General features: G+C 44.6%; 47 protein-coding genes (2 of these 47 only partly in view). 13 read left to right on the forward strand and 34 right to left on the reverse strand.

Features of this window, described 5'->3' with window-relative positions; translation table 11 throughout:
* The 14 genes from D6855_RS05630 to D6855_RS05695 all read right to left on the reverse strand — a co-directional run.
* Window positions 1-540: the start of an ATP-binding protein gene (locus D6855_RS05630; protein ID WP_120738905.1), read on the reverse strand. The gene continues 1,965 nt to the left of window position 1, outside the view; 540 of the gene's 2,505 nt are visible here — the first part of the coding sequence; it begins with the start codon at window positions 538-540; the stop codon falls past the left edge of the window.
* Window positions 541-577: 37 nt separating this feature from the next.
* A complete protein-coding gene (locus tag D6855_RS05635; protein WP_120738907.1) occupies window positions 578-1,174 on the reverse strand; it encodes an Hpt domain-containing protein in 597 nt (198 codons plus the stop codon).
* 11 nt (window positions 1,175-1,185) lie between these two features.
* The gene (locus tag D6855_RS05640; protein WP_120738909.1) at window positions 1,186-1,992 is read right to left on the reverse strand and encodes a response regulator; all 807 of its coding nucleotides are present in this window, start codon (window positions 1,990-1,992) and stop codon (window positions 1,186-1,188) included.
* Between the two features lie 4 nt (window positions 1,993-1,996).
* Entirely contained in the window at window positions 1,997-2,188 is a 192-nt protein-coding gene (locus D6855_RS05645; protein ID WP_120738911.1) for a hypothetical protein, read from the reverse strand.
* 30 nt (window positions 2,189-2,218) lie between these two features.
* The gene (locus tag D6855_RS05650; RefSeq protein WP_120738913.1) at window positions 2,219-2,641 is read right to left on the reverse strand and encodes a DUF3021 domain-containing protein; all 423 of its coding nucleotides are present in this window, start codon (window positions 2,639-2,641) and stop codon (window positions 2,219-2,221) included.
* On the reverse strand, window positions 2,625-3,110 hold the full coding sequence (locus tag D6855_RS05655) for a LytTR family DNA-binding domain-containing protein (RefSeq protein ID WP_120738915.1): 486 nt from the start codon (window positions 3,108-3,110) through the stop codon (window positions 2,625-2,627). Before D6855_RS05655 ends, D6855_RS05650 begins: the two co-directional genes overlap by 17 nt.
* 175 nt (window positions 3,111-3,285) lie before the next feature.
* Window positions 3,286-4,050: a response regulator transcription factor gene (locus D6855_RS05660; protein WP_120738917.1), complete on the reverse strand. Its 765-nt coding sequence runs from the start codon at window positions 4,048-4,050 to the stop codon at window positions 3,286-3,288.
* A gap of 24 nt (window positions 4,051-4,074) precedes the next feature.
* Window positions 4,075-5,811 carry a sensor histidine kinase gene (locus tag D6855_RS05665; protein ID WP_120738919.1) on the reverse strand — a complete coding sequence of 579 codons (1,737 nt, stop codon included), beginning with the start codon at window positions 5,809-5,811 and terminating at the stop codon, window positions 4,075-4,077.
* 31 nt (window positions 5,812-5,842) lie between these two features.
* The gene (locus D6855_RS05670; RefSeq protein WP_120738921.1) at window positions 5,843-6,700 is read right to left on the reverse strand and encodes a carbohydrate ABC transporter permease; all 858 of its coding nucleotides are present in this window, start codon (window positions 6,698-6,700) and stop codon (window positions 5,843-5,845) included.
* The gene (locus D6855_RS05675) at window positions 6,700-7,590 is read right to left on the reverse strand and encodes a carbohydrate ABC transporter permease (protein ID WP_120738923.1); all 891 of its coding nucleotides are present in this window, start codon (window positions 7,588-7,590) and stop codon (window positions 6,700-6,702) included. The genes D6855_RS05670 and D6855_RS05675 overlap by 1 nt, the downstream gene beginning before the upstream one ends.
* Window positions 7,591-7,668: 78 nt before the next feature.
* Entirely contained in the window at window positions 7,669-9,021 is a 1,353-nt protein-coding gene (locus tag D6855_RS05680) for an ABC transporter substrate-binding protein (RefSeq protein WP_120738925.1), read from the reverse strand.
* Window positions 9,022-9,051: 30 nt separating this feature from the next.
* Window positions 9,052-9,597, reverse strand: coding sequence for a hypothetical protein (locus D6855_RS05685; protein WP_120738927.1), 546 nt, complete (start codon window positions 9,595-9,597; stop codon window positions 9,052-9,054).
* Between the two features lie 210 nt (window positions 9,598-9,807).
* Entirely contained in the window at window positions 9,808-10,860 is a 1,053-nt protein-coding gene (locus tag D6855_RS05690; RefSeq protein WP_120738929.1) for a peptidylprolyl isomerase, read from the reverse strand.
* Window positions 10,857-12,260, reverse strand: coding sequence for an NAD(P)/FAD-dependent oxidoreductase (locus D6855_RS05695; RefSeq protein WP_120738931.1), 1,404 nt, complete (start codon window positions 12,258-12,260; stop codon window positions 10,857-10,859). The genes D6855_RS05690 and D6855_RS05695 overlap by 4 nt, the downstream gene beginning before the upstream one ends.
* Window positions 12,261-12,442: 182 nt before the next feature.
* Here D6855_RS05695 and D6855_RS05700 point away from each other — a divergent pair, with 182 nt between their 5' ends.
* Window positions 12,443-13,042: a L,D-transpeptidase gene (locus D6855_RS05700; protein WP_120738933.1), complete on the forward strand. Its 600-nt coding sequence runs from the start codon at window positions 12,443-12,445 to the stop codon at window positions 13,040-13,042.
* A gap of 109 nt (window positions 13,043-13,151) precedes the next feature.
* Window positions 13,152-14,117, forward strand: coding sequence for a 3-hydroxyacyl-CoA dehydrogenase (locus tag D6855_RS05705; protein ID WP_120738935.1), 966 nt, complete (start codon window positions 13,152-13,154; stop codon window positions 14,115-14,117).
* 226 nt (window positions 14,118-14,343) lie between these two features.
* On the opposite strand, the gene D6855_RS05710 is transcribed toward D6855_RS05705, so the two are convergent.
* The 7 genes from D6855_RS05710 to D6855_RS05740 all read right to left on the reverse strand — a co-directional run bounded on the left by D6855_RS05710 (window position 14,344) and on the right by D6855_RS05740 (window position 24,460).
* Entirely contained in the window at window positions 14,344-16,338 is a 1,995-nt protein-coding gene (locus D6855_RS05710; RefSeq protein WP_120738937.1) for a 2-isopropylmalate synthase, read from the reverse strand.
* Window positions 16,339-16,577: 239 nt separating this feature from the next.
* A complete protein-coding gene (locus D6855_RS05715; RefSeq protein ID WP_120738939.1) occupies window positions 16,578-18,053 on the reverse strand; it encodes an ATP-binding protein in 1,476 nt (491 codons plus the stop codon).
* A gap of 12 nt (window positions 18,054-18,065) precedes the next feature.
* Window positions 18,066-19,493 (reverse strand): vWA domain-containing protein, encoded by a 1,428-nt coding sequence (locus D6855_RS05720; RefSeq protein WP_120738941.1) that lies wholly within the window; start codon window positions 19,491-19,493, stop codon window positions 18,066-18,068.
* Between the two features lie 11 nt (window positions 19,494-19,504).
* Window positions 19,505-21,109 (reverse strand): hypothetical protein, encoded by a 1,605-nt coding sequence (locus D6855_RS05725; RefSeq protein ID WP_120738943.1) that lies wholly within the window; start codon window positions 21,107-21,109, stop codon window positions 19,505-19,507.
* A gap of 73 nt (window positions 21,110-21,182) precedes the next feature.
* Window positions 21,183-21,914 (reverse strand): hypothetical protein, encoded by a 732-nt coding sequence (locus D6855_RS05730; protein ID WP_120738945.1) that lies wholly within the window; start codon window positions 21,912-21,914, stop codon window positions 21,183-21,185.
* Between the two features lie 150 nt (window positions 21,915-22,064).
* Entirely contained in the window at window positions 22,065-23,426 is a 1,362-nt protein-coding gene (locus D6855_RS05735) for a sodium-dependent transporter (protein ID WP_120738947.1), read from the reverse strand.
* Window positions 23,427-23,512: 86 nt separating this feature from the next.
* A complete protein-coding gene (locus D6855_RS05740; RefSeq protein WP_120738949.1) occupies window positions 23,513-24,460 on the reverse strand; it encodes a leucine-rich repeat protein in 948 nt (315 codons plus the stop codon).
* Window positions 24,461-24,584: 124 nt separating this feature from the next.
* On the opposite strand from D6855_RS05740, the gene D6855_RS05745 reads away from it, so the two are divergent.
* Complete coding sequence (locus D6855_RS05745; RefSeq protein WP_158589477.1) at window positions 24,585-25,784, forward strand: DUF362 domain-containing protein; 1,200 nt, start codon at window positions 24,585-24,587, stop codon at window positions 25,782-25,784.
* A 74-nt stretch (window positions 25,785-25,858) separates the two neighbouring features.
* On the opposite strand, the gene D6855_RS05750 is transcribed toward D6855_RS05745, so the two are convergent.
* The 3 genes from D6855_RS05750 to D6855_RS05760 form a co-directional block, all read right to left on the reverse strand.
* On the reverse strand, window positions 25,859-27,493 hold the full coding sequence (locus tag D6855_RS05750) for a class I adenylate-forming enzyme family protein (RefSeq protein ID WP_120738954.1): 1,635 nt from the start codon (window positions 27,491-27,493) through the stop codon (window positions 25,859-25,861).
* A 107-nt stretch (window positions 27,494-27,600) separates the two neighbouring features.
* Window positions 27,601-28,770: a hypothetical protein gene (locus tag D6855_RS05755; protein WP_120738956.1), complete on the reverse strand. Its 1,170-nt coding sequence runs from the start codon at window positions 28,768-28,770 to the stop codon at window positions 27,601-27,603.
* 58 nt (window positions 28,771-28,828) lie between these two features.
* On the reverse strand, window positions 28,829-29,386 hold the full coding sequence (locus D6855_RS05760; RefSeq protein WP_120738958.1) for a M48 family metallopeptidase: 558 nt from the start codon (window positions 29,384-29,386) through the stop codon (window positions 28,829-28,831).
* A 177-nt stretch (window positions 29,387-29,563) separates the two neighbouring features.
* Here D6855_RS05760 and iorA point away from each other — a divergent pair, with 177 nt between their 5' ends.
* Genes iorA through D6855_RS05780 form a run of 4 tightly spaced genes read left to right on the forward strand, consistent with a single transcriptional unit; the run spans window position 29,564 to window position 33,702 of the window.
* Window positions 29,564-31,324: an indolepyruvate ferredoxin oxidoreductase subunit alpha gene (gene iorA / locus D6855_RS05765; protein ID WP_120738960.1), complete on the forward strand. Its 1,761-nt coding sequence runs from the start codon at window positions 29,564-29,566 to the stop codon at window positions 31,322-31,324.
* A gap of 5 nt (window positions 31,325-31,329) precedes the next feature.
* Window positions 31,330-31,902: an indolepyruvate oxidoreductase subunit beta gene (locus D6855_RS05770; RefSeq protein WP_120738962.1), complete on the forward strand. Its 573-nt coding sequence runs from the start codon at window positions 31,330-31,332 to the stop codon at window positions 31,900-31,902.
* 35 nt (window positions 31,903-31,937) lie between these two features.
* On the forward strand, window positions 31,938-33,239 hold the full coding sequence (locus D6855_RS05775) for a phenylacetate--CoA ligase family protein (RefSeq protein WP_120738964.1): 1,302 nt from the start codon (window positions 31,938-31,940) through the stop codon (window positions 33,237-33,239).
* A gap of 28 nt (window positions 33,240-33,267) precedes the next feature.
* Window positions 33,268-33,702 (forward strand): ACT domain-containing protein, encoded by a 435-nt coding sequence (locus D6855_RS05780; protein ID WP_120738966.1) that lies wholly within the window; start codon window positions 33,268-33,270, stop codon window positions 33,700-33,702.
* A gap of 47 nt (window positions 33,703-33,749) precedes the next feature.
* Here D6855_RS05780 and D6855_RS05785 read toward each other — a convergent pair whose 3' ends face one another.
* From D6855_RS05785 to D6855_RS05795, 3 genes are all read right to left on the reverse strand, one after another.
* Complete coding sequence (locus D6855_RS05785) at window positions 33,750-35,066, reverse strand: sensor histidine kinase (RefSeq protein ID WP_120738968.1); 1,317 nt, start codon at window positions 35,064-35,066, stop codon at window positions 33,750-33,752.
* A gap of 156 nt (window positions 35,067-35,222) precedes the next feature.
* Window positions 35,223-36,884 carry a bifunctional metallophosphatase/5'-nucleotidase gene (locus D6855_RS05790; RefSeq protein ID WP_120738970.1) on the reverse strand — a complete coding sequence of 554 codons (1,662 nt, stop codon included), beginning with the start codon at window positions 36,882-36,884 and terminating at the stop codon, window positions 35,223-35,225.
* Window positions 36,885-37,544: 660 nt separating this feature from the next.
* Window positions 37,545-39,092, reverse strand: coding sequence for a sodium:solute symporter family protein (locus D6855_RS05795; RefSeq protein WP_120738972.1), 1,548 nt, complete (start codon window positions 39,090-39,092; stop codon window positions 37,545-37,547).
* Window positions 39,093-39,305: 213 nt separating this feature from the next.
* On the opposite strand from D6855_RS05795, the gene D6855_RS05800 reads away from it, so the two are divergent.
* Genes D6855_RS05800 through D6855_RS05810 form a run of 3 tightly spaced genes read left to right on the forward strand, consistent with a single transcriptional unit; the run spans window position 39,306 to window position 42,195 of the window.
* Complete coding sequence (locus D6855_RS05800; RefSeq protein WP_120738974.1) at window positions 39,306-40,733, forward strand: carbohydrate-binding domain-containing protein; 1,428 nt, start codon at window positions 39,306-39,308, stop codon at window positions 40,731-40,733.
* On the forward strand, window positions 40,720-41,478 hold the full coding sequence (locus tag D6855_RS05805) for a polyphosphate polymerase domain-containing protein (RefSeq protein WP_120738976.1): 759 nt from the start codon (window positions 40,720-40,722) through the stop codon (window positions 41,476-41,478). Before D6855_RS05800 ends, D6855_RS05805 begins: the two co-directional genes overlap by 14 nt.
* Window positions 41,479-41,508: 30 nt before the next feature.
* Complete coding sequence (locus D6855_RS05810) at window positions 41,509-42,195, forward strand: DUF4956 domain-containing protein (protein WP_120738978.1); 687 nt, start codon at window positions 41,509-41,511, stop codon at window positions 42,193-42,195.
* Between the two features lie 70 nt (window positions 42,196-42,265).
* Here D6855_RS05810 and leuS read toward each other — a convergent pair whose 3' ends face one another.
* The 5 genes from leuS to D6855_RS05835 form a co-directional block, all read right to left on the reverse strand.
* Window positions 42,266-44,695: a leucine--tRNA ligase gene (leuS, locus tag D6855_RS05815; protein ID WP_120738980.1), complete on the reverse strand. Its 2,430-nt coding sequence runs from the start codon at window positions 44,693-44,695 to the stop codon at window positions 42,266-42,268.
* Between the two features lie 102 nt (window positions 44,696-44,797).
* Window positions 44,798-46,582: an ABC transporter ATP-binding protein gene (locus tag D6855_RS05820; protein WP_120738982.1), complete on the reverse strand. Its 1,785-nt coding sequence runs from the start codon at window positions 46,580-46,582 to the stop codon at window positions 44,798-44,800.
* 56 nt (window positions 46,583-46,638) lie between these two features.
* Window positions 46,639-48,417: an ABC transporter ATP-binding protein gene (locus tag D6855_RS05825; protein ID WP_120738984.1), complete on the reverse strand. Its 1,779-nt coding sequence runs from the start codon at window positions 48,415-48,417 to the stop codon at window positions 46,639-46,641.
* Between the two features lie 367 nt (window positions 48,418-48,784).
* The gene (locus D6855_RS05830; RefSeq protein ID WP_120738986.1) at window positions 48,785-49,705 is read right to left on the reverse strand and encodes an AEC family transporter; all 921 of its coding nucleotides are present in this window, start codon (window positions 49,703-49,705) and stop codon (window positions 48,785-48,787) included.
* Between the two features lie 9 nt (window positions 49,706-49,714).
* On the reverse strand, window positions 49,715-50,653 hold the full coding sequence (locus D6855_RS05835) for an AEC family transporter (protein ID WP_120738988.1): 939 nt from the start codon (window positions 50,651-50,653) through the stop codon (window positions 49,715-49,717).
* Between the two features lie 211 nt (window positions 50,654-50,864).
* Here D6855_RS05835 and gmtY point away from each other — a divergent pair, with 211 nt between their 5' ends.
* Genes gmtY through gmtX form a run of 3 tightly spaced genes read left to right on the forward strand, consistent with a single transcriptional unit; the run spans window position 50,865 to window position 55,755 of the window.
* Entirely contained in the window at window positions 50,865-52,352 is a 1,488-nt protein-coding gene (gene gmtY, locus D6855_RS05840; RefSeq protein ID WP_120738990.1) for a gamma-mobile-trio recombinase GmtY, read from the forward strand.
* A 3-nt stretch (window positions 52,353-52,355) separates the two neighbouring features.
* On the forward strand, window positions 52,356-55,088 hold the full coding sequence (gene gmtZ, locus D6855_RS05845; RefSeq protein ID WP_120738991.1) for a gamma-mobile-trio integrase GmtZ: 2,733 nt from the start codon (window positions 52,356-52,358) through the stop codon (window positions 55,086-55,088).
* A gap of 16 nt (window positions 55,089-55,104) precedes the next feature.
* Window positions 55,105-55,755: a gamma-mobile-trio protein GmtX gene (gene gmtX, locus D6855_RS05850; RefSeq protein WP_120738994.1), complete on the forward strand. Its 651-nt coding sequence runs from the start codon at window positions 55,105-55,107 to the stop codon at window positions 55,753-55,755.
* Between the two features lie 183 nt (window positions 55,756-55,938).
* On the opposite strand, the gene D6855_RS05855 is transcribed toward gmtX, so the two are convergent.
* The gene (locus tag D6855_RS05855) at window positions 55,939-56,238 is read right to left on the reverse strand and encodes a hypothetical protein (RefSeq protein ID WP_120738996.1); all 300 of its coding nucleotides are present in this window, start codon (window positions 56,236-56,238) and stop codon (window positions 55,939-55,941) included.
* A gap of 78 nt (window positions 56,239-56,316) precedes the next feature.
* Window positions 56,317-57,671, reverse strand: partial view of a methyl-accepting chemotaxis protein gene (locus D6855_RS05860; RefSeq protein ID WP_120738998.1) — the 3' portion only. The gene runs 679 nt beyond the window's last position; the window shows 1,355 of its 2,034 coding nt (coding positions 680-2,034); its start codon lies off the right edge, out of view; it ends in the stop codon at window positions 56,317-56,319.

Genomic DNA, 57,671 nt, shown 5'->3' on the forward strand with positions numbered 1-57,671 from the left:
AAGGCAGATCGTTCCAAGGCTCAAGATCATAAGGCCCACGTAAAGCTCTGCTCCGTATTGTTTCAGGAGCTGCATTACTATGCCTAATCTTGTGCCATAGTAAACATCATATACAAATCCGGAATTATACTCATAAACAAGCCTGATAGTCTTGCCCGCATCTTCAGGATACAGGGATGTAAAAAGATAACACTCCGCTGAGCGATCACCAAGTAATTTGTAGTCAGTGGTTTTAAATTCATCCCGCAGCTTACCATCAATATAGACCTCCATGTCCATACCGCGAAAGCACAAAGCACAGATATCCTTGTCAATTGCACCAGGCAGAGTTCCCTCAAGAACAATATCTCCATCAGTTCGCCCTGGAAGTTCAAAAAGTTGCCTTGACCCATCCTCGCCGATGGCATACCACTTAACCGGAAGCTCTTCACAGATAAATCCGTTTCTTGGTGAATCAAACGGAAATGCAAAGGATCCGATAACAATATATCCAAAAACAAGTATCAACATCACCGAAAGAGCTATTCTTACATATTTCATCCAGTTGCTTACCCCTCAATTAAAGCCCTGCCATCTGTCACTCAATAGTCTTTGATATTTCCTTTATGATCTCCGCAGCATCGTCATACATGAAGTTATCTATATGCTTTATCGCACTTCCAAGCTGATCCTTTTGTGTCAGCCTGAAGGGATAACCAGACAGCTTTTTAGCAAGATCTTTTGACTTCTCATCATCAAAATCATCCAACGCATTCAGGAGCTCGCCAGCAATCTCTTTAGCTTTTTCTCCATCAATCTCGTCTGCAGGCGGAGCGACGTCTGCTTCACCTATAGGCCGTATCAGCTCCACAAAATCCCTGTACTCGGCGAGCATTATATTATGATTCTCTTTTACGTATAGGATATCTCTTTCTTTAGAAGCTATCTCAAGCTTTTCAAAGACCTCCGAAAGCATCATGGCCCCAACCATTTTAGAATTACTCTTAAGGGCATGGACTACTATGCCATAGTTATCAAAGTCTCGCTTTTCAAATAATTCCTGTACTTTCTTATTGTTATCTTCATAACTTGTAAAAAAACGCTTCAGAGCAGAAATATACTTCTCATTACTTCCCGTAAATTCTATGCCCACTTTAGTATTAATTCCTTTTGCCTCAAGAAAAGAAATATCCATATATATGCCTCCTATCCAAGAACATCGATTATCTTTGCAACCAGTTCGGATTTTTTGGATGGTTTAACAACATACCCCTGGGGCTTAAGATCCACCAGAGTCTTGATTACCAGATCTTTTTCCGTAACACCTGTAAGGAATATCACAGGAATATATGCATACATTGGATCATCTTTAAGCTTTCTGAAAACCTCAGGTCCATCCATATCAGGCATCATATAATCAAGGAGGATAAGATCCACCTTCCTCTTGGATAAAAGCTTAAAGGCGTCTTTTCCCGATCCCACCAAGGTCACATCATAAAATTCCTTAAGATGTTCTTTTATCTGCATAAGCTGCTGAGCTGAATCGTCCACTGCCAAAATGTGTTTCCGCTGTACCTTGTCAGGATCAGGATTTACGTACTCTGACAAAAGTGCGTCATCATCCTCTCCATCAAGATATTTCTTTTCAACCTCCTCAAGCTTGTCATAAAGCATGTAAAGAGATACCGGTCTTGATAAGAAGAACATCTTTTCAAGACCTGTGTATTTGATAAACAGGCTCTTGTCCTCACTGTTAGCCACTACTATAAGAGTGATGGCCCCAAGCTTGGCACATTCTTTTAGAATATCAAAGGTCTTTATGGTTTCTTTGGTCTCGTCTCCAAGACATATGATTATTACCCTTGGCCTTTCCTGGGGAACCGTTGCAAAGAGCACGTCCTGCTTGGCAGAGCATTTTATCACGTGATAGTCCTTATCCTCTGCAAGATGATTACATACGTCTGTTGCAATCCTTCTGTTTTTTCCCGTTACAAGAATCTTTAGTTTTTTCATATTTTCACCCTTTTAAGACCTGCATGATCCATCCACCATCAATTGCCAAAAGACCTACTCCTGAGCCGTCAGGCACATTTTCGTCTGACTGACAGGTTGCAACAAGTTCAGCGCCGTCATCAAACCTTACCTGGTACTGGTTGCCTCCAAGGTGCATCACCACTATTCCAATCGCATCATAGTTAATATCTGTCATATTTTCTTCTCCCATTTGCGGCTGATCTGCTTATTCAGTTCCGCCTTTTAGCACTCCAAGCTGCGTGTTCATCTGCTTTATCTCTTTTTTCCAGATATAATACTCCGTACCCCAGATGATAAGGTAAACAAAAGAGAAAGCCAGTACTACAAAAAACAGGATTTCATGAGGAAACCAGCCCAGGACTTCGCTTATGGAGAGCATGGTAAAAAATGTCAGAATGTAGTGGGTAAACGTTGCTCTTCCAAGTCCCCAGTCCTCAAAGTCATATACTATCGCTCCACCATTTCCTACAACACCCATGATTCCTGAGCCAAACAACTGCATGAGCAGAAACCCTTTTCTTACAGGCTCGTTGTCGCCGGTAAACAATACATACATAATAGCGCCTATAACCATTCCCAGAGAGAATCCAAGAAGCGCCCTGATTATAAATTTAGTTTTCAGATCCATGGCTGCCTCCTTTCATCAGAACATTTTTAACATCCCTGACCCTTCTTCTGGCCACCCAGGTACTTTCACCGTTTTCCATCTCCACGCCGATAGTTCCTACAGCTGAAAAGTCAAAACGCTTTACCTTTCTGATGTTTATGATCTCCGACTGAGATATCCTCACAAACCTGTCCTGATCGAGAGTTTTTTCCAGTTCACTAAGATTTTTCCTGACCTCGTACACTCTGCCTGAGGTCCGAATCATCACCTTTCTGTTTGATATGTAGAGCCTGAAGATCTGCCCCTGTGGAAGCATAACGACACTGTTTTTAAAATATGCCGGGATCATAGGAATCTTTTTGTTGGCGTAGGCCTCTATTGCTGCAATGACACCTTCGACATCATCATTTCGCTCTTTGTTTCTTATAGTAACAGTGAGCTTTTCACAGGCTTTATCAATAATAAGCTTGATATCCAGTAAGTCTGACATTTTTACCACCTTTTCAGTTTATATGTATACAATTTTCAACTAATATCCTAAATTATTAAACACTTTCTGTCTATTCGGTTGTTCTCACTGTCTATTCGGTCAAAAAGGCCATAGTGAACTCCTAAAAAAATAGCACTCACCGTAGATGTGAGTGCTAACAAATCTTATATATATTTTATCCTTTGCTGTTTTCTGCCATGTAGTCGGAATAACTCATACCAGCGTACTTCTTAAAGCATCTGCTAAAGTAGTTGGGATCCGGGATTCCAACCTCTGAAGCTGTGCAGTACATCTTGGTTCCCTTCTGGGCCAGCTTCTGTGCCTGCTTCATACGAAGGTCATTTAAGTATTCAACAAACTTGATCCCTGTATCCTGCTTGAACTTCCTGGACAGATAGCTTGGTGAAAAGCCAAACTCCTGGGCCACAAATGCCAGATTCAGCTTGGAATCTGTGAAGTTCTCATCAAGATACTTTTTGATCTGGTCAGAAGAATTATCAGAAGGGTCTCCGCCAACCATCGCCTTGGTTTCAAGTTCCTCCCAGTAATCAGGAGCTGCTTTAAGTTTAACCACAACTCTTTCAAGAACCTTGGTGATCTCTTCTCTTACCATGGGCTTTAACATATAGTCAAAGACTGGCATGCTTACGCACTTTCTTGCGTATTCAAACTTATCATGGGCAGTCATGATGATAATTATAAGATTTGGATATCTGCCTGTGGCTATCTCCGTAAACTCTATGCCATCCATGAATGGCATAGAGATATCTACAAATGCAATGTCTGGTTTAAGATCGTCGATGATGTTTATGGCCTCAACTCCGCTGGCTGCCTCTCCTACTACTTCCATGCCCAGCTCGTCCCATTTAATGGCCGCACGCATCAGCTTTCTTGCTGATTCCTCATCATCAATTATCATTACCCTGAAAGGTCTGTTCATTAGTTGTCCCCACTCCTTGAGATATTAAGGGATGATGATCTCTATCTCAGTGAATTCCCCTACTTCACTGCGGATCTTCACGGCGTCTTTATTACCGGTATAGATCCTTATCCTCTCGATAGTGCCCCAAAGACCAAAGCTCTCATCAGCTTCCGCTGGCCTGTCTTTCTTTTCAAAAGAAAGGATCTTGGCGATCTGTTCATCAGTCATACCTACGCCAGTGTCCCTGACTATGATATGAAGGCCGTCGTCCTCTTTAAAGCTCTTTATACTGATAAGCCCCTTCTCGCCCTTAAGTCTTATTCCGTGGTAGATACTGTTCTCCACCAGGGGCTGAAGGGTCAGCTTAGGAACGATGGCATTTTCTGTGAATGGTTCAATATCGTACTCATCATCTATTATATCTCCATAACGGAGTTTTTGAAGTGCAAGATAATCTTTAACGATCTTTACTTCAGTGGAGAGCGGGATTACCCTGCCGCCCTTACTAAGGAAATTCCTGTAAAAAGAGCCCATGGTTTCCAGAGCTTCATGGACATTGTCCGCACCTGCATCCAGTGCAAGGAATCCAATCGTCTCGATGGAGTTATACAAAAAGTGAGGCTTGATCTGCTCCTGCAAAACTCTCATCTCCGCCTTCTGAAGGGTTTTCTCATTTTCCATAAGGCGCCCGATAAGCTCGTTAACGTGATCGATCATGTTGTTGTAGTCGCTCTCAAGAAGCATCAGCTCACTACTTGATACGTCAACATCGATCTTATTAAGTTCACCTGATGACCTGTTTTTCTCCATGGCGGAGGAAAGCATAAACACCGGGTCAGTGATATTTTTCCTGATAAAGATTCCTGTGTAAAATGCAAGACTTACAAGGACAGCCAGAAGAAGGAGCAGAACGAAGATAACTCTAAAGGGAATACCCTCGTTACCTACATTTGAAACCTTTAAAAGAACTATCGGTGTATCCGCTACCTGACAGCCTGAAATAAGGGCCATCTTTCCGCCGATAACCTTTGGCTGATGAACGATCTCTTTTGACAAAAAGTTCTCATCAAAATACTGGGCATAATCCTTGTTGCCGGCAAGATAAGAACCGTCCTCACCAATAATACAGATATCGTTGGATCTAAGATCAAAGAGCATCTTGTCGAAGTTCCCGGCCTTGATATTCATAAGCATAATGCCAAGACGCTTTTGGGAGTTGATGTCGTAGATAGCTCTTCCTATTGTTACAAGAGGCTTATCTCCGGTCTTTTTGGCAATTCCGTTGGTGTTAAGGGAAACAATGGCAGCACCATTCTTGTTGTAGATATCCTGGCGCCATGCAGTTTTCCTGATGATGTCGGAGTCGTAGGTGTAGGTGAATCTGTTTGTGCCAAACATGGTCAGGTCTTCGCGCATCACGATAACAGTATCGATACCCTCTGTGACGTTGAGGATGTCCATGATCCCGTATCTGGCGTCGTTGATCATGCTGATATCAACTTCATTCATATCAGCCCTTAAAAACGAAACAAGACGACTCTCAGTCATAATGAGCCTCGAGAGTTCCTTGTAATTGTCTATGTCCGTTATAACGTTGTTGGAAAGAGTTCTAAGAACGCTTTCCGACTCGCGGACTGCGTAGTCGCGTCTTTCCTTCTCTGTGATGATATACACCGCAATAAGGAAAGAAATAGTAACTATTAAGACAATGCCAAGGATTACTCTCTGAAGTCTTGATGATAGAGAAATCGTCTTTTTGTTTTTCGTAGTATTATTCATAGGATAAAGATAACACTTTTCCCAAGGGTTTTCATCCCTTTACTGCGCCGGCGATGAAACTTTCCTGAATTCTGCGGCTAAGGAACACGTAGAATATCAGTGTTGGGAATGTCGCTATGACAAGAGCCGCACCAATTGGGCCCCAGTCTGTGGTGTAGGCACCTGAAAGAGCCTTGATACCAACTGGAAGAGTTCTATGTGCTGAGTCTGAGATAAAGACATTAGCAAACATGAACTCGTTCCAGCATTGGAGATATGAGTAGACACCAACCGTTGACACAGCAGGCTTCATCAAAGGGAGGATGATCCTGAAGAAAGTACCGGTAAGTGAACATCCATCGATCCTGGCTGCCTCATCAAGTGCGTATGGTATCTCTACCATGAATCCTGTACATATCAGAATTGACATGGACAGTGCAAATGCTGAGTAGGGAACAATAAGTGTTGAGTACTTATTGAGCCAGTGAAGTTTGGACAACACTACGTAAACAGGAACAATCGAAGCCTGAATCGGAATGGTGAGTCCCAGCATAAAGAATGCGTTGGTAAGCTTGGAATATTTCCAGCGGATTCTTGTAATAGCGTAAGTTGCCATCATAGCAGCGAAAAGAGATATCGCAATGGCAAGTGTTGTAACAAGAAGGCTGTTTACAAAGTAAAGGCCCATGTTACCTGTGCCCATGGCACGTGAGTAGTTGGACCAGAGCCATTCTCTTGGCAGTCCAACAATATTAGCTCCAAAAATCTCTTCGTTAGATTTAAGTGAAAATGTAAACATGAAATAGATCGGGAAGAGATTTACCAGCGCCCAGAACGCAAGGAAAATATACATCAGGGTTTTGGCGAATGGATTAGATTTTTTGATTGCGTCTTGATAGTTGTTCTCCATTATTCATCCCTCTCCCTAAATATTGCTGTTATAGCCAGTGCAAATGCAAAGCAGAGCAAAATAAGCATTACAGAAATGGTACTTCCCATTCCGTATCTGTTCCTTAAGAACAGCATGTTCTCAAGCAGTGTACTTGGAACTTCAGTGGTCTGGAATGGTCCACCTTCTGTCAGGATCCTTACAAGGTCGTATGTCTTTAAGGAACCGGTTACTGCAAAGATTACACTAACTCTGATGATAGGCTTGATGATAGGAATAACGATATACTTATCGATCTGCCATGGTGATGCTCCGTCAAGCATTGCTGCCTCACGAAGATCTGTAGATACTCCCTTAACTCCCGCATACATAAGGAGCATATGGTAACCAATGTACTGCCAGATAGTAGGTACAATGATTGACCAGAGAGCTGTCTTAACTTCTCCAACCCATACGTGCTTCCAGTTTCCAAGATTAACTGCCTCAAGGAATCTGTTAAGTAAGCCGTAGTCAGGGTTATATATCTTAAGCCATAATTGGCCGATAACCACAGTTGAGATCAAGACAGGCATAAAGAATACTGACAGGAAAAATCTCTCTTTCTTAGGACGTCTTCCAAGAAGAAGAGCCAGGAAAAGAGAAAATGGCAGCTGAACAAATACTGAGAAGAAAGCCAGTATCATTGAGTTCTTAAGGCCTGTCATGAATTTGATTGAACCGTTGGTAAACAATTCTATATAGTTGTCAAATCCGATAAATGTTCCTTCTGAAAAGCCGTTCCAGTCATAAGTACTTCTATAAACAGAAACAGCGATAGGTGCGATCAGAATGCTGATAAACAAAAGTAATGCAGGGAGCAGGAAGAAAAATATTGTGATCCCCTTCTGAATTTCCGCCGATTTTTTATTCATACCTGTAACCTTCCAAAAAAATCGGTCCTTTCTGTATTCCCGAAGAAACGCAGGAAGGACCGATGTGTAGTTTAGATATTACCTAATGTCTTTTGCAAGACCGTCAGTAAATGCCTGTCCGTCAACCTGGCATCCATAAACCTGATCAACATATGAAAGATATGTGTTTGCATCGTCAGCGCTCATAGCTGTGTCGCCGAAGAGTACGAAGTTGTCTGCCTTGCTTACGATCTCAGATACAGTCTGTGTAAGCTCGTTAACAGAAGATGTGTCGCCGTATGGTGTCCATGCAGGAAGTCCGCATCCATCAAGGTATCCATAGTGGCAGATGAGCTTACCAAGCTCGAATGCATAGTCAGCAGCCCTCTCAGCGTTAGGTGAAGATGCTGCAACTGCAAGTGTGTCTGAAGGTCCACCGATGAGCTGTCCGAGTTTAGCCTTGTCAGCGTTGATAACTGGGAACTCACCAACTTTTACCTTAGGGAAGAACTCTTCGTTAGCTGCGAAGTCTGCGCAGTTCCATGTACCATTCATGTAGAATGCATACTTGCCAGCCATGAAGTTGTTCTTAACTTCGTCGTTTGTAAGACCGATTCCTGAAGGATCGAAGTAACCGTTTGTTACAAGGCTCTGGAATGTGTTAACAGCGTCTGTTACATCCTGGTTAGCCCATGTAGCTCTTCCAAGGAAGATGTCGTTAAGAGTGTCAGCGCCTGCGCTCTTCTCGATTACAGACTCAAGATACTCTGTTACACACCATGTCTCTTTTCCAGCACATCCGAAAGGAATGATGCCTGCTGCTTTAAGCTTATCGCAGCACTCGATGAACTCATCATATGTTCCAGGGATCTCTGTGTAGCCAACCTGTCCAAGAAGGTCCATGTTAGCGAAGAGACCTACGATGTTCATTGTTGTAGGAACACCATAGTGCTTGCCATCATATGTTGTGTTGCCAAGCATGTTCTCTGGAAGCTCTGATGACCAGTTCTTGTAAGCGTCGTCAAGGCAGTAAACCTTGCCAGCGTCTACGAAGTCACCAAGGAATGCACATGACCATGTGAAGAAGATGTCAGGCATCTCGTTAGCTGATACTGCAGCCTTAATCTTTGTCTTGTAAGACTGGTTCTCAAATGCTTCCCAAGTGAAGTTGATGTCAGGATACTTAGCCTGCATGTCAGCAATAGCTGCTTCATAAGCGTGACGGTTTGAGTCACTCTCTGTTGCGATACACCACATGTTAAGTGTGATAGGTTCGCCAGATTCTGTTGCTTCTGCTGCAGGTGCTGGCTCAGCTGCTGGCTCTGCTGCAGGTGCTGCTTCCTGCTGTGCAGGCTCTGCTGCTGGCTCTGCAGGTGCGGTTGATCCGCAAGCGGCGAGAGATAATGTCATTATTCCCGCCAACAATACTGAAACTACTCGCTTCATTTTCATAACGTTCTCTCCTTTGTAAAATGTGTGTTTTTATTTTACCCTGACCATAGGCCATGGATAAGCAACCGTTAGCTCGTCTCCACTGTCGTTAAGTGCGTAGTAGAGATATGCATCCTCAATAGGATCGTCGTACATAAGCTTGATGCAGTTTCTGGATTCATCAACGCTGTAATGTCCGTGAAAGATGTTCTCCTCAGCAAATTCCCCGTTTGCTGTGAACTGGTAGGACCAGCCGTTGTCCTGCTTCCAGACACCTACTATTGTGCCAGTGTCTTCACTGCAGAGCTCATATGTTGATTCTTCATACAGGGTCATTTTGTCGCCATCCATCTGGTAGCGCATCTTGATGGTGTTTCCATTATCATCCGTGAGAGTGATAAAAGAATCATCCTTGTCGAAAGTGTACTCATTCCCCTTGTAAGTACATTTTCCATTTTCAGATAGAGAAATAACAGGTTCATCCGGGTCATGGCTATAAGCCCATTCCTCTTTATGGCTTCCGCATCCTGTAAGGATTGCCACCATAGAAACAACTGTTATCCCCAAAGTGATTTTTTCTATGAACAATTTTTTCATACTGATTACCTCTAAATAACGATAACCTTCCCTTACATCTAATATATTCTTTTGGGTATTTAGAATTAATGGATTTCTTTTACATTTACAAGCACATTTTTTACTTCTTTAACAGAAAATTAATGCTTTGTTATCTTTTTATATACATTTTGTACAAAAAGAAAGGCACTTGCTTTTACACAAGTGCCAAATGTTAGTCATTTTGCTATCTTAATCAAAGTATTCGTTGTAAACATCCATAAGGTTTGCCGATGAAACCTGTTCATCCTCATTCAAGGTGATGCTATCCCAGAGCTTGGTGTTAAGCTGCTTGGTAAGTGTGGCAACGAAGGCGTCATACTGGGCTCCGAAGACTTCTCTTTTCCTCTTGTCCACTATCTTGACCTTGTTGGCCTCAGTCTCCTCCCTGTTGAAGGTACTGATACACTTGATGAGAACATATCCTTCGCTGGTCTCAACGATCTCGCTTATCTCCTCTGTTCCCAGGTTGAAGGCTGCTGTCTCATAGACGCTTTCCATTCCGCCTTTGCCAAAAGAGATGGTTCCCTCGTCAGCTTCGTTGTACTCCGCCATCAGCTCTTCAAAGCTCTCATCTGCCCAGATCTTCTTGAGGATATCCCTGATGCGGTTGTAGGCTGCATTCTTTTCCCTCTCAGTAAAAGGAATCTTCTCTCCTGACTCATCAACAGAGTAGGTCTTGATGAGGATCTGCTCAACCGTGATGGTTCTCGCTTCATCGTCACTTATCTCAGGATTGATGTCCCTTATGATGTAGTCGTAGAGCTTGTTGGCAATGGCCTGCTGCTCCATGATGCTGGTGATCTCTTCCTGAGTAACACCTGCCATGGCGTCAATATCCGACTGAGACAGGCTCTCGTAATAAGCCTCAGAAGCCTGTTTTGCAAGGGACAGTTCTTCTTTGCTGAGCTCAATGCCGTTCTCTGCCGCCAGAAGATTCATTACTTTTATCTGTGCCAGCTTGGCAAGAACAGATTCCTTTAGCCTGTCCTCTACCGTTCCGGCATCAGTCTCTTTTCCCCAGATATCAGAACCAAAGGTGTCTTCATAACCCTTCTGGGTGTTCACGAGATATACCATTGCCTCCTGAAGGGAGCAGGACACATCCTCGATCCTGAAGACAACGCCGTCGTCAAAGCCTGTGGTAAAGACTATGCGCCGGTCCAAAAGCTCCTTCGGAGCACATCCAGACAGGGTTAGTATTAAAGCAGTCATAACTGCTATAACGCTAAAATGTCGTCTCATGCCTCTAATGCCTTAATGATGCTGCGTGCAACGGAAAGTCCGTTTGCACTTGCCTGCTGAAGGCCTCTTGTCACGCCGGCTCCGTCGCCGATTGCGCGAAGACCTTTTACGCTAGTCTCGAAGTCTTTGTTAACGATAACCTTATTGGAGTAGAACTTAACCTCTACGCCGTAAAGGAGGGTCTCGTCTGAAGCAAGACCTGGTGTTACCTTATCAAGGGCCTGGATCATCTCGTCCAGATCCACCATGATCCTGTGAGGGAATACCAGTGAAAGATCGCCTGGTACTGCATCCTTAAGAGTAGGAATCAGGTTGTTTCTGCAAAGTCTCTCCTCTGTAGTTCTCCTACCGCGCTTGAAATCGCCGTAGGTCTGAACAAGGATCTTGCCACCGCAGAGCATATTTGAAAGCTCAGCGATCTTTTTGCCGTACTCGATAGGAGTCTTGAAAGGCTTGGTGAAGTTCTTGGATACAAGAAGGGCAAAGTTTGTGTTGTTGGTCTTAAACTCTTTTCCCTTATATGCGTGTCCGTTAACTACCGCAAGTCCGTTCTCGTAGTACTCAGTTGCAACCTCTCCTGAAGGATTGGTGCAGAAAGTTCTAACCTTGTCATCAAAGGTTGGTGTGTGGTAGATGAGCTTGGCCTCATAGAGGTTCTCATTGAGGAACTGCATAACCTCGTCTCTAACTTCAACTCTTACACCAACGTCTACTGTGCCAGGCTTGGTCTCAATTCCGATCTCCTCGCACTTATCCTTGAACCAGTCAGCGCCTTCACGGCCAACTGCGCTTACGATCTCTTTGGCTGCAAAAGTCTCACCCTTATCTGTTACAACTCCTGTAGCCACGCCATCTTCAACGATGATGTCCTTGACCATTGTGTTGAACTCGATGGTTACGCCCTTTGAAAGAACGTGCTCCTGAAGACGTGAATAAATCTTGTATCCTTCCTCAGTTCCAAGGTGTCTTATTGGACACTCAACAAGCTTAAGGTTAGCGTTAATGGCCTTTCTACGGATCTCTCTGATCTCAACTTCCTTGTCAACGCCGTATACGCTTGTGTCAGCGCCAAACTTAAGATAGATCTCGTCAGACTCATGGATAAGACTTGTAGCTGCGTCATATCCAAGGATCTCTGGAAGATTTCCTCCTACATCAGGAGAAAGAGAGAGCTTACCATCTGAAAAAGCTCCCGCACCAGCAAAGCCTGTTGTGATTGAGCATGGCTGACAGCCTGCACAGGTCTTTGTAATACGCTTAGGACAGTTTCTCTTTTCAATTGATCTGCCCTTCTCGATCATAAGAACCTTAAGGTCAGGTCTTTTTTCCATAAGTTCATAGGCACAGAAAATACCGCCAGGGCCAGCGCCGATTATTATCACGTCATAATTCGTATTCATATATTTATTACCTCCAAAAGGAAAATTATTATAACACACATCTAAAAAAGGTCAACTGCTCTTTCAATACCTCTATATTATAATGGCTGGAGCCCTTAATTTACACATATTTATACACTTTTTAGAAATAATTGAGTATAATGAGGATACGTCTATTCGGATAATAATGAGGGGAATGTCGAATGTATAAGAAAGTATCATCATTAATAGTACTATTTCTGGTAGCATTTCTTGCTATTCCAGTTAAGGTAAATGCCGCAGCCTTTGACCCTGTATACTACGCAGAGCGATATCCTGATGTAGCAGCAGCTGTGGGCACAAGCCAGAGAGCACTCATAAACCACTACACAACTTTCGGTGTCTATGAGGGAAGATTCCAGAACGCCCAGGAAGAGGCTTTAGGGAAACCCCTTAACACCTACATTGACATAGACCTGGAAAACCAGCATGTCACCTACATCCTTGACGGCAACATAGCTTTTGAGACAGACTGCGTGTCAGGAGATGTATCAAAAAACAGGGAAACTCCCACCGGAGTCTACGCCATCTACGCCCACGTTTCCGGCCAGTACCTCGAAGGCCCCACCTGGAAAAACTGGGTTGACTACTGGATGCCATTTTCTCCCGGCGGATGCGGCTTACACGATGCCACCTGGCGAAAGAAATTTGGCGGTCAGATCTACAAGACCAACGGTTCCCACGGCTGCGTCAACCTATCCCACGACGCCGCAAAAGAGCTGTTCAACATGGTGGGCATCGGAACTGTTGTAAACGTTCACTGAATAAAAAACAACAAGAACCGTCCCCGTGTCTTGTTGTTTATTTTTATGCCCCAAAATGATAATATGATAACAGGGTTATAATTATACATTTTAGGAGGTATTGGTTTTTATGGCAATGAACAAAGTAGTAGTTGCAGGCGGTGGTGTGCTGGGTACTCAGATCGGACTCATTTGTGCTTATACAGGACATGACGTTACTTTCTGGCTTAGAAGCGAGTCTTCCATCGGGAGGACACAGCCTAAGATCGACCTTTATTCAAAGGCTATGCTGGATGACCTTGCAGCAGCTAAGAATCTGATTGGCAATCCACTGGGTGCTCTTCTTTATCCAAAGGGACTTATCACAAAGTGGGAAGGCATCACAGCTGAGCAGATCGATGCTCTCATTGAGCAGGGTAAAAAGAATATGACCGACAACGTACATATCGAGCTTGATATGGCAAAGGCTGTTGCCGGTGCAGATATTGTTATTGAATCTATGGCAGAGGATCCGGATGCCAAGATTGATGTTTACGAGCAGATGAGAAATCTTCTCGACGAGAAGACCATCCTTGTTACCAACTCTTCGACACTTCTTCCAAGTATGTTTGCTGAGTACACAGGAAGGCCCGAGAAATATCTTTCTCTTCACTTTGCTAACACTATCTGGAAGAACAACACTGCAGAGGTTATGGGACATCCTGGAACAGACCCCGAGATTTACAAGCAGGTTGTTGCATTTGCAGGTGAGATCAACATGGTTTCTCTTGAGCTTCACAAAGAGCAGCCTGGCTACATCCTTAACTCCATGCTGGTTCCTTTCCTTTCAGCTGCACAGGCTCTGTGGGCTAATGAAGTTGCAGATCCTAAAACAATCGACCTCACATGGCGTCTTGCAACCGGCGCTCCAAAGGGGCCTTTCGAGATCCTTGATATCGTAGGCCTTGAGACAGCTTACAACATCAACCAGATGAAGCCCGGCGCTCAGGAAGAAGGCAATATCTACAACAAGATCGGTAAGCTCTTAAAAGAGAAGATAGACAAGGGCGAGACCGGTATCAACAAGGGCAAGGGATTCTACGAGTACAATAAATAATACGAATAAATATTCATATTTAAAGTTAAAGCCGGCTCCATTGAGCCGGCTTTTTACTTCTTATTATTTCTGATTTACTGTCTTCTCAAAAGTCCTTGGAACATAGATACGCTCCTCAACATAGGAGCTCACATCTTCTTGGACCTCATCAGGCTCTTTTGCCACATCTACTCCCATCACATGTGCAATATTATCTGAGAATTTCTTTTGATCCCTTAAATTTTTATTATCTTGTACTGCTACGATACTGAACTGGCGTCATGCCATATTTCTTTTTAAACAGTCTGTTGAAATGCTCAACGTTCTGGTATCCTGCTGCCTCTGCAACCTTCTCAACCTTCATGTTGCCGTTTCTAAGCAGGGTGCTGGCCTTGTTGAGCCTTATCCTCTTAACATTCTCGCCAAAGGTCATTCCTGACTTTTCCTTGATGTACTTAGAAAGGTAAGGCTTTGAGAGATAGAACTGGCTTGAAAGATCATCAAGAGTTACTGTCAGGTAGTTCTCCTGAATGTAATTGATGATGGAGTTGATCCTCTCATCCTTGTTGTTCTTGATGTTCTTAACTGTGTCGATCTGGTTTACAGCTATTACAAGTGCATTGATCGAGGACTTGATGATATCCTCGTCAATTCCTACGCCCCAGAACTTCTGGCCATTGTAGGTGATTCCCACATATGAGCAGGCCTTAGATGAAGAACCTCTTGAAAGAGCGTGCTCCTCGTAGGTTGAAAGCTCGTAGCTGATATTGAAGTACTGCTTGATGGCATTACTTACAGCATCAAGACGTCCGTTACCGTTTGCCTCAACCACATGCTCTTTATCCGCGTGGCTGACTGTAACCTCTGCGAGAATACCATCTATCTGCTTGAAATGAACTTCAGGAATCCTGAATACATTGTCGTTGTGAACGTACTTATCTTCAAAGATCTGATAGATCCTTGCAGGTGAAAGCTCAGCATGCTCTCTGTCTGAGATATCCTTGATGGTGTAGCTGATGTCTGCCTGCATTTCCTTTGGAACCATCATGCCATAGTTGGTCTTGAGGATGTAGCTTACGCCGCCCTTTCCGGACTGGGAGTTGATCCTGATAACGTCTCCGTCGTACTCTCTTCCAAGGTCCTTGGGATCGATAGGAAGATAAGGAACTGACCAGATTCCGCCGTCTTTCTTCTGCTCGTGCCAGGAGAATCCCTTGGAAATAGCATCCTGGTGAGATCCGGAAAACGCTGTAAATACCAGCTGTCCAGCGTATGGCTGTCTCTCGTAGATGCGCATTCTTGTAAGTCTCTCGTAGGTCTCAGCGATCTCAGTGATGTGGCTGAAATCCAGTCCTGGATCGATTCCGTGAGAGTACATGTTGATTGCAAGAGTAACTATATCAACGTTACCGGTTCTTTCGCCGTTTCCAAAAAGTGTTCCCTCAATTCTGTCTGCTCCGGCAAGGCATCCAAGCTCAGCATCGCTGACGCCTGAACCTCTGTCGTTGTGAGGGTGAAGTGAAAGGCTTACAGCATCCCTGTACTTAAGGTTCTTACTGATGTACTCAACCTGTGTTGCAAACACGTGAGGCATTGCGATCTCTACAGTTGTTGGAATGTTGATGACAACCTTATTTTTCTTGGTAGGCTTCCATACATCAAGAACAGCGTTGCACACGTCAACCGCATAATCTACTTCTGTTCCAGGGAAGCTCTCTGGTGAATATTCAAAAGAGAAGTTACCGTTGGTTTCCTTTGCAAGCTTATCAAGGAGCTTAGCGCCGTCAACTGCAATCTTCATAACCTCTTCCTTGCTCTTTTTGAACACCTGCTCACGCTGTGCTACAGATGTGGAGTTGTAGAGGTGGATGATAGCCTTTGGAGCTCCCTTAACAGCTTCGAAAGTTCTCTTTATGATGTGCTCTCTGGCCTGTGTAAGAACCTGAACTGTTACATCGTCAGGGATCATGTTCTTCTCGATAAGAGTTCTTGCAAACTCAAACTCTGTCTCAGACGCAGCAGGGAAACCAATCTCGATCTCCTTAAAGCCAAGCTTAACAAGCATCGTAAAGAATTCCAGCTTCTCATCAAGACTCATAGGCTCGATAAGGGCCTGATTACCGTCTCTTAGATCTACGCTGCACCAGATTGGTGGATGGTCGATGTAATCCTTCTTGACCCAGTCAAAAGTGGGCTTTGGAGGCATGAAGTACTGTCTCTGGTATTTCTCTACGTTTTTCATATCTACTCCTCATTTCTTTCTTGATGATTTTTAATTATATCGGATTATTTTCGATATAGTTAAGTTGATAATTAATAAATCTTCGAGTTAAAAATCATCATTTTTATTGATATCAGTTATCATACCATAAATTTGCACAATTACATCATGGTAGAATTAATCTCTTTTCTTGATAAATATTAATCCGCAAAATAAAAGAGACGACTCAAAGGGCCGTCTCTGCTGTATTTCCCAAATATTTAGAACACCAGCTTCTGAGCCAGGTCCTGAAGTTCCTTCTTGCGATCTGACAATAAAAGAAGCTTGTTGTACTTGTAATAGGCTTCGTTGCCTGTTTCTCTCACAAACTTAAGGCTGTGATATGCACTGGAGAGCTCAGTTAAGAAGATTACCATCTCCTGGCTGCCAGTTAAGGCCTCGCTGTCTCCAAAGGTCTCTTCAAGGAAAGCAAAGCTGTTTGATAAGTGCTCTCCCGTCTTCTTTATCTTGGCCTGTCTCTCATCCTCACGATTCGTGAACCATTTCTTGGCTTCATCTGCGCTAAGCTTCTCGCACTCAGAAAGGGCATCAGCAGCCATAAGAAGGCTCTTTTCGCTGTCTCGGTCGATCATGCCAGCTTCCTTTCTGGATGCCACGTCGTCCAGCAGCTGTTTTCTCCTTGCGGCAAAAGAGCTGTCTCCATCCCCTGCTGCCACTTCCTTAATTATCTCAAACAGAGTCTTCTGCACTGCCTGCTGCCTTGCAAAATCTCTGAACTCACCCATAAGGGCATCTGTAAGAAGCCCGATGATACTGAGTTTCTCATCAAAAGAGCCTTTCCGCAAACTCTCTTTATCCTCAGGAAATCTGCCTTCAAGGATATCAGGGATCTTGTAAACCTCATTGTATCTAAGGTAAAGCTCGTAGTAAGTCGCAAAGTCTCTTGCGATGTCGTGGTTTTGCAGGTACTGTGAGCACAGATTCTCATCCACTGGGATTCCAAGCTTCTCGTGGACTTTCATGACGCGGGATAGATCCTCCCAGCCTCTGGCGGTTACAAAGCTCCTGCCATCGACGTCAGTCTTGATGCTGTAGAAGTTATCCTTTTTTATCTCAAGGTATGCAAGGATAGCGCCGTGGATACCCACCTTATAGGCGTAGTTCTTCCAGGCGTCAAAGTCCTCTTCGATGTTGATCTGCCTTACCCTGTCAAGGGTTACGATATCAAAGTCGCGCACAGACTTATTGAACCTTGCGGGATTTCCTGCAGTTACGATAATGAATCCATCCGGGATCCTGTGACTTCCAAAGGTCTTGTACTGAAGGAACTGAAGCATGGTTGGAGCCAGTGTCTCCGACACACAGTTGATCTCATCAAGGAACAGGATTCCCTCCTTAACCCCTGACTTTTCAATCTGGTCGTACACAGAAGCCACGATCTCGCTCATGGTGTACTCAGTAACCGAATACTCTTTTCCCCCGTAGCTCTTTGTGGCTATCATGGGAAGACCAATGGCGCTCTGCCTGGTGTGGTGAGTTATGGTGTATGCCACAAGGTTGATCCCAAGGTCGTGGGCGATCTGCTCCATGATTGCGGTCTTACCGATTCCGGGAGGTCCCATTAAAAGGATCGGCCTTTGCCTCTCCACAGGGATCTCGTACTGGCCGGTCTCATCCTTTGAAAGGTAAGCCCTTACCGCGTTTTTAACTTCTTCTTTTGCCTGATCGATATTCATAATAGCTCCAATCTACATGTATAGCTTAAGCGCCCAGTCCGGCACTTTATCGTCTTCGTAGTCCGAATCCTCGATAAACACAAATGCTGTGTCGTAGTCCGTGGGCTTGTCGGGATAAGTCCCGTAGCCATCGGTGAAATATATAAGCCCCTTAAGGTTTTCAAAATACTGCTGACGTCGCAGCTCCTCCACCTTTTCAAAGACAGGCCTAAAGTCCGTGCCGTAGCCGCCTTCCACGTGAATACCTTTGGCGTACTTGTCCATGTCCTCTACAGAGGTGATAACGTCTACCTTCTGGACCTGGTCGTCGCACTGGATCACCACGATCCTTATCTTCTGAAAAAAGTTCTCGGAGGACAACAGCATCGTTCCCGTCTCATTAAGGAACCTCTGCACCATCTCATCCTGACAGGAAGCGGAGGTGTCTATGGCTATCACAAGCTCCTGGACCTTCTTGACTTCCCTGAACTCATTCTCCTCAACCAGTGGCATGTTGCCATAGGTGGCAAGGCCAAAAGAGTACATTCCGTAATCGAAGGAATCCAGATCGATACCGCCTTCCTCACGAAGCTCTTTAAACCTGTCCAGAAACTCTTTGTAGTCCCGCCTGTTTGTGTTTTCAAACTGCAGGATCCATGAGAACTTACCGATCTTGTCACTCTGATTTTTGCCGATGGTCTCTATCTCAGTTTCAAGGCGCTTGGCTTCCTTATCCCAGTCCTTCTGTTTATTCCTGATCTTCTGAAGCCGCCTTGGATTTATGTATTTCTCAGTGGTCTTGCCCTCAGGGTCAGCTCCCTTTGGAGCGTCCATATCCTGATCAAGGTCCGGCTTATCCTTGTCATCCTTTTTATCGGGATCGTCGCTCTTTTGCTCTTCCATCCTTAGCCAGAACCCGTGATCATCAAGGAAAAACTCCCTCTCAAGCTTCTCGTACTCCCTCTCATCCAGCAAATTTGCTTCATCCGAGAAGTACCGATAGAGCCGTTCCACTGTAAGGACCTTTAGCTCTTTTTCCAAGGTCTCATACCAGCGGTCGCGATAGTCACTGCTCACCCGATAAATACACTGATAGTCCATATCATCAAGGATTGACTCCACCACAATGTCCGCGCACAGGTCAAAAAGCCTTGTGTCCTCGTACCTCTCCGAGGTGTACATATGGCGGAAGATACAGTGAAGAAGCATGTGCACATAGGTGCGGTTCAGCTTCCCGGGCTCCTCCACAAAAAGACGCAGGACGTGAGCGGGGTTAAAGCGAATACTCACAGCGTCCGTTCCAACCGTGGTGGTTGACAGGTCCATCTCATAGGAAAGGGACGAAAGCGCCGCCCCCATGAACCTCATATCCATATACAGTTCTGTTCTGGCCGCATCGAGGACCCTTATACCTGTTCGCGACAGTTCCTCACTGCGACTGACTGTATTTCTTGTATCCAAATCCAATCTCCCTATCTGGGCATCCAAATCTTGAAACAGTTTGAGGTGGTGCCAAGTTCATATGCTCCCGAAAGCGCATCATCAAGTCCGCTGTAGCTCATGGTCACAACAGTAGCGTCCTTTGGCAAAAGAGCTATCTCCTCCGGAGTAGTGATGCGCACCTGCTGCCCGCCAAGATAGAACTGCAGCATCTGCACTGCATCAGCGCCGTCCTCGTTAATATAATATACCTCGCCTTTAGTTTGTCCAGCGATTTCCTCTGCAACCTCGGCTTCGCCCCTGACAAAAGAGCTGGCATCTTCCCACACAGTTATGGTCAAAAGAATAGACAAAACCGCAAATACCATGATTGCCATGGACATGGCAGCTTTTCCCCCAAGGTTCATCTTGAACACCAGAAGCGAAAAGATGATAAGTCCAGAAAGTGCAAAGGCCGCAACAAGAAAAGCCTTAACATCTGTAAAAGCAAAGGACAAGTATCCAGCTCCAATGCACAGAATCCCGTCGTAGTCTCCATATCCGCCAATCCTTACAAGCACTGCCAATAGTCCCACTGCAGCGGCTGCAAGGCCTCCCATTATCCACCTGATATTCCCTTCCTCTTCCAAAAACTCTTTTGCTCCAAGGACCAGAAGCAGAGCGCAGAAAGGATCCAAATATCTTCCGTAGAGCACCGAGGTAAAAGAGTCTCCTCCAAACAAAAACAGCGATGAAAGAAGCGCCTCCAGTACCAGTGATACCAGAATAAAATAGCTGACATCGTCCTTATCCCTGGTCATGCGTACAAGCCTCTTAAGGCCAAGTGTTCCAAGACCAAGGGTAGATGCCACCAGGTAAAAGAAATTTCCAAGAAGTGATACTACAAATCTAATTGCGCCTTCAAGGCTAAAGAGATTTCTTATCTTTGAAATCATGGCAAGAAAGCCCGTGGAAGCGTAAGCTGCGCTCTGAGTGATACCAGATGTGAAATAGGTTTTGGCAGGGAATGTCAGCGCAAAAAGAGCTGCAAAAACAAGGGCCAGAAAAACTCCACTTAGCTTCTTCCCATTATCGGAAGTCTTTTCCAGCGTGATCAGGATCGCCAGAGCCAGGACTGGAAGCATTCTGTTGTGGGTTATGAATGCCAGAAATGCCGGCAGAAGAAACAGTGCTCCATTCCGAATAGTCACATTTTCCGAAAACTTTTTGAGCCTTATGACTGTAACTACCAATAGGAAAAAGAGCGCGATTTCGCTCATGGTAGACAAACTGTAGATTATAAGTGGTGGAAATATAAGGGCAAGATAAGACTCTTTTCCCAGATCCTTCTTAAGAAGGGCAAAAGATGCAATCATGAGAATAAGGTTTATTACAAGAGCTGCGCGGTAGGCAGATAACGGACTTCTAAAAAGCGCCATGACAGGAAGGAGAAGTGCGCTGTAGCCATAGGAATAAAAGCTTCCAAGGCTCTGGATGTCTTCCCATGGGAAACCAAGGGCCTTAGCGGCATTGTACCAGTAGCCAAACTCGTCAGGAAGTATCAGAAAGGGAAAAGCCCTGGGAATAAAGATAATGCCAATAGCCAGAACTTCCAGAAGGCACAGTAATGAAATTACGTCTATTTTTTTCGCTCTCATATCTCTATTATGTGCACAAAAAAAGACTACCGCAAGGAAAATTGCGGTAGTCCGTTATTTCTTTTATCTTATATCAATCAATTCTTATAAGAGTATACATTGCAAGATTGCCCTGAGCGTTTCCTAAAGCATCAATTGTAATTGTATCTGGGTTATCATCAGTATCCTTGTAGATCTGATAGAAACCGCCTGGATAGATGGATACTACTGCGTATTTGCCACCGTCCTTCTTAAGAGAGTCGCTGATACCAAACTTAAATGTTCCAACGAAATTTGAATCCTCTTCGCCAGCTGGCCACTTGTACTGAACATTTACGCTTGGTCCGATCACTGCATTTGGATACTGCTGAGTAGCTACTTCTGTTACACACTGATAAGCCTGTGGGCTCTTTTTTGCATCTGTCTCATAAGCTGTGATCTCAACATGTGAAGGATCTGTAGTATTAGACTCAGCTTTGTAGTACTCCTTTGATGGAGCCATAGCCAGACCCTTTATTTCATCTAAAAGATAAAGTCCCTTAACCTCAGATGTTACGCCATCTACAGTCCTGTTCTCTACTTTGCTGCCCTCAGCAACAATTGCCTGTCTCTGAGCATTAGCCTCAGCATCTACTCTTTCCTGTGTTCTGTTTGCAAGCTCCTCTGGAGACTCATAATGGCTTGTATCTACCTCAACTTTTGTTCTTGCAATTCCGCTGGTTCTAGCCATAACGTCAAGATCAAAGCTTCCTGTTCCAAGAATAACTCCAAGGGATAATACTGTTCCAACACCTGCAATAATAATTGACTTTGTTGTCTTTCTCATTGTTCGTTTCACCTCATACTCACTTTTTTATTTAAATTGTGTTTACAGTTTTTCTCCGACCAACGAGACAATACTAGCACCTAAATTTCAATTTCGTAATTAAAATTATTTGCGAAACACTAAAAATTTTATTAAATTCGCAACATTAATTCACACAAGACCGTTAATGATGATTATTAGTATCAGAACAGGAAGAACGAATCTCAGGTAATACTTGATCCAGACAGGCATCTTAGTGCCTTCACCTGTGTTTACTTCCTCATGGTACTTATCAAATCCCCATCCAAGACCTGTTACGCAGAACAGCAGAATAACCAGAGCTCCTATTGGGAGAATAAGGTTACTTACAAGGAAGTCCTCGAAATCAAGAACTCCTCTTCCGCCCGGGAACTGCAGTCCGCTCCATTTGTTAAAGCCAAGAACACATGGAAGGGAAGCAAAGATCAGGAAGATGCAGTTAATGACAATTGATGCATTTCTGCTGATCTTAAAGTTGTCTGTAAGGCATACGATAAGATTCTCAAACACTGCTGTCACAGTGGAGAAGCTTGCAAATGACATGAATACAAAGAACAGAGTTCCCCAGATCCTGCCAAGAGGCATGTTGATAAAGAGCTCAGGCAGGGTAACAAAGATAAGTGATGGCCCCTGACCTGGCTCAACACCATAGGAAAAGCATGCAGGGAAAATAATGATTCCTGAAAGGATAGCAACCATTGTATCAAGAGCGCTGATCCTCATGGCTTCTCCAGTAAGGGTCCTGTCCTTGGACATGTAGCTTCCAAAGACCTCGATGGATCCCATACCAATACTAAGGGTAAAGAAAGCCTGGCTCATGGCTGCTGAAATGACCTTATGAAGTCCAATCTCTTTTGCCTTGCCAAAATCAGGAAGTAAAAAGAATGTAAGTCCTTCTTTAGCACCAGGAAGAGTTATACTGTGAACAGCAAGGATTGCGATAAGAGCAAGAAGTCCAAGCATCATGAACTTGTTTACTCTCTCAAGTCCGTTCTGAACACCAAAGCTAAGAACCAAAAATCCAATAAGTACAGTTACTATGGTAAAGATACCCATTTCAATGGGATCTGCCATAAGTCCGTCAAATACTGAAGCTACTGGAGCATCTCCGATCTTCTCAAATTCACCTGTTGCGAACTTGTAGAAGTAGTCAAACATCCAGCCTGACACGGTGGTGTAATACATCATAAGAAGGTAGTTGCCTATCATGCAGACCCATCCGTGGATATGCCACTTGGTGCCCTTCTTTTCAAGCTTCTTGTAGCCATTAACCAGGGTAAGTCCACTGGCTCTTCCCATTGCCAGCTCCATAGTCATTACCGGAACTCCCATAATTGCCAAAAACAAAAGATAGAACAGCACAAACACTGAACCACCGTTCTGTCCTGTCACATAAGGAAACTTCCATACATTACCAATTCCAATCGCGCAGCCTGCGCTTACCAGGATAAATCCCAGGCGGGTTCCAAATCCCCCTCTGTTGTTGTCACTCATTACTAAATTCCTTCAAAAATTAAATTTGGCTTTAAGACAGCCAACGAAAATTATACCATCAGTCAGAAATTTAGAACAGAGTATTTTTAAAACTCGAACCGCATCCCGTCAGAGCCCTCCGTTGCTGCGTTTGAGCTCCCATCCATGAGAACGGCAGTAACTTCAGTTGCCCCCAGCTCTGATGCATAGCGAACAGCACTATCCATATCCGCCTCGGAAAAGAGACTTTCTCCGGGGCGGTATTTTATTAATCCCTTTAAAGTTTCAAGGCCTGCAGCATCTGCTGTGGCTGCGGCGATCAGTCTTTTCAAAATGGCAAGGCCATTCTCTGTCACAAATTTCTCATAGGCCTCTTGGTATCCCGCAAGGAGCTCCACCGGATAAAGCAGCCTTCCTATGGCGATGTCCTGTGGAATCTCGCCGCTGTCTATCTTGGCCTTTTCGAAGAGCTTGTCGTACTCGCGATAGTTGATGGAGCGCCTGTCCACGCACTCCCTGTAGAACATGCCAGATCCCGCGATGGAAAACTGAATGGTGCGGGCCATGGTGTTTTCATTGAAATCGTAGACGTACTCAGGGAAAGTAAGACAGCTTGTGATATAGGTTTCGGTCGCCGTAAGCTCTTTTCCCTCCCGCACTCTTATGGTGAACTTAAGAGTCTTGTCGTTATCAGCGAGGAAATTTCTTATAACCTCAAACCACCCGCGGTTTATGGTGATATCAATATCGCTTATGCTGTCGCACTGTCTGCAGACACCGTCGTAGTAGTCATCGATGCTGTCAAAGAGAGATATCTTCCTAAGGTTCCTGCAGTTGTGAAAAGCAAAGCCGTAAAGGGTCGTTATGCTCTCAGGAAGGGTTACGCTCCGAAGGTCCTGCCTTCCAGAAAAAGAGTGATTACCGACAGCTTCTACCGGAAGTCCATCAATCTCTGCTGGCACCACCAGGTCTGATACGCTTCCCTCGTAGCCTGTGATCTCTATGAATTTGTGCTTATCTTTTTTATGTTCGCGAATTTCGTATGTAAAAGGCATTACTACTCCATTTGGACGTTTTTCTTTTTATCTTATAGCCGGTTGCGGCTCTTTACAACCTTCAATATAATAGAGGACATAATCAAACTGTATCCCCATGATACCAGGAAGGACACCATGCCCCATGAGTGAGTTTGACGCAGTAGCACTGGTTAAGTGCGAGACTTATGAATATGAAGAGGTAAAAAGAGCTTTAGGCGAGAGTCTGGATCTAATAGATGCCCTAAGCTTTGTAGAGCCCGGAATGAAGATCGGTATAAAGGCCAACCTTGTTACCGGAGCTTCAGCAGACAAGGCTATCACCACAAATCCGGTGCTCCTAAGAAGGCTCTGCGAGCTTCTTGTAGAAAGAGGCGCCACAGTTGTTATAGGAGACAGCCCAGGAGGACTGTTCACCCCGTCCTTTGTCCAGAACATTTACAAAGCCTGCGGACTTAATGAGCTTGAGGATATCAAAGGCGTTACCTTAAATCAGAACTTCTCTGTTAAGGACGGTACGTTCCCAGAGGCACTATCCATCAAGAGCTTCATATATACAGGGTGGCTACGGGACGTAGACGTCATCATCAATTTCTCCAAGCTTAAGACCCACGCCATGATGGGCATGAGCTGCGCAGTCAAGAACATGTTTGGCTGCATCCCCGGAGCCACCAAGCCAGAGTACCATATGAGATTCCCTGAGGAGAAGGCCTTCGCCAACGTGATGGTGGATCTCAACGAATACTTTAAGCCTGTTCTCTACGTGGTTGACGCCATAGACGGCATGGAGGGCAACGGCCCGACAGCCGGGGAAAAGAGACATATCGGCGCTGTACTTGCTTCCAAAAAGCCCTACGCTCTGGACATGGTCTGCGCTCATATGATTGGAATGGGAATTAATGATGTTCAGACACTGCTTATGGCAAGCGAAAGAGGCCTTGGTCCCAAGGACATAAGTGAAGTCAGAATCCTTGGTGGATACAGCCTTGGGGACGCAGTTGTCCCTGATTTTAAAAGAGCTACCATTCATCAGAGCATTACCTTTGAAGGTGGAACGGTGTTTAACAGGATCAAATCTGTGGCTGTTAAGCTGGCCTACTCCACCAAACCTCAGGTCAAAAAGGATGAGTGCATAGGCTGCAGGAAGTGCCATGAAACCTGCCCGGCAAAGGCCATCACTATGGTCAGGGCAAATGGAGCTTCACCTAAAGGAACCGGCTCTATCCCATCAATCGACCGCAGCAAGTGTATCAAGTGTTTCTGCTGCCAGGAATTCTGCCCGGTTGGAGCCATGAAGGTTCACTACAACCCGATCGGAAAACTCCTCAACAATATGCACGGCTGATTTTAGCTCTTTTGCCAAAAACAAAAATAAGCCCTGGGTGCAACAACCTGCACTCAGGGCTATTATTATGCTTGTTATGACTGGTTCTGATCTTCTACGATACTTGCTCCAGCATAGATCTCTCTAAGCTTTGGCTTATCGATCTTGCCTGTAGCATTTCTGATAACGTCTGCAAAAATGATCTTACGAGGTCTCTTGTATCTTGGAAGATCCACACAGAACTCGTCTACCTCTTCCTCGGTAAGGGTCATGCCCTCTTTTACCTGGATGATAGCTGCTGCGATCTCACCAAGACGCTGATCACGAAGACCGATAACAGCTGCGTCGTGGATCTTGTTGTTCTTCATAAGGAAGCTCTCGATCTGAACAGGATACAGGTTCTCACCGCCGGAGATGATAACGTCCTTCTTACGGTCTACAAGGAAGATAAAGCCCTCCTCGTCCTGACGTGCCATGTCTCCTGTAAAGAGCCAGCCATCCTTAAGGATCTCAGCTGTTGCTTCTGGGTTCTTGTAGTACTCAACCATTACGCCAGGGCCCTTGACGCAAAGCTCTCCGATATCGCCCTGCTTAACAATGTTGCCATCCTCGTCCACGATCTTGGTCTTCCAGCCATAGCCAGGAACACCGATAGCTCCGACCTTTCTGACGTTCTCCATTCCAAGGTGAACGCAGCCTGGGCCTGTGGACTCTGAAAGTCCGTAGTTGGTGTCGTACTTGTGATCCGGGAAGTACTCAAGCCAGTGACGAACCAGTGATGGTGGGATAGGCTGAGCACCGATGTGCATGAGTCTCCACTGCTTAAGGTGATAGTCTTCCATCTTAAGCTTGCCGCTGTCCAGCGCAGCCAGGATATCCTGTGCCCACGGAACAAGGAGCCATACGATGGTGCATCTCTCCTCGGATACAGCCCTGAATACTGCCTCAGGGGAATTGCCCTTAAGAAGTACTGCGCGGCTTCCGGTATAGAGAGATCCAAACCAGTGCATCTTGGCACCTGTGTGATAGAGAGGTGGGATGCAAAGGAAATTATCTGCGTGTGTAGTCTCATGGTGCATGGCTTCCATCTTGGCTGACTGCATAAGCGCTGTGTGGATATGCAAAATAGCCTTAGGGAAACCTGTAGTTCCTGATGAGAAATAAATTGCTGCATCGTCCTTGTCTTCTACCAGGATCTTAGGTGCCTGGGATGAAGCATTGGATGCATATCTGTAATAGTCATCGGCGTAGGATGGGCACTGGTCGCCTACAAAGAGAAGAAGCATCTCTTTTTTAAGCTTCTGTGCAATGTCCTCGATTCGTCCGATAAACTCAGGTCCGTAGAACAAAACGTCTGAATCTGAAGCCTTCAGACAGTAGTCGATCTCCTCAGAATCAAAACGGAAATTAAGAGGAACTGCTACTGCTCCGGCCTTTAAGATACCAAAGTAAATTGGCAGCCACTCAAGGCAGTTCATAAGAAGGATCGCACACTTCTGTCCCTTCTTGATTCCTCTCTCCATAAGCATATTGGCCACGCGGTTTGCCTTCTCATCAAACACGGACCAGGTGATCTGTCTTCTGTAATAGCTTGTTGATGTTGGCTGGATGAGTTCGTACTCTTTCCAGGTAACTCTCTGTTCTTCCTTGATCTCAGGATTGATCTCAACAAGTGCAACCTCTTCCCCATAGAGCTTGCTGTTTCTCTCAAGTAAATCTGTAATTGGCATTTCTTGTAACTCCCTCTAAAGAATTAAGGCTTAAAGTATCACTAATGCACTTTAAAGCACTAAAGTAAAGTATACCTTCTTTTTAGAGAAAAATCAACAGTTTACCTTTATTCAAAGTCTCCCAAAGGCACAAACTGCACTTCCTTGTCTGTAGGGAAATTCATGATATTTGAAAGGCGGTCGTTGTAATCATCCTCAGTCATTTCCTCCCAGGTTTCTCCGCTGTCATAGGATACTGACCACTTATACTGTGCTCCATCTGTCTCATCAAGTTTAAGTGAATACTGCGGAAACAGCTCTGTGCTGTTTGGCATAAGCTCAAAGGTGTTGACTACAGAAACACTGGCAAGCTCAGAGACATGCTCAGAAAGTACCGGTCCGTGGAGCATATAATAATCCCTCCAGTTTCCGGAAGTAACGTGGGTAGGCTTTCCATCTACCACTCCAAAGATATCGTAGATCTGCCCGTTACCCATGTCCCCCATCACCATCTCATCAACGCCGTCCAGGTTAAAGTCATAATAAGCCACACCAATGTTAAGAAGAGGGTCTTCCGGGTGTGAACCCATAGTCATGGCATAATAAACAGGGCTTAGCTCTTTTTCCTCAAGCTCATTAGAGTTCTCCGCATCCTTGACGGTGGTCACAATTTCTTTTACCAGGTCGCCGTAAATCTCCTCGCCCCTGCATCCGCCGCCATCAACATACTCTCCGCCTCCTACTGGCTCAAGAGTTGCCGCGATATCTCTGGCATTGTCATAAAGTGCCGAATATGTCGCAGGCGCATCAGCACTCTTGTTGAAATCCCACTGTACTTCTGAGGGAAAAGAGATAAGGACATGATGAACTTTGCCGCTCTCATCCGTTAGTTCGCCGATCTTTGTCCGCATTCCGCCGTACTCTCCGTAATCATCGGCAAGGCAGATTCCAAAAGCAAAGCCGGTATAGCCGTCTTCATAGCATGCTTTGTCGTATATGTTTATTTCGTTTTCATAGTTGTAAGCAAGATATGTTCCTTCCGTCCCTTCTGGCATCTGGATTGAGAAGATGCCATTGGATACTCTTCCGGAAGCATCCGGTGTAAGCTCCTGTCCCATAAACTCTTCTTCGTCAAAAGAGCTGTCCTCAGCGGATGCTTCTGTCGCATCATCCGCGCTGGCTTCTACGGTAGATTCAAATTCTACCTGCTCTGCTGGTTCCTGGGAAGTTGCACCAGTGCCGCAGCCTGTAAGCGCAAGGGTGCATCCTATAACAAATAACAATAACTTCTTTTTCATAAACTTTTCCTCCTCAATATACAATCTGTATTTCATTATACTCTGATGTTGTACCAAGCTACCGGTACATCAATTCACTTTCGTGGTCTTTAAGCCATTTTCTGCGCTCCTTGTAGTCCGGGATTATCTTCTCTACTTCTGCCCAGAACCTTTTTGAGTGGTTCATCTCCTTTAGATGGCAAAGCTCATGGACTACCACGTAGTCGATAATCTCGTCCGGAGTGCGCATAAGAAGGCAGTTAAAGTTAAGATTGCCTTTTCCTGAGCAGCTGCCCCAGCGGCTCTTTTGCATCCTGATGGTTATGCGGCCGTAAGTCACTCCCATGATTCCGGCGTAGTAGCGAACTCTCTGGGGGATGATGCGCTTGGCCCTTGTAACAAGAAGCTTTACCTCCTGGGGAGACAGTGGCTCTTTTCCCTCCTGACTGATCTCCTCCTGCCTCTCTTTCATCTTCCGAAGGCTCTTATCGATCCAGTCGGCCTTTTCCCCAACGAATCTATTGATCTCTCTAAGCGACACTCTCATAGGCGCTCTGACGATGACCTGGGCGTCTGCCGTAACCTCTATTGAAATGGTCTTCCGCCTGCTGCGGATAAGTTTTATCTCCTGTTTCATAGTGCTTTTCAGTATATCACAAACCACACAGCCAATTGTTCTCAAACTCCAATTTTTCCTTGCTTTTATTACCCATTTCTACTATTCTAGTATGTAGGTCACTTTATCGCTTTAAAGTTATGCACATATCACGTTGACCAAACACATTTGCAATATTTCTATGTAGGAGGTTATGTAATGAACGACAATGCTAACAAGCAGATCATGCTGGGCAATAAGGCTGTTGCCCGTGGTCTTTACGAGGCCGGCGTCTGCTTTATTTCAAGCTATCCCGGAACCCCAAGTACTGAGGTTACTGAGGAAGCTGCTAAATATGATGAGATCTACTGCGAATGGGCACCCAATGAGAAGGTTGCCATGGAGTCTGCCTTTGGCGCCAGCCTTGCAGGCCGCAGAAGTTTTTGCGCTCAGAAGCACGTTGGACTTAACGTAGCTGCTGACCCGCTTTATACCATGTCCTACACCGGCGTCAATGCTGGTCTTGTCATCGTTGTGGCTGACGATGCGGGCATGCACTCATCTCAGAACGAGCAGGATTCAAGACATCACGCCATCGCTGCCAAGGTTCCTATGATCGAGCCTTCAGATTCAGCTGAGGCCCTTGAATACACCAAGCTTGCATATGAGATCTCTGAGAATTTTGATACTCCTGTCCTTCTTAAGATGTGCACAAGAGTAGCTCACTCCCAGTCACTGGTAACTGTTTCAGACCGCACAGTTCCAGATTTCCCTTATGAAAAAGACATTGCAAAGTACGTAATGATGCCTGGTAACGCTAAGAGACGCCACCCAATCGTTGAAGAGCGCACCAGAAAGCTCATCGAGTACGCTGAGAACTGCCCTCTTAACAGAGTTGAAATGGGCGGCACAGAGATCGGTATCATCACATCTTCTACTTCATATCAGTATGTAAAAGAGGTATTTGGCGACTCCGTTTCAGTTCTTAAGCTCGGTATGACCAATCCTCTTCCAGAGAACCTCATCAAGGACTTTGCCGCTAAGGTAGACAAGCTCTTTGTTGTAGAGGAGCTCGATCCTATCATCGAGAATCACGTTAAGACACTTGGCCTTACTGTTACAGGAAAAGACCTTCTTCCAGTATGCGATGAGTTCTCCCAGAATCTCATTGCTGCTGCTTTTGGAAAAGAGATTTCAAGCACCTTCGCTTTAGAAGAGAACGTACCAAACAGGCCTCCTGTAATGTGCGCAGGCTGCCCTCACAGAGGACTGTTCTACACTCTTAAAAAGAACAACTGCACAGTACTTGGAGATATCGGATGCTATACCCTTGGTGCTGTTCCACCTCTTGGCGCCATCGAGATGACCCTTTGCATGGGCGCTTCAATCGGTGCTGTTCACGGCTTTAACAAGGTCAGAGGAAAAGAGTCTGAGGGCAAGACCGTAGCTGTTATCGGAGATTCAACATTCATGCACTCCGGAATGACTGGTCTTGCTAACGTAGCATACAACCAGAGTAACTCAACCATCGTTATCGTTGACAACTCAATCACAGGTATGACCGGACATCAGCAGAACCCTACAACAGGCTACAACATCAAGGGCGACCCTGCTGGCAAGATCGATCTTGAGGCCCTCTGCAGAGCTATGGGCTTTGAGAGAGTAAGAGTTGTTGATCCATACAACCTCGAGGAATGCGACAAAGTGCTTAAGGAAGAGCTTGCAGCTGAGGCTCCTTCAGTTATCATCTCAAGACGTCCTTGTGCTCTTCTTAAGTATGTTAAGCACAACCCTCCACTTTCTGTAAACCGCGACAAGTGTGTAGGCTGCAAGTCCTGCATGAAGATCGGATGTCCTGCTATTTCCATGAAGGATGGCAAGGCAACCATCGACAACACTCTGTGCGTAGGCTGCAACGTATGCAGTCAGCTGTGCCCTGTTGGTGCTTTTGAAGGCATGGTTACAGGAAAGGAGGCATAAGACAAATGGAGACTAAGAATATAATGATCGTGGGCGTTGGCGGACAGGGCTCACTTCTTGCAAGTAAACTCCTTGGACATCTCCTGATGAGCCAGGGCTATGACGTTAAGGTTTCAGAGGTACACGGAATGAGCCAGAGAGGTGGTTCCGTTGTCACATACGTAAGATACGGCGACAAGGTCTTTTCCCCTGTTATCGACAAGGGACAGGCAGACTACATCGTATCCTTCGAGCTTTTAGAAGCTGCAAGGTGGCTTCCATTCCTTAAAAAGGATGGCCAGATCGTAACCAACACACAGCAGATCGATCCGATGCCAGTTATCACAGGCGCTGCAGAATACCCAGCTGACCTTGTAGATAAACTTAAGGCAACAGGTGCTAAGGTTGACGCTCTTGACTGCCTCACTCTTGCAGAGCAGGCAGGCTCAGCTAAGGCTGTAAACATCGTGCTTCTTGGAAGACTCTCACACTACTTTGATCTTCCTGAGGATGCATGGATGAAATCACTTGAGGCTAACGTACCAGAGAAATTCCTTGAAATGAACAAAAAAGCTTTCGAGCTTGGTAAGAATAATTAACGTTCCACCGCAAAGGACTATAAGGAGGAGAACACATGGAGAACTATTTCCAGCCTGAAATTGAATGTGCCCCACTGGAAAAGATAAGGGAGATTCAATCAGAGAAACTCGTTAAACAGGTTAAGCACGTATGGGACAACGTGCCACACTACCGCAAGAAGATGGAGGAAAAAGGGGTAACTCCAGATGACATCAAGTCTGTTGATGATCTTTACAAGCTTCCATTCCTCTCTAAGGCAGACCTTAGGGAGACATATCCAGCAGGCCTTCTTGCTGTTCCCAAGGACCAGGTTGTAAGGATTCACTCCACTTCTGGTACAACAGGCAAAAGAGTTATCGCCTACTACACACAGCATGACATCGACCTTTGGGATGACTGCTGCGCAAGAGCTATCGTTGCTGCAGGCGGAACCAAGGAAGACGTATGTCAGGTATCTTATGGTTTTGGTCTCTTTACTGGTGGTGCTGGTCTTAACGGTGGTTCCCACAAGGTTGGATGTATGACAGTTCCCATCAGCTCAGGTAATACAGATCGTCAGATCATGTTCATTCAGGATCTTCAGGCTACTATCCTTTGCTGCACTCCAAGCTATGCTGCTTACCTTGGTGAGCGTATGCAGGAGCTTGGCTACGGCCCTGATGATATTCCTCTTAAGTCCGGAATCTTCGGCGCTGAGGCATGGAGCGAAGAGATGCGTCACTCCATCGAGCAGACCATGGGCATCAAGGCATTTGATATCTACGGTCTCACAGAGCTCTCAGGTCCTGGTGTTGCTTTTGAGTGTTCAGAGCAGCGCGGTATGCATGTAAATGAGGATCACTTCATTGTAGAGATCATCGACCCTGAAACTGAGGAAGTACTTCCTGAAGGAAGCCAGGGCGAGCTTGTTTTCACAGCTGTTGATAAAGAAGCTTTCCCAATGATCAGATACCGCACAAGAGATATCTGCAGAGTATCAAGAGAAAAGTGCTCCTGCGGAAGAACCTTCATCAGAATGGACAAGCCAATGGGAAGATCAGACGACATGCTCATCATCCGTGGTGTAAACGTATTCCCAAGCGAGATCGAGACAGTACTTCTCAACAACGGCTATGCAGCTAACTACCAGATCGTAGTTGACCGTGTAAACAATACAGATACTCTGGACGTTCAGGTTGAGATGACTCCTGAAATGTTCAATGATAACCTTGGTGAAGTAGAGGCAAGACAGAACAAGCTCTCTGCAGATCTTAAGTCAATGCTTGGCATCAAGGCTAAGGTATCTCTCCTTGCTCCTAAGTCCATCACAAGATCAGAGGGCAAGGCAGTTCGAGTTATCGATAAGCGTAAGATTTGATATAATATAATCAGATAGGAGGATGACCATGAGCGTACAGCAGATATCCGTCTTTTTGGAAAACAGACCTGGAACCCTTAAGAAGATGACCCAGGTTCTTGCAGATCACGAAATAGATATGAGAGCCACTTCCCTTGCTGAGACCAAGGACTTTGGTATTGCAAGACTCATCGTTGACGATGCCATAAGCGCAGTCAACACCCTTAAAGAGCACGACTTCGTAGCAAGTCTTACTCCTGTTCTTGCAATTGAGATTCCTGACGAGGCAGGCGGACTTAACAAGCTTCTTGAAATCTTTGCCGATGCAGAGGTAAACATCGAGTACATGTACGCCTTCCCTGGCGGCAAGGCTACCGATAAAGCTGTTATGATCTTCCGAGTAGCTGACACTAAGGCAGCTGAGGCTCGACTTATTGGTAAGGGCGCCAAGATCCTTAACCAGGAAGAAATCTCATCAATCTAAAACAGCCATAACGTTAAGAAGCTGATGCATATGCACCAGCTTCTTTTTTATCCCTTTGTAGGGATTATGATATCCACTATTGTTCCAAAACCTTCCTGGGACTGGATATGGAGTTCTGCGTCCTCCATGATCTTAAGTCTGTTTCTAACGTTCTGGATACCTGCAAGATTTCTGTCAAAACCTGTCTCCTTCTCAATCTTGGTCATATCAAAGCCAACACCGTTATCCACAACTGATATCTTCACATATCCATTACCCTTGGCGGAATAGATCATTATCTTTCCTGTATCTCCCGGCGGAAGCTTGTAGATACCATGCCTTAATGCATTTTCTACCAGTGGCTGAATTGTAAGGGCTGGAAGCTCAAATCCCGTAGCATTGGTGTGGTATTCGACTTCAAACCTTCCAGGGCACCTTGTCTTTTCAAGCTCAAGATATACCATGGTGTGGTTAAGCTCTTTTGCAAATGAAACAAGACGATCAGCATCGATGGACTCAATGTCCTGCCTCAGGTAATTAGAGAGGTGAACGATGACCTCTTTTGCCCTGGATACATCCTTGTCACAGAGGGAATAAATAGAGTTTAAGGTGTCATACAAAAACTCTGGCTTCATCTGGGACAGAGCCATCTTGGTTCTCATCTCAGTAAGTTCTTCTGACTGTTTCTTGATATAGATCTCATTTTCAATTATAGTCTTGGCGTTATCATCAAGAGCCTGGGCAAACATGATGAATCCGCTTATGATACATGCGATGTTTGAAAGAGAATAGCCATAAATAAATGCCTGTATCACTGCCGCGATAAGAGGAAGGATGATGAAGCTAAGAAGAGCTATACGTCTGAACCTTGGAATATTTTTGCGGTATTTGGTGATAAACATGATACCTACAAGCATTCCAAGGATAAACAGAACAGTAAGGATATTAAATCCCTCGCCTCTCTCATAGAGGTTGGTTTCTGGATTGATCCTGTAAATATAACCATTAAACTGGGATATGGAAATAAAAGCCAGCGAAAGCAGAGAAAAACCAGTAATAACATAAACAAACTTACTCCCAGACTTCTCCCCTCTCATGGACAAAAGAATATAGACCGAATAGAACACCGGTAAAACAGCGTTGGCTACAAAGTTTAAAAAATTGACAACGGTCAGGACAACAAAAGCAGTACGACCAGGATTGCCCCTGTAAAGCCATGCCAGGGCATCAAAAAAGAGCATGACACCAATGGCTGCTTCAAGGCTTGCAAGAGCCCTGTACTGCCTCTTGATAACAGACCTGCTAATTATCAGATATGCGGCAGCAACCCAGCAAAAGAGTGCGCCAAAGAATTCCAGATCGGTGTAAATATATTTGATTACCACCCTCAAGATCTCCAATCAAGTTTAATAATCGAGCATCCACTAATAATTATACAGTATATTGTCAGAAAATTCTCTTGATTTTTTACACTAAAAAAGCGCTGCCACCAATTCAGGTGACAGCGCACTTTTTACATATTAGATCCTACCAGCAATGAATTACTTAAGCTGTGTCTGATCGCCACGAGGCTGGCCATACTTAGATGCAGGAACTGTGCCTCTAAGCTCTGTCTTAACGTAGTCCATAACTGCCTCGTCCATAACGATACCAGTATCAAACTGAGCGCTTGCGTTCTTGAATACATAGTATGTATCTCCGCCGTCTGCGCAGAAGTTGTTTGTAACAACTGCGTATGTATCAGTCTTGGAGAATGGCTGACCATTGATGCTCTCGATTGTAACTCTGTTGATTGATGCAGGCTTATGATATGTAGAAGCTGGATAAGCAGGTCCCTGTGCAAATGACTTCTTGGTATCAATTGTGAACTTGATGCCTGCTGTCTGAGGATATCCACCGATTGCATCAGGAGCTGCGAATGTTGAAGCCTCAAGAGCCTCAAGAAGCTCTTCACCAGTTACATAAACAACTGCTACAGTGTTTCCGAATGGAAGAACTGTGTTGATATCTTTCTTAGTAATAGCGCCTGCGTGGATAGCTGCACGGATTCCACCACCATTTGTGATTGCTACGATGTGATCCTTGTCTACAGTGATAGCGCCTGCGTTCTTAGATACGCTCCAAAGGAGTGCGTCTGTAATAAGGTCACCAAGGTTTGTCTCCTCTGTTCTGTTTCCAGGAGCCTTAGCGCCGTTGAGTTCTACTTCACTCTTACCAAATGACTGGCCATACTCAGCATCTACTCTCTTGATGATTGCTGTTGTAACGGCGTCAGTGATGACTTCCTTCTGAAGTCCCTCAAGAGATACAAGGTAGTGATCCTCGATCTTCTTGGAAGCGTTGTCGATAACTACAACACCGATGTCCTGAAGCTTTGTTCCTGTTGACTGAATAGGAAGATTATTGCTTGATGCTGTCATAACTGTGTGTGAATGACCATCGATCATGAGGTCGATGCCCTTTGTCTTAGGGAATACATCAACGCTTCTGCAAGCGTTAAGCTTGGACTCTTCATCTACACCAAGGTGAGCAAGGCAGATAACAAGATCTGCGCCCTCAGCCTTAAGCTGGTCAACCTGCTCCTGTGAGCACTTGTAAAGAGCATCCTTCTCAAGGAATGTGTAACCCTTTACGAATGAAGGAGTAACCTTTGTCATTGTCTCAGGTGTTACAAGTCCGTAGAAACCTACTCTTACGCCACCCTTTGTGATGATGGTGTGAGGAGTGAATACAGAATTGCCATTGCCATCAAGGAATGATGCGCAAACTGTACCAAACTTAGCTGTTGCAAGATTAGCCTTGAGCTGAGTTACACCGTAATCAAACTCGTGGTTACCAAGTGTGATCAGATCATAACCAGCAGCGTTCATAGAAGCTACTGCATCAAGACCCTTAGTTGTGCTTACATAAGGTGTACCCTGGCTGAAGTCACCAGCGTCAACGAGGATAACCTCTGCGCCTCTGCTCTGCAGATTCTGCTTAACAGATGCGATGTAGCCATAGCGGCCGATTGCTCCGTGAATATCATTGGAATGAAGGATTACAGTCTTGCCTGAAAAATCAGCAGGAAGATCATGGATAGATAATTCCTTAACTGGTTCGCCGGCAGCTCTGACTGTAAGTGATGTCATGCCAAGTGAAAGCACAAGAGCCATTGCCATAACAATAGAAAAAATACGTCTTACTACACTGTGTTTTGTCATAAACACACCTCCCGTTTTTTCTCACCCCTGTTCGGGGCCCGTGACTATAATTATATGACAATTAAGCCCATAATTTAACAAATAATTAACCAATTTTGTCACTTTTATTTTGGCTGTTATGTACAAAAGCATCCCTCGCCCCAGTCCCCGTCTGCATGCCCCGCACCAGAGCCACCCGCCATGGGGAAGTTCTTTTTCGTCGCTCCTTCGCTGAAGTTCATGGCTGCGACCCTTTGTTCTTACGTTCTGCGGTCAAAAAACTCGGCCCCAAGCTGCGCCGCCACTATATCTTCCTGGTTTCGAATCATTAGCTGCAAACGCCATTTTCCTGATGCTCATAGGCCGCTTTTTAAGCGCGTGCGAATAAACAGAGGCGAAAACAGGCGGATTAAATTTTTTCAATATCAGTGGTCATAGGTGCGTAGCACCCTAAGGAAATGATAAAAGGCAAAACCAAGCTGCAAGTTTGGTTTTGCCTTTTTCAATTTCCTATACGCTCGCAAAGCGAGCTATGACCACTGATTCTAGAATATGTTGATGAGCCTGTTCGCCATGAGCACGCGCAATCAAAGAAAAGCGGCCTGAGCATCATGGAAAAGTTTCGTTTGCAGGTAGTGAGAAAACGGGAAGATATAGTGGCGGCGCTGCTGGGGCCAGATATTACTCTTCGTCGTCGGCAAGAGATGTGCTCTGGTGTACCATGACCTCTTTTTCGTAGCAGGCAAATGCTCCGTCCACAAGGGCCTTGTCAGGCTTGCTTGTAAAGAGTGATACAGCAGGTACGATGATAAGTCCTGCGATCATGCAGAAAGCACCAGCGTTGATAGGTGACTGAAGAAGTACTGGGAAGCTTGGTCTTACAAGCATGTTAAGAAGCATAACAACTGTTGAGAACACGAAGCTGCACCATACACCGGCCTTGGAAGTTCCTCTCCAGTAGAGACCATAGAGGAATGGAGCAAGGAATGCACCTGCAAGAGCTCCCCATGAAACACCCATGAGCTGAGCGATGAAGGTTACGTTCTGCTTGTACTGGATGATGGCGATAACTACTGAGATACCAACGAATACTACGATGAGGGCTCTCATGATAAGGAGCTGCTTCTTTTCATCCATGTTCTTAACAACGTGACCCTTAAGAAGGTCAAGGGTAAGAGTTGATGAGCTGGTAAGAACCAGTGATGAAAGTGTTGACATAGAAGCTGAAAGAACCAGTACCACAACGATTGCGATCAGGATATCTGGAAGACCTGAGAGCATTGCTGGGATGATTGAGTCGTATCCGCCTGTAGCGATGTCCACTCTGTCGGAAAAGAGTCTTCCGAAGCCGCCAAGGAAGTAGCATCCGCCAGCAACTACAAATGCAAAGAATGTAGATACGATGGTTCCCTTGGAGATTGCTTTCTCACTCTTAATTGCGTAGAACTTCTGTACCATCTGTGGAAGTCCCCATGTACCAAGGGATGTCAAAAGAACTACTCCAAGAAGGTTAAGTGGATCAGGTCCAAAGAATGAAGCGAAGATACCAGGAGTTGTTGATACTGATTCGTCGCTGATCCTTGCAAGTCCGTCAAGAGCTGCGATAAATCCGCCCTGGCTTCCAAGTACTGCTCCAATTACTGCAACGATACCGATCAGCATGATGATGCCCTGGATAAAGTCGTTTATAGCTGTAGCCATGTATCCGCCTGCGATAACGTAGATACCGGTAAGAACTGCCATTACGATAACACAGATTGAATAGTCGATATTGAAGGCCATTCCAAAGAGTCTTGAAAGTCCGTTATAAAGTGAAGCTGTATAAGGAATAAGGAAGATAAAGGTAATGATTGATGCTGCGATCTTAAGTGATCTTCCACCAAATCTTGCTGCAAAGAACTGAGGCATTGTAGCTGAATCAAGATGCTGGGTCATGATCCTTGTTCTTCTGCCCAGGATAACCCATGCAAGAAGTGATCCGATAAGAGCATTTCCAATACCTACCCATGTAGAAGCAATTCCGTATTTCCAACCGAACTGTCCTGCATATCCTACGAAGATAACTGCTGAGAAGTAAGATGTTCCATAAGCAAAGGCTGTAACCCATGGGCCTACGCTTCTGCCTCCCAAAACAAATCCGTTGACGTCAGTGGAATTCTTGCGGCAGATAAAGCCGATAATGAGCATTACTGCAAAGAACACCACAAGAAGTAATACCTTGATGATCATAACTAATTAACCCTCCAACAATTTTGTCGCTGTAACGCTTTAAATTTTAACGCTTTTAAGTGATAAAGTCAATCATAACTGGCATCCCCTTTCCAGAAATAAACGTCTTCACAATTTATTCTTAATTCTTTTAAGTTCATTTTAGGTTGGAATTCTAATATTACCTCATCAACAGAAACACAAACCCACAAAAAAAGAAAGTGAGATAAAGATATGAAAAAGAGACATAAGATTCTGGCAGCACTCCTTGCCAGTGCCACAATAGTACTTAGCGGATGCAGCCTACAGGATATTTCAAACTTAAAGTCAGAAGCTGCCGCAGTGATCAGCACCGAGGACAAGACAGTTCCAGAAGATACAGCTGAGCTTGCAAGCTCCATAGGTGACACCACACAAGAAAGCTCATCACAAAGCGCCTCCACAAACGGTAGTACTCTCCTTGATACCTCAGACATGTTCAGCGAAAGGGATCTTGAACAGGAAGCGGATTTAAGTGAAGCCACCTACATGACCTTGGAAAGCGGCGAAGACATCACCATAACTGAAGAAGGCGTATACGTAATAGAAGGAACCGCTAAAGACTCTTCCATAATAGTTGAGGCAGATGACACAGCAAAAGTACAGCTAGTCCTTGAGGGCGTAAACATCACCAACACCGATGCTCCTGCCATCTATATAAAATGTGCTGACAAGGTGTTCATAACAACAACTGATGACAACACTCTTACAGTATCCGGAACCTTTGAAGCAGATGGTGATACAAACCTTGATGCAGTCATCTACTCAAAAGAAGATCTGGTATTTAACGGAACAGGATCTCTTACAATCACTTCAACAGGAAACGGTATCTCAGGAAAAGACGACATCAAGTTTACCGGTGGATCCTACACCATAACCTCCGATGAAGACGCAGTTGAGGCAAATGATTCCATTAGAATCAGCGATGGCTCTTTTACCATAAAGTCAGGAAAAGATGCCCTCCACAGTGAAAACGCAGATGATGACAGCGTAGGCTTCGTATACATCAGCGGAGGAGACTTCGACATAGATGTAGAAGGTGATGGAATCCAGGCAACAACAGTCCTTACGATAGATGGCGGAACAATTGATATAAACGCCTCTGAGGGCATGGAAGCTACTTATGTTCAGATTAACGACGGAACCATCAATATCACAGCAACTGATGATGGAATTAACGCCTCAAATAAGAGCACTCAGTACGACGTAGTGATCGAGATAAATGGCGGAAATCTTACCATCGACATGGGAAGCGGCGATACAGACGCTCTTGACGTCAACGGCAATCTCTACATCAACGGCGGAACAATCGATATCACAGCCCAGTTCGCCTTTGACTTTGACGGCGAGGCAAAGCTTACTGGCGGAACAGTTACAGTAAACGGCGAAGAAGTTACAGAGATCACCAACTCCATGATGATGGGAGGCGGTATGGGCGGAAACGGCGGCCCTGGCGGACAGATGCCAGGAGATGACCAGATGCCTGAAAACGGAGAAAGGCCTGAACTTCCTGAAGGCTTTGACCCAGAGAACATGCCAGAAATGCCGGAAGGCTTCGACCCAGAGAACATGCCACAGATGCCAAATGGCAACATGAAGGGAGGCAGAAATGGCGGCCACTAAAGATGTATTTGAAAGAATCGAGACCAAGTATCTCCTCAGTGAGATGCAGTATCAGGAGCTCATGAGAAGACTTGAGCCCATTGCCAAAATCGACGGATACGGCGAAACGTCTATCCTTAACATATATTATGACACCCCGTATTTTAATCTCATCGAGAGATCCCTTGAAAAGCCGGTGTATAAAGAAAAACTAAGGCTTCGCACCTACGGAACTCCAGAAGATGATTCAAACGCCTTTATCGAGATCAAGAAGAAATACAAAGGCATCGTTTATAAAAGAAGGATCTCCATGTCCTACGAAGATGCCCTCTCCTACCTGAACAATGGCGCCAGGCCGCCAAAGGAAAGCCAGATTTCAAAAGAGATCGACTATTTCCTCCAGTTCTACAAAGGTATAAAGCCAGCCATGGCTATCTCCTACGACCGCATAGCTCTGGCGGGAACTAACGACCCGGAGCTTAGGATCACCTTTGACAAGAACATCAGATGGAGAACTAACGACCTGTCCCTTAAGAGAGGGAATGTGGGAAAAGACATCCTTCTCCCCGGACAGCACCTGATGGAACTTAAGATTGCTGGCGCCATGTCCATGGAGATGGCAAGGATCCTGGACGAGCTAAAGATCAGACAGACAAGCTTTTCCAAATATGGAAGAGGCTATGTTGATTACATGTATGGAAACAGAGATAGAGAAGACGAGGCTCTTAAAAGCAGCAATATAACCGCTTTTAAAAGAGCAGTTTAATGGATGGATTTTTAATAGAAGGAGAACAACATGACTACAGATATCATTTTCGATAGCATTTTAACCACAGGAACAATGACAGGAACTGCATTCCTCACCGCAACTTTCTGTTCACTTATCATCGGCTGCTTCATCGCCTTTATGTATACACTTAAAAACAATTATTCAAAAAGCTACATTATTACGTTAGCTCTTTTGCCTGCCATCGTTCAGGTGATCATCATGATGGTAAATGGCAGCATCGGCGCAGGCATTGCAGTTGCAGGAACCTTCTCACTGGTCCGCTTCCGCTCTGCTCCCGGCTCAGGAAAAGAGATCACCAGCATCTTCCTTGCTATGGCTGCAGGCCTTGCAACTGGAATGGGCTACATCGGTATCGCTGTGATCTTCACACTTATCATCACCCTGGCTAACCACATCCTCTCTGGTATGTCCTTTAAGGGCGTTCGAAACGAGGAGAAGACTCTTAAGATCACTGTTCCTGAAAGCCTTGATTTTGAAGGTATCTTCGATGATATCTTTGCCCGCTACACAGACCGCGCAGAACTTGAAGAAGTTAAGACAACAGGAATGGGAAGCCTGTATAAGCTCACCTACAAGATCTCATTAAAGTCCAAAGCTTCAGCCAAGGGAATGATCGACGAGATGAGACAGAGAAACGGAAATCTAGAGATAACATGTTCAAGACCTGTAATGGTAAGAGCTGAAGAACTCTGATCCATGATACATATAGATAAAATAAAACCCAGAGCCGGTCATTTCCGGTTCTGGGTTTTCATATTTGTAATTACTTAACTACGATATTGACGATACGTCCTGGAACGTAGATCTCTTTTACAATGGTCTTGCCATCAAGCTTGTCAGCGATGAGCTCTTTACCCTTGGCGATAACCTCGTCCTTAGGATCTTCCTTGCCGATAGCAAGAGTAGCCTTAACCTTACCGTTGATCTGAACAGCAATCTCAACTGTATCCTCTACGCACTTAGACTCATCATGAGTTGGCCATGGCTCGAAGGCGATTGTTCCCTCGTGTCCAAGGATCTGCCAGATCTCCTCACCAACGTGTGGGCAGATGCAGGAGAACATCTTGATGAAGTTCTCAGCGTACTCTTTAGGGCAGCTGCCCTCCTTGTAAACTGCATTAACGAAGATCATCATCTGAGCGATAGCTGTGTTAAATCCAAGAACCTCGAAGTCGCTTGTAACTTTCTTGACGGTCTGGTGATAAACCTTCTCAAGGTTTGCATTGCCCTCAGCTGTGATGTTTGAAGGCTCAGTGAAGAAAGTATATACACGATTGATGAACTTTCTTGCACCTGTAACAGCTGTTGAGTTCCAAGGCTTTGATACCTCAAGAGGTCCCATGAACATCTCATAGAGACGAAGTGTATCAGCGCCGTAATCGCGAACGATGTCACTTGGGTTAACTACGAACTCTGGGAAACGCTTACCCATCTTGATGCCGTTCTCACCAAGGATCATGCCCTGGTGTACGAGCTTCTTGAATGGCTCCTTAACTGGTGAAAGACCGTTGTTGTAAAGGAAGCGGTTCCAGATACGTGAGTATAACAAATGTCCAACAGCGTGCTCAGGACCACCAACGTAGAGGTCTACTGGCATCCAGTGCTTAAGAAGTTCCTGATTAGCAAACTCTTTATCGTTGTCTGGATCGATATATCTGAGGAAGTACCATGATGATCCGGCACTACCTGGCATTGTTGATGTCTCTCTAGTTCCCTTAAGGCCGTTCTTGTCGTACTGTTTCCACTCTGTTGCGTTCTCAAGTGGAGCCTTACCGCCGTGGCCCTTGTAATCCTCAAGCTCAGGAAGTACTACAGGAAGCTCTGAATCATCAAGGAACTGAATGCTGCCATCTTCCTTGTATACACATGGAACTGGCTCGCCCCAGTAACGCTGTCTTGCGAAGATCCACTCACGGAAGTGATAGTTGACCTTCTCTCTTGCAACGCCCATATCTACGAGCTTCTTGGTGATAGCCTTCTTGGCATCCTCTACAACCATTCCGTCGAACTCTTCAGAATTCATAAGGATGCAGCCCTTGCCAAGGTAATCCTGCTTCTCGAAAGCATGTCCGGATACATCAACTGTTCCCTCTGTGTTATTGATAACCTGAATAAGAGGAAGGTGATGAACCTCAGCATACTCAAAGTCTCTCTGATCGTGAGTAGGTACCGCCATAACAGCACCAGTACCGTAGCTTGCAAGAACGAAGTCTCCGATAAAGAGTGGAACTTCCTTGCCATTTACAGGGTTGATGCAGTATACACCCTTAAGAGGGCATCCTGACTTGGTCTTGTTAAGGTCTGTACGATCAAGGTCGTTCTTCTTAAGTGTCTCGTTGATGTAAGCCTGAACCTCATCAGGATTCTCAACGCGGTCCATAAGACCCTTAACTATCTCTCCGTCTGGAGCAAGTACCATGAATGTGATACCGTAAATTGTCTCGATACAGGTTGTGAAGATTGAGAACTCTCCGCCACCTACGATCTTGAAATCAACCTCTACACCAGTTGACTTACCGATCCAGTTGCGCTGGATCTCTTTAGTTGACTCTGGCCAGTCGATCTCGTTAAGTCCATCAAGGAGCTCCTCAGCAAAAGCCTGCTGGTCGATAACCCACTGCTTCATCATCTTCTTAACAACTGGGTATCCGCCACGCTCTGACTTGCCATCGATTACTTCGTCATTAGAAAGAACTGTTCCAAGCTCCTCACACCAGTTAACTGGCATGTCGATGTGCTTGGCATATCCAGCCTCATAGAGCTTTTTGAATATCCACTGTGTCCACTTGTAGAACTTAGGATCACTTGTTGCAAGCATCTTGGACCAGTCATAGTCAAATCCAAGCTCCTTAAGCTGCTTACTGAATGTCTCAATGTTCTTCTCTGTAAATCCAGCAGGATGGTTACCTGTTGTAACAGCATACTGCTCTGCTGGAAGTCCAAAAGAGTCATATCCCATAGGATGCAAAACGTTATAGCCCTGCATGCGCTTCATACGAGACATAATATCTGTAGCAGTGTAGCCCTCTGGGTGTCCGGCGTGAAGGCCTACTCCTGATGGATATGGGAACATATCCAGTGCGTAGTATTTAGGCTTACTAAAATCCCAGACATCAGTCTTGAATGTTTCATTGGCCGCCCAGTATTCCTGCCACTTTTTCTCAATCGCATGATGGTTATAAACTTCTGACATAGTTTTGCTCCTCTACTTATTAAAATAGTGCACGTGACTTAAACTCACTAATGATACATTATACAATAACAGTTTCTCATCGGCAAACGTAAAATCTGCGGATTATGAGGCGCTTATAAACTGTGATGAATAGAGGTTGTAATATGCTCCCCTCTTCGCCATCAGAGTCTCATGGTTGCCCCACTCAAGGATTCCGCCGTCGTCGATAAAGAATATCCTGTCAGCGTTCTTGATGGTTGAAAGCCTGTGAGCCACAACAAATGAAGTGCGCTTTTTAAGAAGCTCCTCAATTCCTCTCTGAACCAGGATCTCTGTCTTGGTGTCGATGCTTGATGTAGCTTCATCCAGGATCAGGATCTTAGGATCAGTTAAAAGAGTTCTCGCAAAGGCGATGAGCTGTCTCTGACCATTTGAAAGTCCGCCGCCTCTCTCAGTTATAACAGTGTCGTAGCCCTTCTCCATCTTGTCGATAAAGTCATGGGCATGAACAGCCTTTGCTGCTGCAATCATCTCTTCATCCGTAGCATCTGGTCTTCCGTACTTGATGTTGTCTCTTATGGTTCCGGAAAAGAGATAGTTGTCCTGGGTCATGATTCCAAGCTGACTTCTAAGTGACTGGATTGTAACTTTGCTGATATCGTATCCATCAACTAAAACTCTTCCGCCCTTGGTGTTGTAGAAGCGGCTGATAAGGCTTACGATTGTGGTCTTTCCTGCGCCAGTAGGTCCAACCAGTGCAATGGTCTCGCCCTTCTTAGCCTTAAAGCTTACGTCCTTTAAGATATCTACATCAGGCTCATCGGGATAAGCAAAGGTCACGTTGTCAAACTCAACATTTCCCTCGATCTCAGGAATGTCGATAGCCTTTACTCCATCCTTAACCAGGGGCTCCATGTCCATGATCTCATAAACACGCTCAGCTGATGAAAGGTTTGTTATCAGCTTGTTGTAATAGTTAGCCAGATTTCTGATGGGATTAAAGAACATGCCAAGGTACAGAACGTATGCTGAAAGAGTACCGATAGACTCTGCAGTTACGCCAAGTTTTGTCACAGCCAGGTAGTACAAGGTAGCTGTTCCAAGTCCGCCAGCTATTTCAATAGTTGGGCTGTACAGGTCTGTGATAACTACCGCAGATCTGAAGGCATGGATAACCTCATCAACAATGCTGTCAAATTCTTTGTTTGCCTCCTCCTGCGCGTTAAAGCTCTGGATTACAGACACACCCTCAATTCCCTCGTGGATAAAAGCTGTCATGTTGGAGTCTTTCTTTTTCCACTTCTGCCATCTCTTGTGGGCTAATATCTCACAGAAATACAGACCACACATGATGATCGGGATAGCTACTGCCGCTGAAAGTGACAGCACTGGGCTCTTGATGATCATGATAGTCAGGATCACCACAAGGCTCACAGCCTCAGGAACCAGGTTTGTAACTGTGCTTGAGAGTACCTCTTTTAGCGCATTTACATCACCTGTAACTCTTGCCAGGATCTTGCCTGAAGGTCTCTGGTCAAAAAAGTCTACTCCCAGCTCCTGAATGTGGATGTAGAGCTTTCTTCTGATGTTCATGATCATGTTGTTTGAGATATCAGCCATCATGCGCCTCCAGATCCTGTTAGCGCCGTAGCTTAAAAGTGCCAGGACTATCATGACTCCTGCCATGATAAAGAGTCCCTTTACATTTCCATTGAAGATCTCGTCGTCAATTACTTTTTCAATCAAAAGGGGATAAACAGTTGATATTGCTACAGTCACAAGGATCAGCAGCGTAACAGCTACGATCTTCCCCTTATATTCAAGGAGGTTAGCAAGAAGCCTCTTAAGGACATCAAGCTTTAGGGTCTCCTTTAATTCTTCATCTTCTCTGGTGCTGTTAATAGCCAATTTCACGCACCTCCTTTTTAGCCTTAAACAAGTTGCCTGTTACATGTGGCTGCAAATTATTCGCCTGCAGCCATGGCGTTTCGGTAGTCACCATACTGAGCTTCGTAGGTGCTGTAGTAAAGTCCCCTTCTTGCGATAAGCTCTGCGTGGGTTCCTCTCTCTTTTACCGCTCCGTTCTCAAGTACGATGATCTCGTCGGCGTCCTTAACAGAAGAAATTCTGTGGCCGATGATGATCTTGCTCATGTCCTTCTTTTCCTGGAGCTCTTTCTGAATCGCAGCCTCAGTCTCCATATCAAGGGCTGATGTTGAATCGTCAAGGATAAGCAGGTCCGCTGTCTTGGCAAGAGCTCTCGCAATTGAAAGCCTCTGCTTCTGACCGCCTGAAAGACCAATTCCCCTCTCTCCGATGACCGCATCGTAGTTATCTGTGATCTTCTCAACGAACTCAGTAGCGTGAGCGCTCTTTATAGCAGCCCTTACTGTGTGCTCGTCCATGCTGTCCTTGCTTCCAAGTCTCACATTTTCAGTGATGGTATCAGAGAAAAGAAATACATCCTGAGTTACCACTGATGAGAAGGCCCTTACATCTGCAAGAGTCATTCTCTTTATGTCTTTTCCACCGATCTTGATGGAACCTTCTGATGCGTCGTAGAATCTCTCGATGAGGTTTACGATGGTGCTCTTTCCAGCTCCGGTAGCTCCCATGATTCCTAAGGTCTTTCCCTTTGGAATGGTAAAAGAAACGTCCTTAAGGATCTTCTTTCCTTCCATCTCGAAGCTTACATCCTCAAAGGAGAGCTCGCCCTTTCTGCCAGTATATCCGTGATAGGCATCGGAAAGCTCTTTTTCCAGAGCCTTCTCTGAAATAACACGGGCCTTGATCTTAGGGTCTGTGATCTGTGCCTCAGTCTTAAGAACCTTGTTGATCTTCTTGTAGCCAGCCAGTCCCTGAGAAATAAGAGACAGCATCCAGCCAAGGTTTTCAATAGGCCACACAATGCTCAATGAGTAAGAAACAAATGCAACCAGTGTTCCATATGTGATACTTCCCTTGATCGCTGCATATCCGCCGATGGCTACCACAAAGGTCTGCATGATCTTTGGAATAACTTCAAGGAGCGGATCTGTATCCGCCAGGTCTGACGCAAACTTCTTGTTGGCATCTGCGTAGGCCTCATTCTTTTCGTCGAACTTCTTAAGCTCTGAGCCTTCAGCTGAGAAAGCCTTAACTGTCCTGACTCCTGAAATATTCTCCTCAACCACCTTGGTGAGAGCAGCGTTCTTTTCACTGATGTCGTCGTAGTCCTTATCAAGCTTCTTCTCAAGGTGAAGAGCTATATAAGCAAGTGGTGGCATGAATACCAGTGGTACAAGGCTCAGCTTCCAGTTGAGAGTCAGCATACACACGATGACTCCGAAAAAGTAAACTGTAGCTTCAGTCATGAGCATTCCCACAAATCCTGTAAGATCCCATACTGATCCGGCGTCGTCCTTGACCCTTGCCATAAGTTCGCCTGTGTTTGTCTTGTCAAAATATCCTTTGTGAAGGGAGAAGATATGCTTCATCATATCCTTACGAAGGCCAGAAGCCACGCGGCATCCGGACATATCGCACAGGAACTCTTTTACAAACTGGAAAAAAGCCCTTCCAAGACCAGCTGCTGCAAACAGCAGGATGTCCCTTCTGAATATCTCCATATTTCCTCCCACGATTACATCATCAACCATGGAAAGAGTGATAAATGGTACGAGAATGTCCACCAGGGTACTGCACACAAGACAGATCCCTCCGATGGTGTATCTCCACCAGTTTTTGATTATGTACTTTTTCATTACTTTTCACGTCCTCTCACTGCGCAGTATGTAATCCCCTCTGCGCTGATGCAAAACCAATAGATGTCATTTTCGGAAACAAAAAACGATAGGAAATCCTATGGAGATCCTATCGCATCATTATGCCCGCAGTCTGGCGCCTTATCTATCTGCAGATATAAAAATAGCGTGATCTCCACATGTGGAAACCACGCTGTTAATACACACGAGTACACTTATATCAAGCAAACTCCAGCGAGGTAACCACAATATCCCTATGTAGCACGTTCACGTTGCTTCTCATTTTCATAATTGCCATTGTGTTTACCTCCTTTCGTAAATTTGTTTTTGTTACTGTCAATACAATAAGCCTAATTGATCATTATTGTCAACAAGAAAAGAAAAAAAATGATACCAGGGGGATAGTTACCACACTAAGGAGTGTGGACAGGGCCACGCCCTTGGCGGCCAGTTTGTAGTTGCCTCCGTACTGCTGGGGAAGCATGGCGCACATGCTGGCTATTGGGGTTGCAAGCATAATGAAGCAGACCTGAAGAAGCATCTTGTCCCTGACGAAAAGGCCAAGGAGGAAGATTCCGATAGCCGGAACAATAGTCAGCTTGATAAGAGAAAAGAGCCAGAGTCTCACATCGCTAAGCATCTCTTTTAGATCGATCTGAGTCAGTGACTGTCCTATTACCATCATGCTAAGAGGAGCAGCCACGCTGCCAAGACTCCTGGCACTGCTGACAATAAAGCTTGGCATTGGAATGTGGGCAATATAGATGGTCAGTGATATCAGGCAGGAAATGATCCCAGCATTCAAAAACTTTGAAAACTTAAGTCCTCCCTTGAAGGCGCTTTCTCCGCGAAGAGCTGCGATTCCGTAGGTGTAGATCAGGAAATTAAATGGGAACTGGAAAAGAGATCCGTACAGAACAGCTTCGTCTCCGTAAGCCGCCTGAAGGATCGGAAGCCCCATAAATCCTATGTTGGTGAAGATGGTCATCACCCTGTAGACACTCTTATCCTCAGAAGGAACTCTTACAAGTGGCAAAAGCACAAAAGATACAGCGATCAAAAATGCGTACACAAAACCTGTCAGCAAAAATGCAAAAGCAAGGTCAGATCCCCTTATGGCACTCTCTTCATTCATTCCCGCAGCCAGGATCATGGCTGGTGTTGCCACATTTACTACAAGCCACGAGAGGTTCCTGGCAAATTCGTTTGTTATGAATTTCTTTTTGCCACAGACAAAGCCAATACCTATCATGACAAAAAGAACTATCATCTGCTGTACTAAAACCATATAAACTCCTTAAATAAGACCAAAATTCTTAAGAACAATTATCCAGGTAAAGATCGTAACTATGGAACACAGCGTAGTTACAACCACTATCTCTCCCGCAAGATCTGCGTCTGCGTCCATGCTCTGGGCCATGGGGAATGAGGCTGCTGCCACTGAGGTTGCGAACATCGCAAACACTGAAAAGAATTCAACCGGACCATAGTGAAGCTGCGCCATGATAAATGCAATGATGGCCGGGACCACAATGAGCTTGGTTGTTGTAACCGCCGTAATAGCAAGGGCGTTCTTTTTAAGGTTAGAAAACTTAAGGGTTCCACCAAGAACAAACAGAGCCATTGGTGTTGCAAGACCTGAGAGCTGGGCGATTGGATTTGCCAGAGCCTGCGGCATGGTTATCGGGAGCATGTTAAAGATGGCACCTGCAATAGCGCCCACAATAAGCGGGTTCTTCAAAATATTTTTGGTAATGACAGAAGCTGAGACCTTGCCACCTCTGTAATACTCCAGAACAATAACAGAAAAGATGTTGTACATGGGAACAAGAAATGCCACAAGAATACTGGCCTTGGCACTGGCTTCATCACCAAGTACATTGGCTGCAAGAGGAAGAGCAAAGAGCACGGAATTACTCCTGAATATGTCCATGCTGATAACACCTCGCCTCTTGTTGTCCTTAACAAAGACTGGAACAAGGAAAAAAGCAAGGGCTGCGACCGCAGTTGTAGCCACTATGGCAAATAGCACATAGGAAGCTCCTGACATGGTGCTAAAATCTGCCTTGTACAGGTTATTAAACATGATAAATGGGAAAAAGACTCTGAAGATAACTCCGTTGAGTTCCCTAAGAAATGACTCTTTTACAAGACCTGTCTTGTTGGCGATCATACCAATCAAGATGTAAACCATAAATGGTACAACCGCATTTGTAGCAATAATGAGGTTTTCCATACCTCTCCTCCCGATCTTCCAAAAAACTTTCTAATAGTTATACCATACAAAAGAGCCCCAGACTAGGTCTATATAAGGTAATATTTTTATAATCAAACTATGTATAAAGGTACTATATTATCAAGATATAGTACCTTTTTTATATATACATAATATATGGAATATGGTAATATATATAATATGATAATCAATCTTTATGGATGGATAACAGATGAATTATGTAAAGGTATATACAAAGACATACAGAGATAATTCAGCCAGGTACATAGAGCTGCCATCTCTTTTGATAGAGCAAGACGGAGAGACGCAGATATTTGAACAGCTACTGCGCTATCAGATCAAGTATAGCCATAAGAGTAGGACTTGGCATAATAAGCTCATACAGGCTGTTGGGCTGCTATTTGATTACATGAATGCCAATCCCAACAACTATGTATCTGCTAAAGACTTCTTTGAGCTGTTTGCAGAAGCGATATATTCAGGCACTATCGATGAAGAAGGGAATGATCCTTCGGGATTATACTGGCTTCCTAAAAAAGCACAGACAGCTACTACCCTACTATCATCATTAAGTGACTTCTCAGACTGGCTGTATATCAACTACAAGACGGAACAGCTTAATCCTTGGAGAGAAGCCACAAGGTATGAGGAACGTCTTAAATATATGGCTCTGATCAACAGAAGTGAGCGCTCATTCTTGGGACACCTTGATGATATCCATGACATTTCTGAAACAGCTAAAACAGTAAGAAATGTTGTAACCCACAAAAACCCTTATGCGGTGAGAAATGGCACAAAGGCTTTTCCAGAGGACAAAATAGAAAAGCTACTTAGAGAAGGCTTTAAGAAAACACGCAAGGGCTATGAATTGGATCTGATAGATGGTTATAACTGGAGAGACATAGCAATCACTATACTTATGCACTACGGAGGTCTGCGTCATAGTGAGCCTTTTCATTTGTGGGTACAGGATGTTATCCCTGATCCAGAAGATCCGGATATGGCAATAGTACGGATATACCATCCATCAGAGGGGAAAGCTCCTCTTGATTTCAAAAATCCAAATACAGGCAAATATGTAACAGACAGGGCTTCATATCTGAAACTAAAATATGGCCTTATACCACGTAATCAGTACGCTTCTTCCAACAAGAGGTTTGCAGGATGGAAGAATCCAAGACTTGATGATGAGGACAATATGTACATGAATGTATATTGGTTTCCAAGAGAAGCTGGCTACGTGTTCATGTATGTATGGAAAAAGTATTTGCAGCAGCGAATCAGATATGGCATTAAGGACACCCATCCGTTTGCGTTTGTGTCATTTGATCCAAGATATCTGGGTGAGATGATGCCTGTCAGAACACAGACAGAAGCTCACAACAAAGCCTGCGAAGCAATAGGGCTTGAAGTATCAAAGTTTAATGGAACCAGTAATCATGGTCACAGACATTCTTATGGTCAAAGGATGAAGAATGCAGGCATAGACAAGAAAGTGCGACAGGTTGCTATGCACCATAAGTCAGAAGAATCACAGAATGTTTATACTGAGCCTACAGTTACAGAGGTCACAAGTGCGCTCAGTCAAGCTACAAGCTCGTTGGAACGCGGCATAGCGCTTCCGATGAAGACAGAGATAGATTCATGGTATGAGGAAGAAAAGAAAATCACTAAGAAATACATAATGGGGAAGAAATAAGTTATGGCATATGATAACAAGACAAAATATAAGATCATTGAGGAGATGTGTAACGGCAAAACAACCAGTGATATCCAGCGCGAATATGGCATTAGACCTTCAACATCAATGAATTGGCTTCGCTCTTTTGCTGAAAACGGCCCGTTTAAAGGAGATAAACTCACACCTAAAGATTACGCTTGGCTTGAAAGGCTACAGGAATCTGCAAAGAAGCGCGAACTTCAAATTCGCCAGCACGGAACAACTACAAATGAGAGCTTTGAATGGCTACTGGAATATGATCCCAACCTTGCCGAATGGGAAGCTTATACTGAGGAATGGATAAAAACAGTTGTTAGAGCAAAATCACTAGCATTAAATGCTTTATCCAGCTTCTTTAAAAAATACATAATAGCAATGAATCTGACACGCTCTGTTCAAGAATTTGTTTCAAAAACCTATGAAATACCCGATTTCTACGAGATTATTTTTTCTGAACGAGAAAGCCAACGCACTGCCTTGTTAGATGCTAAAAAGCTCGTTGCTTTTATCGACTGGATACTTGAAGAAAAGTTTTCTGTTGAAGATGATTATGGCAAGAAGCTAATACCTGCTGAGTTTCACAATCCATTAGAGCAGTATCTGCCAGACCATATAGAACGTTCTAACAAAAGTGAATCAGATAAGAATGTACTGCCTTATCGCTATATAAAGGAACTTCGCAATCTCCTTGTTCCTTCTGATGCAACGCACTTTAGAGACTTGACACTCGCGCAGGAGCTTACAGATTCAAAAGCAAAGGGTGGCGATTGGTTCATCGTTGACAGACACTTGATTGATAAAAATGATCCTGACTGTGTTTTCAGAAAAAGAAAAGCATCACCTTATGAGATAAAAAACAAAGGCTATAGCGAATATGTTTACGAAATGTGGTGTCCTGCAAGAACTATCTGCTTATTGACAAAGCTGATGCTTCCAATCCGTACATACCAGGCAAGAATGCTTGATAGCGGTGAAATGGATACTTTCAAATATATTCAGAAGGATAAGTATAAATATGGTGAATGGGTTATAAACGATTCTCCTTTATCACAGGGAACCGAAAGAAAGCCTTGTGAAAAAGGTGTTTTGAGAAAGTTTATTGATCCTACAACAAACCTCGAAATGACAGGTTTTTTTATCAATACCAACAAAACTGCGGACATCAATAAAGATGAAGCTGATAAAGGCTACAACATGCCATGGCAGTATGAGGAAATGCAGTATTGGCTCGCAAAGTTAAGAGACTGGCAGCAAAAGTACAATCCTATCTCAAGACCTACTGCATGGACTGAATTGACAGTAAATCAATTAGGACACACAAAAGACATAGGAATCCTAAAAGCTATGGGAACGGCTGCTTTCCTGTTTAGAGATGCTGCAAGTGAAAACAAACATCTACCATTAAGATGGCATGCATTAGAAAAACCTTTATGGTACAAACTGCTCCAATGTCTTGAACAAAAAGTAAATAAGAATGCAACTACCGAAGCTGAACAAAATCTAAAGTTTGTTCATGATGATTCAGACGAAACTACTTATTATCCACTTCATTCGCTTCGAGTATCTCTTATCACAGCATTTGCTCTTGAAGGCGGTGTACCCATGCCTGTTCTTTCCAAGTGCATAGCAGGTCATGCAAGACTTGTAATGACTCTGTATTACACAAAAATGGGTATCTCCTACATCACCGATACCATGAAAAAAGCCGATACAGAGATACTAAAGCAGGATCAGGAATCATTTGAGAGGTTTATCAGAGACGCAAAGTATAAGCAATTAGAAATAGGCACTGCTGTTAATGATACGGCTGCGTATGATGCTGTCTTAAACGCTCAAAAGTCAAAGGCAAGCATTGTTATGTCGGACAAAGGAATATGCCCTAAAGGCTGCTTTGGATGTGATACAGGCGGAACTTATGTAAATGATGATACTGATAAGGTAACATACGGCCCAGTGCAGGGATATCCTGCTCATAACTGTGTCCGTTGCAGATGGTTTATCACAGGCCCCGCCTTCCTACCGGGACTTGTAAATCATTTCAATGTATTAAGTTATGAGATGGCTGAAACATCCAAAAGAGTTACCAGGTATCAGAACGAAACTGAGGAACTGGAAAACAGTAAATACGAAGCTGAACAGCATGGGGAGATCTTTGAACAGTACGAAGACCTCCTTAAGTATGAACAGCTCTTACAACAGGAACTACAAAAGGGTGATGATATAGCAAACAATCTAAACGCTACACTCAGGCTTATTGATAAGTGCCAAAAAATATCCAAAAGTGGTAACGACAATGATTCAAACTCAACGCAGCTTGTACCTGTTGGAACAGTTCAAGATGTTGGTTTTCTACTTGAAGCAGAAGCTGATGAGATGCATCAGTTACAGGCAATATGTAACGGAGCAGAATTGTTCCCAGAGACAGATGCAAGTAAGGCTTTACTAAAAAGGTCACAGATAATAGACATGACGCTGTTGTTCAACAAAAAGCAGCCAGTAATGTTCACCTTGTCTGAGGAAGAACAACTCCTTGCAGGAAATCAGTTTATGAGGCTGCTTATTAAAAGAGCCGGAAGCCTTAAGGAGGCAATTCCCTACGCTATCGGCAGAAAGAAGCTTGAAGAAATCGGCATTCATAACGAGTTTGAAAAAGAACTGAAAATCATGAGATATGACGCACCTTTAAAGCTTCTATCTACTAATAATGATGCCTAATTTGAGAGGTAATAGAATGAGTAATATACATCCAGACGAATTATACGAACAGCTATGTGAGAACGCTACAAGCAGAAAGAAGAAAACACTCACTCTTGTGCATGAAGTGTGCAAGAAGCAGAGTGAATCAGATGTAAAAGACTTTTCTCTTGGTACTATTGCTGGACTCATGGCTGATAAAGGAGGTTTAAGTGAGCAGGCTTTGCGAAACAAAAACGCAGAGCCTTACAGACTCCTTATCAGTAGGTGGGCTGAGTATTCTAATACAACCACCAAAAAGCCCAAGAAAAAGGCTATAACAACGCTTAACGATGAGATACTATCACAGATCTCTGAGCCAACCGTCAAAGCTCTTGTAGGCATGATAATTGCTGAAAACAAGAAGCTCAAAAACGAAAACAACATGCTCAAGAATCAGACCTGCATCACCATAGATATGCGTAATCAGAAAAACGCCACTTCTCCAAACTCCGATGCGGTTGTAGTATCAGCACTTGATGATCTGACCGAAACGGAGATCAACGCTTTAAGGGATGCTGTTTCTGAGAGATTTTTCAAGGAACGTGGCTGGACTGCTGACGAGCAGGGACGAGTTAAGGAAAAGGGATATCCAGTATATAAAACCGGATATGTTACGGCTATAAAGAAGATACTTGAAGAATTATAGTCAAAAAAAAGAGCATTTATAACCATAAAGTTATAGATGCTCTTTTAGTTTGATTATATAGTTTGATTATATGTAATCAAACTATTTTCCGCTTAATATAAGGCTTTATTGATATTTATTATACTATTTACCTTATATTCACTAGGTCTGGAGCTCTCTAAATCTTGATTATTTTTACTGAGTTTAAACGGCCACAATTGTAAGCTTCTGGGGCTCAACATTTCTGATCTCACCCTTTCGGCCTCTGCAGACAATGCCCTTTTCAATAACGATCATGGTGGCGTGAGCCTTCATGGCGTCACCAATCTGCTTAACTGCTGCCTCATAGTCCTGAGGTGTCATGGGAATAACGTAGTCATGATTCATATGCTCTGTAGATATAACTGCGGATCTGAATCTGGGAACATACCTGATACCATAGAAGGTACATATCTCAGTATTCAGCATTCCACTGTTGTCGGAACACTGCATTGAAATATACATAGTCACACCTCGCTTCCCACAATAAAATATATATCTCTACTAAATAATGATAATATATTTCACCCCACTTTGTCACTATTATATCTTGAAGTCTTTTACAAAATCTTCGATAGTTGCTGCTGATGCAGATACAGTAGATGCACTGTCATCAACTCCCTGGCTCTCCTGAGCAACCTGCTGTGCAGATACAGCCAGGTTATCAGTTGTAGCTGTAACTTCTTCTGTACTTGCACTCTGCTCCTCAGAGATAGCTGCAACGGATGTAGCGATTGTGTCTACGTTTCCGATCTTGTCGATCATTGCCTGTACAGTAGCACTTGTCTCATCAAGACTTGAGAAGATCTCTTCGAAGGTCTTGCCTGCTGTCTGAACAGCCTCTGTGCTTGATTTGATCTCATCCATATTGGACTGTGACTTCTCAGAAAGGTCTGCGATCTGCTGTGAAATCTCAGTGATGATCTTACCAATCTCTGTGGTGGACTCAGCACTGTTTGCAGCAAGCTGTCCAATCTCCTGAGCTACTACTGCAAAGCCCTTACCAGCTTCTCCTGCTCTTGCAGCCTCGATAGAAGCATTGAGTGAAAGGAGGTTTGTCTGATCAGCGATTGAGCTGATGATCTCGATGATGGAGTCGATCTTCTTAGCTGACTCGCCAACTGCCTGTACGTCTGTGTTCATCTCAGTCATGGATCCAGCTATCTTATCCATACCCCTCTGAACAACATCCATATCCCTCTGACCATCCTGAGCCTTAACAACAAGCTCTTTTACAGTATCTCTTGCGCCATTTCCCTGCTCCATAAGGTCAGCAACCTCTGTAGCAAGCTCTGTTGCGTTGTTGGCAAGCTCTGTAACTGCACTTGCCATACCATTCATAGCGTCTCTGATCTGGTTCATGTTGCTGGACTGCTCTGTAGCCTGTACATTGAGCTTACCGGAAGCATCACGGCTGTTCTCAGCTTCAGATGCAAGCTTGTTAGTCTCGTCCTTGATATTTCCAAGAGCTCCTCTCATGTGGTTTACGAAGCTCTTCATGTTGTTGTTCATAAGGCCAATCTCGTCCTCACCGCCCTCAGGGATCTCAACAGTGAAGTCACCATCTGTGATCCTTGTGATGTTTGCTGTAAGGTTTCCAACTGGCTTAGTGATCATCTTGTTGATCAGTACATACATGATAACTGCTACAAGAAGGATCATGAAGATAACAATAATAGCGCAGATGATCTTGAACTTATTGAGCTGCGCCATGACATCTCCCTCTGCAACAGATGAGATGAGTACCCACTCTGTACCAGGGATCTGGTTTGCTGAAACAAGATATGTAAGACCATTTTCTGATTCAATCTCAACTACGTCAGTAGATCCTGTAGTAGAGAAGGTATAAGCTCCCTGGAGGAACTTAGCCTCAGGATGCTCTGAAACTCTGGTTCCAT

The organism is Butyrivibrio sp. CB08, assembly GCF_003625485.1.
Taxonomy (GTDB): domain Bacteria; phylum Bacillota; class Clostridia; order Lachnospirales; family Lachnospiraceae; genus Butyrivibrio.

Coding starts and splice junctions, on each gene's coding strand:
- D6855_RS05805 (WP_120738976.1), top strand. CDS start 40,720: ATGGCGGCCACTAAAGATGTATTTGAAAGAATCGAGACCAAGTATCTC.
- D6855_RS05655 (WP_120738915.1), bottom strand. CDS start 3,110: ATGTCAGACTTACTGGATATCAAGCTTATTATTGATAAAGCCTGTGAA.
- D6855_RS05635 (WP_120738907.1), bottom strand. CDS start 1,174: ATGGATATTTCTTTTCTTGAGGCAAAAGGAATTAATACTAAAGTGGGC.
- D6855_RS05780 (WP_120738966.1), top strand. CDS start 33,268: ATGAGCGTACAGCAGATATCCGTCTTTTTGGAAAACAGACCTGGAACC.
- D6855_RS05670 (WP_120738921.1), bottom strand. CDS start 6,700: ATGGAGAACAACTATCAAGACGCAATCAAAAAATCTAATCCATTCGCC.
- D6855_RS05775 (WP_120738964.1), top strand. CDS start 31,938: ATGGAGAACTATTTCCAGCCTGAAATTGAATGTGCCCCACTGGAAAAG.
- D6855_RS05660 (WP_120738917.1), bottom strand. CDS start 4,050: ATGAACAGACCTTTCAGGGTAATGATAATTGATGATGAGGAATCAGCA.
- D6855_RS05790 (WP_120738970.1), bottom strand. CDS start 36,884: ATGACAAAACACAGTGTAGTAAGACGTATTTTTTCTATTGTTATGGCA.
- D6855_RS05690 (WP_120738929.1), bottom strand. CDS start 10,860: ATGAGACGACATTTTAGCGTTATAGCAGTTATGACTGCTTTAATACTA.
- D6855_RS05740 (WP_120738949.1), bottom strand. CDS start 24,460: ATGCCTTTTACATACGAAATTCGCGAACATAAAAAAGATAAGCACAAA.
- D6855_RS05730 (WP_120738945.1), bottom strand. CDS start 21,914: ATGAGAAAGACAACAAAGTCAATTATTATTGCAGGTGTTGGAACAGTA.
- D6855_RS05700 (WP_120738933.1), top strand. CDS start 12,443: ATGTATAAGAAAGTATCATCATTAATAGTACTATTTCTGGTAGCATTT.
- D6855_RS05800 (WP_120738974.1), top strand. CDS start 39,306: ATGAAAAAGAGACATAAGATTCTGGCAGCACTCCTTGCCAGTGCCACA.
- D6855_RS05725 (WP_120738943.1), bottom strand. CDS start 21,109: ATGAGAGCGAAAAAAATAGACGTAATTTCATTACTGTGCCTTCTGGAA.
- D6855_RS05685 (WP_120738927.1), bottom strand. CDS start 9,597: ATGAAAAAATTGTTCATAGAAAAAATCACTTTGGGGATAACAGTTGTT.
- iorA (WP_120738960.1), top strand. CDS start 29,564: ATGAACGACAATGCTAACAAGCAGATCATGCTGGGCAATAAGGCTGTT.
- D6855_RS05750 (WP_120738954.1), bottom strand. CDS start 27,493: ATGCCAATTACAGATTTACTTGAGAGAAACAGCAAGCTCTATGGGGAA.
- D6855_RS05680 (WP_120738925.1), bottom strand. CDS start 9,021: ATGAAAATGAAGCGAGTAGTTTCAGTATTGTTGGCGGGAATAATGACA.
- D6855_RS05830 (WP_120738986.1), bottom strand. CDS start 49,705: ATGGTTTTAGTACAGCAGATGATAGTTCTTTTTGTCATGATAGGTATT.
- D6855_RS05855 (WP_120738996.1), bottom strand. CDS start 56,238: ATGTATATTTCAATGCAGTGTTCCGACAACAGTGGAATGCTGAATACT.
- D6855_RS05665 (WP_120738919.1), bottom strand. CDS start 5,811: ATGAATAATACTACGAAAAACAAAAAGACGATTTCTCTATCATCAAGA.
- D6855_RS05745 (WP_158589477.1), top strand. CDS start 24,585: ATGAGTGAGTTTGACGCAGTAGCACTGGTTAAGTGCGAGACTTATGAA.
- D6855_RS05795 (WP_120738972.1), bottom strand. CDS start 39,092: ATGATCATCAAGGTATTACTTCTTGTGGTGTTCTTTGCAGTAATGCTC.
- D6855_RS05705 (WP_120738935.1), top strand. CDS start 13,152: ATGGCAATGAACAAAGTAGTAGTTGCAGGCGGTGGTGTGCTGGGTACT.
- D6855_RS05755 (WP_120738956.1), bottom strand. CDS start 28,770: ATGAAAAAGAAGTTATTGTTATTTGTTATAGGATGCACCCTTGCGCTT.
- D6855_RS05810 (WP_120738978.1), top strand. CDS start 41,509: ATGACTACAGATATCATTTTCGATAGCATTTTAACCACAGGAACAATG.
- D6855_RS05770 (WP_120738962.1), top strand. CDS start 31,330: ATGGAGACTAAGAATATAATGATCGTGGGCGTTGGCGGACAGGGCTCA.
- D6855_RS05835 (WP_120738988.1), bottom strand. CDS start 50,653: ATGGAAAACCTCATTATTGCTACAAATGCGGTTGTACCATTTATGGTT.
- D6855_RS05825 (WP_120738984.1), bottom strand. CDS start 48,417: ATGAAAAAGTACATAATCAAAAACTGGTGGAGATACACCATCGGAGGG.
- leuS (WP_120738980.1), bottom strand. CDS start 44,695: ATGTCAGAAGTTTATAACCATCATGCGATTGAGAAAAAGTGGCAGGAA.
- gmtX (WP_120738994.1), top strand. CDS start 55,105: ATGAGTAATATACATCCAGACGAATTATACGAACAGCTATGTGAGAAC.
- D6855_RS05640 (WP_120738909.1), bottom strand. CDS start 1,992: ATGAAAAAACTAAAGATTCTTGTAACGGGAAAAAACAGAAGGATTGCA.
- gmtY (WP_120738990.1), top strand. CDS start 50,865: ATGAATTATGTAAAGGTATATACAAAGACATACAGAGATAATTCAGCC.
- D6855_RS05735 (WP_120738947.1), bottom strand. CDS start 23,426: ATGAGTGACAACAACAGAGGGGGATTTGGAACCCGCCTGGGATTTATC.
- gmtZ (WP_120738991.1), top strand. CDS start 52,356: ATGGCATATGATAACAAGACAAAATATAAGATCATTGAGGAGATGTGT.
- D6855_RS05675 (WP_120738923.1), bottom strand. CDS start 7,590: ATGAATAAAAAATCGGCGGAAATTCAGAAGGGGATCACAATATTTTTC.
- D6855_RS05710 (WP_120738937.1), bottom strand. CDS start 16,338: ATGAAAAACGTAGAGAAATACCAGAGACAGTACTTCATGCCTCCAAAG.
- D6855_RS05645 (WP_120738911.1), bottom strand. CDS start 2,188: ATGACAGATATTAACTATGATGCGATTGGAATAGTGGTGATGCACCTT.
- D6855_RS05650 (WP_120738913.1), bottom strand. CDS start 2,641: ATGGATCTGAAAACTAAATTTATAATCAGGGCGCTTCTTGGATTCTCT.
- D6855_RS05695 (WP_120738931.1), bottom strand. CDS start 12,260: ATGAATACGAATTATGACGTGATAATAATCGGCGCTGGCCCTGGCGGT.
- D6855_RS05715 (WP_120738939.1), bottom strand. CDS start 18,053: ATGAATATCGATCAGGCAAAAGAAGAAGTTAAAAACGCGGTAAGGGCT.
- D6855_RS05760 (WP_120738958.1), bottom strand. CDS start 29,386: ATGAAACAGGAGATAAAACTTATCCGCAGCAGGCGGAAGACCATTTCA.